This is a genomic window from Mesorhizobium sp. P3_A2, from assembly GCF_056403115.1.
Genome location: NZ_JBFUGC010000004.1, coordinates 1 through 57,671, shown reverse-complemented (window position 1 = coordinate 57,671; position 57,671 = coordinate 1). Strand labels below are relative to the sequence as shown.

The 57,671-nt window shown below is 59.5% G+C and carries 42 protein-coding genes (1 of these 42 running past the window's edge); 23 read left to right on the top strand and 19 right to left on the bottom strand.

The features are described 5' to 3' along the window. Both AC1DXM_RS10590 and AC1DXM_RS10585 read left to right on the top strand, forming a co-directional pair. Positions 1–87, top strand: partial view of an ABC transporter permease gene (locus tag AC1DXM_RS10590; protein ID WP_477232992.1) — the end only. 717 nt of this gene lie to the left of the window's left edge; only the last 87 of its 804 coding nucleotides appear in the window; its start codon lies beyond the left edge, outside the window; it ends in the stop codon at positions 85–87. Between the two features lie 32 nt (positions 88–119). Continuing rightward, complete coding sequence (locus tag AC1DXM_RS10585; RefSeq protein ID WP_477232991.1) at positions 120–1,166, top strand: extracellular solute-binding protein; 1,047 nt, start codon at positions 120–122, stop codon at positions 1,164–1,166. Positions 1,167–1,236: 70 nt separating this feature from the next. On the opposite strand, the gene AC1DXM_RS10580 is transcribed toward AC1DXM_RS10585, so the two are convergent. Next, the gene (locus AC1DXM_RS10580; RefSeq protein ID WP_352586361.1) at positions 1,237–1,938 is read right to left on the bottom strand and encodes a GntR family transcriptional regulator; all 702 of its coding nucleotides are present in this window, start codon (positions 1,936–1,938) and stop codon (positions 1,237–1,239) included. A gap of 145 nt (positions 1,939–2,083) precedes the next feature. On the opposite strand from AC1DXM_RS10580, the gene AC1DXM_RS10575 reads away from it, so the two are divergent. From AC1DXM_RS10575 to AC1DXM_RS10560, 4 genes are all read left to right on the top strand, one after another. Then, positions 2,084–2,968 (top strand): fumarylacetoacetate hydrolase family protein, encoded by an 885-nt coding sequence (locus tag AC1DXM_RS10575; RefSeq protein ID WP_477232990.1) that lies wholly within the window; start codon positions 2,084–2,086, stop codon positions 2,966–2,968. A gap of 25 nt (positions 2,969–2,993) precedes the next feature. Continuing rightward, a complete protein-coding gene (locus tag AC1DXM_RS10570) occupies positions 2,994–4,268 on the top strand; it encodes a metal-dependent hydrolase family protein (RefSeq protein WP_477232989.1) in 1,275 nt (424 codons plus the stop codon). Between the two features lie 11 nt (positions 4,269–4,279). After that, on the top strand, positions 4,280–4,798 hold the full coding sequence (locus tag AC1DXM_RS10565; RefSeq protein WP_477232988.1) for a DUF5943 domain-containing protein: 519 nt from the start codon (positions 4,280–4,282) through the stop codon (positions 4,796–4,798). Between the two features lie 135 nt (positions 4,799–4,933). Continuing rightward, positions 4,934–5,728 (top strand): bestrophin-like domain, encoded by a 795-nt coding sequence (locus AC1DXM_RS10560; RefSeq protein ID WP_477232987.1) that lies wholly within the window; start codon positions 4,934–4,936, stop codon positions 5,726–5,728. A 79-nt stretch (positions 5,729–5,807) separates the two neighbouring features. Here AC1DXM_RS10560 and AC1DXM_RS10555 read toward each other — a convergent pair whose 3' ends face one another. Further along, positions 5,808–6,320 carry an OmpA family protein gene (locus AC1DXM_RS10555; RefSeq protein ID WP_477232986.1) on the bottom strand — a complete coding sequence of 171 codons (513 nt, stop codon included), beginning with the start codon at positions 6,318–6,320 and terminating at the stop codon, positions 5,808–5,810. 11 nt (positions 6,321–6,331) lie between these two features. Further along, positions 6,332–6,994: a L,D-transpeptidase gene (locus AC1DXM_RS10550; RefSeq protein ID WP_477232985.1), complete on the bottom strand. Its 663-nt coding sequence runs from the start codon at positions 6,992–6,994 to the stop codon at positions 6,332–6,334. Positions 6,995–7,348: 354 nt separating this feature from the next. Here AC1DXM_RS10550 and AC1DXM_RS10545 point away from each other — a divergent pair, with 354 nt between their 5' ends. Continuing rightward, positions 7,349–9,166: a patatin-like phospholipase family protein gene (locus tag AC1DXM_RS10545; RefSeq protein ID WP_477232984.1), complete on the top strand. Its 1,818-nt coding sequence runs from the start codon at positions 7,349–7,351 to the stop codon at positions 9,164–9,166. A gap of 170 nt (positions 9,167–9,336) precedes the next feature. Here the strand turns inward: AC1DXM_RS10545 and AC1DXM_RS10540 are convergent, their stop codons facing one another. Further along, positions 9,337–9,579: a DUF1127 domain-containing protein gene (locus tag AC1DXM_RS10540; RefSeq protein WP_142865988.1), complete on the bottom strand. Its 243-nt coding sequence runs from the start codon at positions 9,577–9,579 to the stop codon at positions 9,337–9,339. Between the two features lie 173 nt (positions 9,580–9,752). Here AC1DXM_RS10540 and AC1DXM_RS10535 point away from each other — a divergent pair, with 173 nt between their 5' ends. After that, positions 9,753–11,738: a BTAD domain-containing putative transcriptional regulator gene (locus tag AC1DXM_RS10535; protein WP_477232983.1), complete on the top strand. Its 1,986-nt coding sequence runs from the start codon at positions 9,753–9,755 to the stop codon at positions 11,736–11,738. Between the two features lie 223 nt (positions 11,739–11,961). Here the strand turns inward: AC1DXM_RS10535 and AC1DXM_RS10530 are convergent, their stop codons facing one another. After that, positions 11,962–14,094, bottom strand: a complete 2,133-nt coding sequence (locus AC1DXM_RS10530; protein ID WP_477232982.1) for an adenylate/guanylate cyclase domain-containing protein — start codon at positions 14,092–14,094, stop codon at positions 11,962–11,964. A 1,279-nt stretch (positions 14,095–15,373) separates the two neighbouring features. Continuing rightward, on the bottom strand, positions 15,374–17,086 hold the full coding sequence (locus AC1DXM_RS10525; protein WP_477232981.1) for a calcium-binding protein: 1,713 nt from the start codon (positions 17,084–17,086) through the stop codon (positions 15,374–15,376). A 793-nt stretch (positions 17,087–17,879) separates the two neighbouring features. Between AC1DXM_RS10525 and AC1DXM_RS10520 the strand changes: the two genes are divergently transcribed. The 6 genes from AC1DXM_RS10520 to AC1DXM_RS10495 all read left to right on the top strand — a co-directional run bounded on the left by AC1DXM_RS10520 (position 17,880) and on the right by AC1DXM_RS10495 (position 28,189). Beyond that, positions 17,880–19,097: a glycosyltransferase gene (locus AC1DXM_RS10520; RefSeq protein WP_477232980.1), complete on the top strand. Its 1,218-nt coding sequence runs from the start codon at positions 17,880–17,882 to the stop codon at positions 19,095–19,097. Then, the gene (locus AC1DXM_RS10515; RefSeq protein WP_477232979.1) at positions 19,094–20,350 is read left to right on the top strand and encodes an O-antigen ligase family protein; all 1,257 of its coding nucleotides are present in this window, start codon (positions 19,094–19,096) and stop codon (positions 20,348–20,350) included. The genes AC1DXM_RS10520 and AC1DXM_RS10515 overlap by 4 nt, the downstream gene beginning before the upstream one ends. 1 nt (position 20,351) lies before the next feature. Further along, complete coding sequence (gene asnB / locus AC1DXM_RS10510; RefSeq protein WP_477232978.1) at positions 20,352–22,349, top strand: asparagine synthase (glutamine-hydrolyzing); 1,998 nt, start codon at positions 20,352–20,354, stop codon at positions 22,347–22,349. 1 nt (position 22,350) lies between these two features. Beyond that, a complete protein-coding gene (locus AC1DXM_RS10505) occupies positions 22,351–24,567 on the top strand; it encodes a GumC family protein (protein ID WP_477232977.1) in 2,217 nt (738 codons plus the stop codon). 19 nt (positions 24,568–24,586) lie between these two features. Then, positions 24,587–26,797 carry a lipopolysaccharide biosynthesis protein gene (locus AC1DXM_RS10500; RefSeq protein WP_477232976.1) on the top strand — a complete coding sequence of 737 codons (2,211 nt, stop codon included), beginning with the start codon at positions 24,587–24,589 and terminating at the stop codon, positions 26,795–26,797. Positions 26,798–27,076: 279 nt separating this feature from the next. Further along, positions 27,077–28,189, top strand: coding sequence for an acyltransferase family protein (locus tag AC1DXM_RS10495; protein ID WP_477232975.1), 1,113 nt, complete (start codon positions 27,077–27,079; stop codon positions 28,187–28,189). A 95-nt stretch (positions 28,190–28,284) separates the two neighbouring features. Here the strand turns inward: AC1DXM_RS10495 and AC1DXM_RS10490 are convergent, their stop codons facing one another. Continuing rightward, a complete protein-coding gene (locus tag AC1DXM_RS10490; RefSeq protein ID WP_477233397.1) occupies positions 28,285–29,352 on the bottom strand; it encodes an NAD-dependent epimerase/dehydratase family protein in 1,068 nt (355 codons plus the stop codon). A 243-nt stretch (positions 29,353–29,595) separates the two neighbouring features. Beyond that, positions 29,596–30,279, bottom strand: coding sequence for a helix-turn-helix transcriptional regulator (locus AC1DXM_RS10485; RefSeq protein WP_477232974.1), 684 nt, complete (start codon positions 30,277–30,279; stop codon positions 29,596–29,598). Positions 30,280–30,624: 345 nt separating this feature from the next. Between AC1DXM_RS10485 and AC1DXM_RS10480 the strand changes: the two genes are divergently transcribed. Continuing rightward, positions 30,625–32,199: a PAS domain S-box protein gene (locus AC1DXM_RS10480; RefSeq protein ID WP_477232973.1), complete on the top strand. Its 1,575-nt coding sequence runs from the start codon at positions 30,625–30,627 to the stop codon at positions 32,197–32,199. On the opposite strand, the gene AC1DXM_RS10475 is transcribed toward AC1DXM_RS10480, so the two are convergent. Further along, the gene (locus AC1DXM_RS10475) at positions 32,196–32,870 is read right to left on the bottom strand and encodes a response regulator transcription factor (RefSeq protein WP_352586384.1); all 675 of its coding nucleotides are present in this window, start codon (positions 32,868–32,870) and stop codon (positions 32,196–32,198) included. The genes AC1DXM_RS10480 and AC1DXM_RS10475 overlap by 4 nt on opposite strands. Positions 32,871–33,568: 698 nt before the next feature. Between AC1DXM_RS10475 and AC1DXM_RS10470 the strand changes: the two genes are divergently transcribed. The 6 genes from AC1DXM_RS10470 to AC1DXM_RS10445 are packed head-to-tail and all read left to right on the top strand — an operon-like array spanning position 33,569 to position 39,725. Then, positions 33,569–34,291 (top strand): nucleotidyltransferase family protein, encoded by a 723-nt coding sequence (locus AC1DXM_RS10470; RefSeq protein WP_112559397.1) that lies wholly within the window; start codon positions 33,569–33,571, stop codon positions 34,289–34,291. Positions 34,292–34,340: 49 nt separating this feature from the next. After that, positions 34,341–35,477 (top strand): DegT/DnrJ/EryC1/StrS family aminotransferase, encoded by a 1,137-nt coding sequence (locus tag AC1DXM_RS10465; protein WP_477232972.1) that lies wholly within the window; start codon positions 34,341–34,343, stop codon positions 35,475–35,477. Further along, a complete protein-coding gene (locus AC1DXM_RS10460; RefSeq protein ID WP_477232971.1) occupies positions 35,474–36,178 on the top strand; it encodes a sugar transferase in 705 nt (234 codons plus the stop codon). The genes AC1DXM_RS10465 and AC1DXM_RS10460 overlap by 4 nt, the downstream gene beginning before the upstream one ends. Before the next feature lie 18 nt (positions 36,179–36,196). Then, positions 36,197–37,201 carry an SDR family NAD(P)-dependent oxidoreductase gene (locus AC1DXM_RS10455; RefSeq protein ID WP_477232970.1) on the top strand — a complete coding sequence of 335 codons (1,005 nt, stop codon included), beginning with the start codon at positions 36,197–36,199 and terminating at the stop codon, positions 37,199–37,201. Then, positions 37,198–38,448, top strand: a complete 1,251-nt coding sequence (locus tag AC1DXM_RS10450; RefSeq protein ID WP_477232969.1) for a hypothetical protein — start codon at positions 37,198–37,200, stop codon at positions 38,446–38,448. The genes AC1DXM_RS10455 and AC1DXM_RS10450 overlap by 4 nt, the downstream gene beginning before the upstream one ends. 14 nt (positions 38,449–38,462) lie before the next feature. After that, a complete protein-coding gene (locus AC1DXM_RS10445) occupies positions 38,463–39,725 on the top strand; it encodes a polysaccharide biosynthesis/export family protein (protein WP_477232968.1) in 1,263 nt (420 codons plus the stop codon). Positions 39,726–39,763: 38 nt separating this feature from the next. On the opposite strand, the gene AC1DXM_RS10440 is transcribed toward AC1DXM_RS10445, so the two are convergent. The 9 genes from AC1DXM_RS10440 to AC1DXM_RS10400 form a co-directional block, all read right to left on the bottom strand. Next, entirely contained in the window at positions 39,764–41,116 is a 1,353-nt protein-coding gene (locus AC1DXM_RS10440) for an HlyD family type I secretion periplasmic adaptor subunit (protein WP_477232967.1), read from the bottom strand. An 11-nt stretch (positions 41,117–41,127) separates the two neighbouring features. After that, positions 41,128–42,834: a type I secretion system permease/ATPase gene (locus AC1DXM_RS10435; RefSeq protein WP_477233396.1), complete on the bottom strand. Its 1,707-nt coding sequence runs from the start codon at positions 42,832–42,834 to the stop codon at positions 41,128–41,130. Positions 42,835–43,159: 325 nt separating this feature from the next. Continuing rightward, positions 43,160–43,852, bottom strand: a complete 693-nt coding sequence (locus AC1DXM_RS10430) for a N5-glutamine methyltransferase family protein (protein WP_477232966.1) — start codon at positions 43,850–43,852, stop codon at positions 43,160–43,162. Between the two features lie 46 nt (positions 43,853–43,898). Next, complete coding sequence (locus tag AC1DXM_RS10425; RefSeq protein WP_112559405.1) at positions 43,899–44,165, bottom strand: acyl carrier protein; 267 nt, start codon at positions 44,163–44,165, stop codon at positions 43,899–43,901. Between the two features lie 58 nt (positions 44,166–44,223). Then, complete coding sequence (locus AC1DXM_RS10420; protein WP_477232965.1) at positions 44,224–45,777, bottom strand: class I adenylate-forming enzyme family protein; 1,554 nt, start codon at positions 45,775–45,777, stop codon at positions 44,224–44,226. Further along, positions 45,774–47,792, bottom strand: a complete 2,019-nt coding sequence (gene asnB / locus AC1DXM_RS10415; protein WP_477232964.1) for an asparagine synthase (glutamine-hydrolyzing) — start codon at positions 47,790–47,792, stop codon at positions 45,774–45,776. The genes AC1DXM_RS10420 and asnB (AC1DXM_RS10415) overlap by 4 nt, the downstream gene beginning before the upstream one ends. A gap of 4 nt (positions 47,793–47,796) precedes the next feature. Then, complete coding sequence (gene nadE / locus AC1DXM_RS10410) at positions 47,797–48,780, bottom strand: NAD(+) synthase (protein WP_352586394.1); 984 nt, start codon at positions 48,778–48,780, stop codon at positions 47,797–47,799. Continuing rightward, positions 48,777–51,515: an AMP-binding protein gene (locus AC1DXM_RS10405; protein ID WP_477232963.1), complete on the bottom strand. Its 2,739-nt coding sequence runs from the start codon at positions 51,513–51,515 to the stop codon at positions 48,777–48,779. Before AC1DXM_RS10405 ends, nadE begins: the two co-directional genes overlap by 4 nt. A 488-nt stretch (positions 51,516–52,003) precedes the next feature. Continuing rightward, a complete protein-coding gene (locus AC1DXM_RS10400) occupies positions 52,004–52,381 on the bottom strand; it encodes a VanZ family protein (protein ID WP_477232962.1) in 378 nt (125 codons plus the stop codon). A gap of 1,470 nt (positions 52,382–53,851) precedes the next feature. Here AC1DXM_RS10400 and AC1DXM_RS10395 point away from each other — a divergent pair. Next, positions 53,852–54,034, top strand: coding sequence for a hypothetical protein (locus tag AC1DXM_RS10395; RefSeq protein ID WP_477232961.1), 183 nt, complete (start codon positions 53,852–53,854; stop codon positions 54,032–54,034). Between the two features lie 1,100 nt (positions 54,035–55,134). On the opposite strand, the gene AC1DXM_RS10390 is transcribed toward AC1DXM_RS10395, so the two are convergent. Beyond that, positions 55,135–55,503 carry a hypothetical protein gene (locus tag AC1DXM_RS10390; protein WP_477232960.1) on the bottom strand — a complete coding sequence of 123 codons (369 nt, stop codon included), beginning with the start codon at positions 55,501–55,503 and terminating at the stop codon, positions 55,135–55,137. A 330-nt stretch (positions 55,504–55,833) separates the two neighbouring features. On the opposite strand from AC1DXM_RS10390, the gene glmS reads away from it, so the two are divergent. Beyond that, entirely contained in the window at positions 55,834–57,657 is a 1,824-nt protein-coding gene (gene glmS / locus AC1DXM_RS10385; protein ID WP_477232959.1) for a glutamine--fructose-6-phosphate transaminase (isomerizing), read from the top strand. The last annotated feature ends 14 nt before the right edge of the window (positions 57,658–57,671 follow it).

Genomic DNA, 57,671 nt, shown 5'->3' with positions numbered 1-57,671 from the left:
AACGCCATCTCCACAATCCTGCTTGCCGTTTCCATCGTCTTCGTCGCCGCGGCCCTGCTCGTCGGACGACGCAACAGATTTGCCTAGAAAATAAGAAAACAGACCAGAGGAGAATGACCGTGACCAAATGGAAGGAAGGACTTTCGGGACTAGCCTTGGCGGCCGCCATGCTCGGCGCGATCACCACCCATGCGCTGGCGGACGCCGGCGAACTGCACATCTACAACTGGACCGACTACACGTCGGACGAAATGATCAAGAAATTCGAGGCGGAGACCGGGATCAAGGTCACCATCGACACCTACGATTCCAACGAGACGGCGCTCGCCAAGCTGAGCTCCGGCGCCGCCGGCTATGACGTGATGATCATCAGCAACGATTTCGTGCCGATCTTCGTCAAGCAGAAGCTGTTCCAGGAAGTCGACGCAGGCGCGATGCCGAACTTCAAAAACGTCGATCCGGAATGGCAGCACCGGTCCTGGGATCCCGATGCGAAATACACTGTGCCATGGGTGTGGGGCACGACCTCCTATTCCGTCGACACCGCCGTCTACAAGGGACCGACCGATAGTTTGAAGCCGCTGTTCGATCCGCCGGCGGAGCTCAAGGGCAAGGTCGGCATGTTCGGCTCGCCGACCGAAGTGATGTCGCTGGCGCTAGTCTATCTCGGCAAGGATCAATGCAACAGCAATCCGGCTGATCTTAAGGAGCTCAATGCCTTGCTCGAGGCGCAGAAGCCCTTCGTGAAAGTCTACAATTCCGACGGCATCGTCGAGCGCCAGGTTGCCGGCGAAACGGTCATGCACGAGCAATGGTCGGGCAAGGCGCTGGCGACACGCCAGCAGAAGTCGACGGTCAAATACGTCTATCCCAAGGAAGGTGTCGTCGGCTGGATGGACAATGTCGCGGTGCCGACCAGCGCGCCCAATGCCGAGAACGCAAAAAAATTTCTCAACTTCCTGATGGATCCCGAAAACATCGCGCTGCAGCAGAAATACACCGGCTACCAGAGTGCGATCGCCGGATCGAACAAGTTCCTGGCGCCCGACATTGGCGGCTCGCCGGAGTTCAATCCGCCGGCCGACCTGAAAATCACGTTCGCACCGTCATGCGACGAGAAGGCGATCCGCGCCTATGACCGGATCTGGACCAATCTGCGCCAGTAGGCCGACAGCAAAACGCCGCTCGCTTATACGGGCGGCGTTTTGTTTCCCGGAGGAATTTGGAAATGAAGCGCTACGCCCGCACCGTCGTCTTTGGCGCTGGAAGGTCGGAGGCCTCCGCCGCCAGCAGGATGTCGGTGGTGACAGCCAGATGCGCCGCCAGCAATTCGGCGGCCTTCTCGGCATTGCGGTCGAGCACGGCAGCGGCGAGGTCCTGATGTTCCTTGATGATGTTGCGGGCCTTTGGCGCCAGCGAGACCGAGCGGCGGCGGTAGCGCTCGCTCTGGTCGTAAAGCTGGTCGCGCAGGCGCAGCAGCCAGTGGCTGTCGCAGCCGGCCACCAGCGCCTTGTGGAAGGCCGCATGCGCGGTCGCCCATTCGTCGCTCGAATGCACCGGATCGTCCGGCGTGTGTTCGGGCGTGCGCGACAGCCGGTGGAGTGCTGCAACCAGCTGCGATTCCCAGGCGACGTCGCCAACTTCGATGGCGCGGCGGATGCACAGCGTCTCGATCTGGATGCGCGTCTTGGTGAGGTCGAGCAGGTCCTCGGCCGAGATCGGGGCGGCGCGAAAGCCGCGCTGCGGTTCGGCCACGACAAGGCCTTCCGAGGTCAGCCGCGACAGCGCCTCGCGGATGGCGCCGAGGCTGACGGACAGCCGGTCGCAGAGTTCCTGGACCTTGAGCCGGCTGCCCGGTGCGATCCGGCACGACAGCAGGTCGGCGCGCAGATCCTCATACGCGCCCTGGGTGAGATTGATGGAGCCTTCCCTAGCCATTCGCTTGCCCGCGGCCGAATCCGTCCATTGAGGAGCCTTGATACATTATTCCAGCCCGAAATCAGAATGCAAAATAATATATTCTCTGTTGACAGATATATAATTTCTCAACAAAGTCCAGCCTTCACCAACGAGGATGTGGCCAGTGCGATTTGCAGTCTATAAATCGCCGCGGGGACCTGGGCTGGCGGTCGCCTTGCCGGCAGGCGAGTTCCGCGGCATCGACGCCAGCGATGCGATGTTCCCGGGATGGCTGGACGAACTGATCGCCGAAGGCGGGCAAGCGCTGCAGGCCGCCGGCGAGAAGCTGGCCTGCGGCCGGCGCATCGATGCGAAAGCGGTCGAATGGCTGCCGCCGATTTCGGCGCCGGGCAAGATCATCTGCGTCGGTCTGAACTATGTCGACCATTCGATCGAAAGTGGTTTTACGCCGCCTGCCTATCCGACCCTGTTTGCCCGCTTTTCGAGCAGCCTGATCGGGCATGGCGCGGCGATCCGCCGCCCGGAAGCCTCGATCCAGCTCGACTATGAAGGCGAGATGGTAGCCATCATCGGCAAGGCCGGCCGCCACATTCCTCTGGCTCAGGCGCTCAGCCATGTCGCCGGCTATTCCATCTTCAACGATGCCTCGATCCGCGATTTCCAGACCAAGTCGCCGCAATGGACCGTCGGCAAGAATTTCGACGGCACCGGTTCGTTCGGGCCGATCTTCGTGACGGCGGACGAATTGCCGCCGGGCGGCAAGGGCCTGCGCATCCAGACGCGGCTCAACGGCGAGATCGTCCAGAACGCCTCGACCAACGACATGATCTTCGATGTCGCCTCGCTGATCTCGATCATCAGCGAAGCCATCACACTCGAGCCCGGCGACATTCTCGTCACCGGCACGCCGGCCGGTGTCGGCATGGCGCGCAAGCCGCAACTGTTCATGAAGCATGGCGATGTCTGCGAGATCGAGCTCGAAGGCGTCGGCATCCTGTCCAATGTCGTGGCCGACGACGTCGTCGCCCGGCAAGCCGTCAATCAGTAGCCGCCAAACGCGAAAGGACGATGTCATGACAAGAGTGATGTTTCGAAATGCCATGATCTGGGACGGCACCGGCGCCGATGCCTTTCCGGCCGATCTGCTGGTCGACAATGGCCGCATCGTCACCATTGCGCGTACGCCCGGACAAATGTCGGGCGAGGGCGCAACGACCGTGGAATGCCGCGGCATGACGCTGATGCCGGGCCTCGTCGAAGGCCATGCTCACATCTCCTTCGGCGGCGCGATCAAGGATTCCGATCTCGGCCTGATCCCGCCCGAGGAGCATCTGCTGCTCACCATGCGCAACGCCAAGACCTTGCTCGACCACGGCTTCACCAGCGCCTACAGCGCCGCCACGTCGAAGCTCAGGCTCGACATCGTCATCCGCAACGAGATCAATGCCGGCCGCCTGCCCGGACCGCGCATGCGCGCCGGCAGCCCGGAGATCACCGTCACCGGCGGTCTCGGCGACGAGCGCCAGCAGCATATGTATCACGAGAGCTTCGGCATGATCGCCGACGGCGTCGAGGAGATCACCAAGGCGGTGCGGCTGTGCTGCCGCGAAGGCGCCGACAACATCAAGATCAACATCTCAGGCGACGATCTCAGCCCCGCGGCGCACGGCGGCCTGACCGTCATGAGCGAGGCCGAGGTGATGACGGCGGTGTCGGTGGCGCGCGACTTCGGCAAGAAGATCAACTGCCATGCCCGCGCCGCCGGTTCGGTGAAGCGCGCGGTGAAGTGCGGCGTCGACGTCATCTACCACTGCGAATCCGCTGACGAGGAAGCGCTCGACGCACTCGAATCGGCCAAGGACCGCATCTTCGTCGGCCCGGCCATCGGCATCATCTACGGCACGCTCTATGAGGGCGAGCCCTTCGGCTTTACCCATGAGATGGCGGTGAAGTTCGGCATGCAGCGCATCCTCGACGACAGCCGCAAGGTCTACACCGAACTGCGCAAGCGCGGCGTGCGCGCGCTGATCGGCGGCGACTATGGTTTCGCGCAGACGCCGCAAGGCACCAACGCACGCGACCTGAAGCACTTCGTCGACCTGCTGGGCTATTCCCCCAGCGAAGCGCTGCAGTGCGGCACAAGGCTCGGCGGCCAGGTGATGGGTCTTGGCGACGAGCTCGGCATGGTCAAGGAAGGCTTCATCGCCGACCTCCTGCTCGTCAATGGCGACCCGCTTAAGGACCTCGACATGATGGTGCATGAGAAGAACCTCATCGTCATCATGAAGGATGGCGAGCTCTACAAGGACCAGTCGGCATCGGTCGCTTCGCAGCGGCAAGCGGCCTAGGCCAGAGCACAATGCAGCCCGCGGTTCCGATCGATGTCTGTGAGGCAAGCGGCATCTGGCGGACCGACGGGCTGCCCATGGTCTATCTGCCCAGGCACTTCCTGGTGAATAACCATCTTGCGGTCGAGGCAGCTCTCGGCCGTGAGGCCTATCGCACCATCCTGCGCGCAGCGACGGCGAAATCCGCCATCGAATGGTGCGAGGCACAGGTACGTGCCAAAGGCCTCCACCCCCAGGCGACCTTCCGCCACTATTTCGAGCGCTTGTCGCAACGTGGCTGGGGCCAGTTCTCGATCGACGTGCTGGATATTGCCGGCCGCCGCGGCAGCATCAGCCTGAGGAATTCGATCTTCGCGCTCGAAGCCGGGCACCAGCGCGGACAGCGCGTCTGCTACATGTTCGAAGGTTTCGTCACCGGTGCCTTCTCGTTCCTGCTCGGCCTTGCGGATCCGACGGCGGTCGACTGCGAGGAGACCTACTGCGCCTGCGATGGCCGGCACGACCATTGCCGGTTCGACTTCGCGGCGTAACAGGCCGGTTGTCAGCCGATTGCACCGGTGCATAGAGTTTTGTCGACACGATGGAACACGGTGGCATTGCCACGAGTGGAAGGACGGCCCTACAAACGCCTGACGACGAATTCTCAGGATGGGGCAGGCGCTACTATGAGTGGCTGGTTGCATACTCTTCCACTCGCCTGGATGGCTCTCGTCGTGTTCGGGGCCACCTATATCGTCGCGTTCATCTTGCACCAAGGCATCGCCGTTCTTTCCGCGGGCTCCACGGCGCGGTCATTCAAGGCGCTTTCGCCTGGCATGTTGCCGCCGCTCGGTATCATCTTTGGCCTATTTGTGGCGTTCACCGCGGCTCAGGTCTGGAGCGACAACGATCGAGCCAATGCGGCAGTCAATCGCGAGGCCAGCGCGTTGCGGTCGGTCGTGGTTCTGGCGAGCAGCTTTCCCGGGGAGCCCGAGGCGCGCCTACGGACGCTGGTGCGCAGCTATATCGAGGAAACGACGAGCCAGGAGTGGCCGCTGATGGCCGAGGGCGCGGCGACCCTCACCATAATCCCGCCGGCGCTTAACGAGGCGCTGCGGACGACGCTGGCCTTGGCGCCAAGCAATCCCGGCCAGGAGATCGCGCAGCGCGAGATTACGAGGTGGCTTGAAGACGCCTTCGAGGCGCGTCGCCAACGGGTTCTCGTCAGCTCGGCACAAGTCAACCCGACGAAGTGGGCCTGCCTGATCCTGCAAGCCTTCTGTGCTCTTCTCGCGATTGCGATCGTTCATAGTGATAACCGAATGGCATCGGCGATCGCTCTTGGAAGTTTTGCGACCGGCGTGGCGGCATCCGTTCTGTTAATTCTCGCCCACGACCGGCCCTTCACGGGAGAGATCGCAGTATCACCGCAACCGTTGCTGCAAGTTATGCCGGAAGCCAATGCGGGCGGCGACGAATGATACAAGCAGGAGTGCAGAGACGGGTAAATTCCGTCGCGTTGTGAGACTCTGATTTGGTGACAAGCAAAACAGCAGCCCCCTACGAGTCGTCCCTCTCATCGCGCAGATTGGACACAACGCGGCGGTTCTGCGACCTGCAGGCGTTGTCGGGGCAGTCGCGGACGAGCCTGTCCTTGCCGTAGCCCTTGGCCCACATGCGGTTGCGGTCTATGCCGCCGGCGGCGAGGTAGTTCATCACTGCATCGGCGCGCTGCTGCGACAGCGCTGTTTCGCTTGCGCCGGGATCGTCGGCGAAACCCTGCAGCTTGAGCAGCCAGCGCGGATACTTTGACAACCAGGCGATCTGGGTGTCGAGGGTGGTCTTGGCGACAGAATCGAGCGCGGCCGAACCTTTCGTGAAATAGGTGCGCCGGCCGACATTGAGGATAAAATCCTCCTCGCTGCCCGGCTGCACGTTCTGGAAGCCGGCAATCTCGGCGTTGGTGACGTCGGGCGTGGGCGGGGTCAGCGTGTTGCTGGTCGAGCAGGATGCGGTCAGCACCAGCAGGCTGGCGGTGAGCAGCCGGCGCGTGTTTTCAATCATGCGGTTCATGATGCGCCCAATCATTCGACGGTGGTGGAAGGGGGCGCCTGGTCGGCGATGTGCGGCAGGACCTCCACCGCAGTGCCGATCGGGCACCGCTGGTAGAGGTCGATGATGTCTTCCGGGAACATGCGGATGCAGCCGCTGGAAGCGTCGGTGCCGATGCTCCATGGCTCCAGCGTGCCATGCAGGCGGTAGCCGATGTCGGCGCCGTCGCGGTAAAGATAGAGCGCGCGCGGCCCGAGCGGATTGTTGGGCGCGCCGCCTTCGATCATGGGCGGTAGCTCCGGCCTGCGCTTACGCATTTCGGGGGGCGGGACCCATTGCGGCCACAGCGCCCGGCGGTCGATCGTCGCGCGGCCGTACCATTTGAAGCCTTCCTTGCCGACGCCGACGCCGTAGCGGATGGCGGTCTTGTTTTCCATGATGAGGTAGAGGAAGTGGTGGCGGGTATCGACCACGACCGTGCCGACCGGCTCGGTGCTGAAATACTTGACGATCTGGCGATGCCATCTCTTGTCGATCTTGGCGAAGTTGGTCTTGCGATAGACAAAATTGTTGTCGCTGGCGGTACCGGCGAAAAAGGATTTTGCCGCCGCCGCGGCTTGAACAACAGTGCCGGTTGCACTGGCCGCGACCAGCGCCAGGCCACCGATCACGACACCCCTGCGTGACAAAACCATCGGCAATCCCCCATGCCTTCAGTCTGGTGGACCATAATTGAGAATTATTTCGCCTCAAAGTGGAAAATGCTGCAGTTGAGCCGAGAGCGGACCGGCAGCTTCGGGCCTTGGATAGTCAGAAGCGTCCGCAGCGACGGCGCGCCTTCGAGATGGTCTGGCGAATCCCCACCAGTTGCCGCGGATCGAACGCCTCGCGGACGCCACGGTGAACCAATGCTTCGCATAAGGTCGGCACATCAGAATTTTGATCCATAGACGGGCTCCAGCCGGCAACGTTGCGGTTCGGCGATGCTGCAAACACGAGCGGTACGGGATACAATTACCGGAGCGAATGCGTTCCCCGGATGGCTCAAAATGTCCTCCGCCGATTCTCTCGCCGCGAGATTATTGTCGGCGACATTGATGTTCGATCGTGCGTCGTTGCTGGCGCTCGAGGCTTTGGCTGCCGAATCCGACCGTCGGGTCCTAAGGCGCGGTGAGGTCCTGGTTCGCGAAGGCGATCCATCGGACAGGTTCTTCGTCGTACTGTCCGGTCGCTTTACGGTACACAAGGGAGATCGGATTGGCTCGGTCGCCGAGATCGCACAGGGCGAACTAGTCGGCGAAATTGGTTTCTTTGCAGGGCTGCCCCGTACGGCCACTGTTCTTGCAGCGCGCGATTCGATCGTCCTTGAAATCAGTCGTAATCATTTCGAGAAGGCGGCCGAGGCTCTGCCGAACCTAAGAGAGGCGGTCACAATATCTCTGGCGCGCCGGTTCGCCACGCAATCTCCGGTTTTGTCACGTCTCCAGAAACCTGCCAAAATCCGAACGCTTGCCATCATTGCAGCCGGCGGAAGTCGCATCTCACCGGTTTTCATCGGGCACCTACAGCAAGAGTTCGGCGCGGTCACGCGCGCTCAGTTCGTTTCCCGGCTTGACGTCCACGCGAAGTTCGCTGGTCGTCCGATCGACGACCAGCCGGTCCTTAACTGGTTGAACGAACTGGAGGCGCAAGCTGAATTCGTTGTCTATGTCGCGGATGAAGAACCTAATGAATGGACACGAGTCTGCATTCGCCAAGCCGATACCGTCCTGCTGCTAGCGAACGCGTCCTCCTCGCCTCGCTTGAACACGTCCGAGGAATTGGCGCTATCGGTCCATCCACCATCGACCGGTCGGCTTGTGTTAATTCACGACAATCGCTCGGCTGCGGTCTCCGGCACCTCTGCGTGGCTCGATGAGCGCCCCCATGTCGGCCAGCATCATCATGTTGCGCTGGAGGACGCGTCTGATATCCAGCGCCTGGTCCGATTTATTTCCTGCAAGGCACGTGGCTTCGTGGCGGCGGGGGGTGGGTCCCTGGGCAGCGCCCATCTGGGCGTTTACAAGGCCTTCGTCGAGGCGGGCGGGCGCTTCGACTATCTCGGCGGGACGAGTTCCGGAGCGGCGATGATGGCCGGCTTCGCAAGAGGGTTGGACGCCGAGCAGATCGACCGCGGCACGCACAACATATTTGTCAAGAGTCGGGCGTTTCGGCGCCCCACCTGGCCGCGTTTCGCGCTTCTAGATCACAAAGCCTTCGATCGAGCCCTTCGGGAGGAATACGGCGACGTTCTGATCGAAGATCTTTGGGTTCCGTTCTTTGCGCTTTCGACCAATCTGAGCAGCCGTCAGCCCCATGTCCACCGTCGTGGAAAACTCTGGCAAGCCGTTCGGGCATCCGGCTCGCTCCCGGGTGTCCTGCCGCCGTTCTTTACGGCTGACGGCGATATGCTGGTGGACGGCGCCATCATGAACAATTTGCCGCTGGAACAGATGAGGGAACTCAAGACCGGCCCCAATGTCATCGTGAGCTTTGGGTCCAGTGGACCGCAAAAATACCACATCGACTATGACCGCATCCCCGGAAGATCGGAACTGGCGATCGCCCTGCTGAACCCTTTCGGCCGTGCCCGCCTGCCGCAGGTTCCGAGCATGCTTCAGGTTATTGCCGCGAGTATCCTGGCACACGGGCCGCAGGACATTGCCGTCGGCGACGAGGATGTCTTGGTCTGTCCGCAGGTTTCGAGCACTTTCATGGATTGGAGTCGGCATTCCGAATTGTTTTCGGACGCCTACGACCGCACGGCGCAATGGATCGAGGAACGTCTCCGCCAGAACGACTCAGGGCTCCGGGCGGTGCTCAGTTGAACAGATCGGCGAGCGCATCGAGTTGATCGGCCGCGGGAACGACGACCGGCTGTCGGATTGCGAGAGCGGCGGGCGCCGAGAAAAGGCGCCTCGTAATCCTGAATCGCAACGTCGCCAGGGATGACGACCACCGCCACACCGCGCCGCCGCCCCGTGGATCATCGCCGACTTTATCTCATCGACATCAGATCCGTCATGAGGCCGACCCTGACGAAGAACTTTGGCGCAGGGGACTCCGAATAGCCGATGTCCTTCAACTGATCAGGGGTCAGGTCTTTTATCGCCCTGCGCGCTGCAATGGTTCGCCGCCACGCGATGAAGGCGGCGACCGCCGTTGCCACGCTTTTCGAGGTTACGCCAGGCAGCTGACGTTTCGATGTGCGGGTCTCGGCGCGAGCTTGCGTGTGAGTCATCTTGCTCTCCCGTTTCAGATTGCGATCGAAGCTTGTCACACTGGCGCTTTGCGGCTGTTCAGCCGGGCGTGAACCACGGAGGAAAGCCCGGCGGGCCGCCGTTAAATCCGCGTTAAATCGGCTGCCGAAGATGTTATTCTGCTGCTAGCGTATTCGAAATCTGGAGAGGGCTTGTGCGCATCCGGTTGCTTGGCGGTCTTGAAGTGACTTCCGGAGGGGGCCAGCCCGTCCGCTTCGCAACGCGCAAATCCGCACTTCTTTTTGCCGCCCTGGTCCTGGCGGGTCGTCGCGGCCGCCATCGCGAGCAACTTTCCGAAGGGCTTTGGCCAGGGAGAGGCGACGCGCAGGCGCGCAACAGTCTGCGTCAGGCCCTGGCCGATATCAGGCGATGGTTTCCCGCCGGCGGCGACGCGGCCATTTATATCGAGGGGGATCAGGAGACGGTGGCGCTGACGGCCGGTCCGGACGAGGCGGATATTTGGCTCTTTGAGCGGAAGCTCGCCGAAAGCGGTACGGCGGACCTCGCCGTCGCCGCCGACCTCTACCGTGGTGATGTCCTGTCGGGTGAGGCCATTCCGGACGGTCTAGATGAATGGTTCAGCCCGTATCAGATCAGATACCGACAGAAAGCGATGCAGTTGGTGGAACACCTGAGCTTGGCGCAGTCCGAAGCCGGATCCGCGGACGAAGCGGCTTGTGAGCGGCTCGCGGAAAGGCTGCTCGCTTCGGATCCGACCGCGGAGGCAGCGCATCGAGCGCTGATGCGCATCCACGCTGTGAGGGGCCAGGAGAACGCGGCCTTGCGACAGTTCGCGTCCTGCCGTGCGCTGCTGAAGAAGCATCTGGGCGTAGAACCCGAGGCACAGACGCAGTCACTGGCGGTGTTGCTACAATCGCGGGCTGGAAATCGCCAGACCGCGGCGGTGCACGACACTGAGCCGTCTCAGATTGTGTCTGCCAGATCGCATGACCAGCCGTCGGTGGCGGTGATGCCCTTCGACAATCTCGGTGGAGCGGACGACGAGTATTTTGCCGACGGCGTTGTCGAGGAGATCACTGCTGCGCTTTCCCGCATCCGGGACTTTTTCGTAATCGCACGTCAATCCGCCTTCACCTACAAGGGACGCTTCGTCGACGTGCGCGAGGTCGGCAGAGAACTCGGCGTCGCTTACATGGTCGAAGGCACTGTTCGGCGGGGCGGCGACCGGCTGCGCATTTCCGTGCAACTGGTCGATGCCGAGACGCGGGCGCAACTGTGGTCCGAGCGCTACGAGGGTGCGACCGAGGACGTTTTCGAGTTCCAAGACAGGATCGCGGCGCAGGTGGCCGGCGCCATCCATCCGGCCATCCGTGGCGCCGAGATCGAGCTGGCCAAGCGCAAGCCGCCGACCAGCCTGCGGGCCTATGATCTCGTCATGCGCGCCTATCCGAACCTTTGGGGCCGCCGCAAGGACACCAACAACCAGGCGATAGAGATGCTGCAAAAGGCGATCACGATCGATCCGGCCTATGGTCGCGCGCATGCGCTTTTGGCATGGTGCCACGCCTCGAAGGCCGCGTATCTTTGGACCGACCAGCCGGAGAGGGAGCTGGAAAAGGCGCGCGCGGCGGTTGAGGCTGCGGGTTCGATCAGCGATGATCCAACCGCGTTGACCGCCGCCGGCTCAGCCTTGAGCATGTGCGGCGACCAGGAGCGTGCCACCACCTTTATCGAGAAGGCTCTCAAGCTTGATCCAAACAATGCGTGGGCATGGGCCCGCCATGGCTGGATCGCGATCTACAAGGGCGAAGTCGCTCGCTCGCTCGAACGATTCCAGCAGGCGATGACACTGAGCCCAATGGATCCGCTCACATTCAACATGAGGCTGGGCATGGCCACCGCCATGGCCAAGACAGGTTCTCTTTCCCAGGCGGTCGCGATCGCCCGTGAGGTCATCAGCGCTCATCCAGACATCATCATGTCCTATCGATACCTCGCCGCCTGGTCGGCAATGGACGGAGACCTGGAGACCGCCCGCTGGGCCGCTCGGAAGCTCCTGGCTGCCCAGCCGGGCTTCACGATCGACCAATATCGGTCGCTGCCCTTCTTTAGACACATGCCGGAATGGGCAGATCAGGTGGCCGAAGCTCTGAGGCTGGCGGGATTGCCCGAACGCTGACCAATGCAGATCGCGAGGTTCGCTTTCGCATAGTGTGCTCCTGGCGCACGACGACCTCCAGCGCGGTCGCTTACGACGTCAGCTTTCAGGAAGCCGCAAAGCTGACTTATACGGCCGAGGTGAGGCGCGAAGCGGACATTCAGGGCGCCCAGTCGCGCCTGCGGCGAAAGCCATTGACGGCGGACAGGTGGAGGGCAGGCCGGCATCGGAGCTGCCCCCGCAACTAAAATCTCAATACCCAGGCGTCCACTTTTCCCTTGCCTTTGACTTCGATAGCGCCGCGCGGCTCGAAGACGAATTGGTCCTTGAGCTGTTCGTAGACGGGGCGCGTCACCTGAACAGAGTCGGGAACTCCACCCGACTCCATGCGGCTCGCCAGGTTCACTGTGTCACCCCATAAATCATAGATGTACTTACTCTTGCCAATGACGCCGGCGACCACCGGCCCGCTGTTGACGCCAACCCTGAGCTTCATCGAGACGTTGTGTTCCATCGCGTGCTCGCGGGTAATGTGGACCATGCGGATGGCCATGCGGACCATGCGCTCGGCGTGGTTGGCCACCGGCACGGGCAGGCCGCACACCGCCATATAGGAGTCGCCCACCGTCTTGATCTTCTCGATGCCGAGATCATTGGCGGCAACGTCGAAGCGCGTGAAGAGTCCGTTGAGAAACATCACGACATCGTGCGGCGGCATTTCCGATGTCAGTGCCGTGAACCCGACCAGATCTGCGAAGGCGACCGTGACTTCGGCGAAGCCGTCGGCGATCCTCTCCTCGCCAGCGCGCAGCCGATTGGCGATCGGTGCCGGCAGGACGTTGAGCAGCAACTGCTCGTTCTCGCGGTTCTTGTTTTCGATCACGACATTCTTCTGGTGCAGATCCTCAACCATGCCATTGAACGCCGAGCAGAGCTCGCCAATCTCGTCGCGCGTGCGGACCGGCACGCTGGTCGCATAGTCGCCGGCAGAGAAGCGTTTCACCCCGGCAGTCAGATCGCGGAGCGGTCCGAGCAGCGCGCGCGAAAGCCAGGCGGCGATGGCGGCCACCACGAGCATCGCCAGTCCTCCGACAAGTAACAGATCTCGGCGGAGTTCGGCGATCGGTGCGAAGGCCTCGGCGCTGTCGACCTTGGCGACGAGAGCCCACTTGAGATCGGAAATCGCAAGCGGTCCCCATGAAGCGAGCGTCGGGACGCCACGGTATCCGATGATCTCGCCCGTGCCCTCGACACCGGCGAGCGCGGCACGGGAGGCCTTGGTGTCGATGCGCTGATGCAGCACTGGTGTCCCGTAACGCTGAATGACGGCGATCTCCTCTTCCGAGGCGCCGACGGATTTGAGGTCGGCGAAGAAGCTATCCCGGTTCTCGTAGAACGCCCGCGGGCCAGAACGCGCCAGATAATCGGGTCCGACGAGATAGGCCCCACCCGTGTCGCCGAACCCTTCCTGCCGCCAGCGGCGGTTACCGGTGACGACGTTGTCGATCTCATCATTCGACAGTTTCGCGACCAGCACGCCGATGACGACGCCCTGGGCAATCACCGGTGCTGCCATGAAGGCGACCGGTGCGCCGCCTGATGGCGCATAAGAGGCGAAATCCTCCAGGCAGATGGCTGACGGGCCTGCGATCTGCGAGCAGCGGGCGACGGCGGCCGCGACGTTGGTGCTGCGGTACGGACCCGACTGAAGGGACGTGGTGAAATCCACCTCCTTCTCGACCGTATAGATCAGGCGACCTGATTTGGGATCGGCAATCATGAGATCGGAAAAGCCGACCGTGGTAGCCGCAGCGCGCATCAATGGATGATATATGGCGTGCAGCCTGGAGTATTCGCTTCCGTCGCCGGCGTCGTCGAGAAGCTTGCGCCGCTCCGCGGGGTTGGGATTTTCCACAATGTAGTGATACTGCAGATAGTAGGGGGCACCATCGACCGGCAGGTAGTCCGACAGGGCCGGTTCCCTGCCAAGGGTGCGCGTCATTCCGGGGATGAAGCTCTCAGCATACCAATCGCCGACCTTCTGCCGCAGTTCAGGCGGAGCGCCTGCCCGGTCGAGTTGGTCGACCGCGGTCCGGAACTCGCGTGTCGCATCGACCACCATTTTGGAGGCGGCAAGCAGGCGCAGTTCGGCCTGGATTGTGCGGAAGTAGGTTTCGACCTGGCGCGTCTTGGTCTGACGGGCGGCCGTGAGTTGGTCGAAGACTGCTTTTTCGAGAGCGTCGCGGGCGCGGAAGTAGCCGAGCGCCCCGGTCACCAGGACCGCGATCGCGCCAAGAAGGACGAGGGTTGTAAACAGCTTTGCAGCCAATCCCCAGCCCGCGGGGCTGGATGAGCCGGTCACATCTGAAGAAGACATGAGATCTTACTTTGCTTTTGCATCAGGTCTTCGGAAACAGGAGCGTCGACGTCGCGCCGGACGGCAAGCCAGGATCGTGTTTCATCTGTTTCCCCCTCTCCCTCGCATATGCATACCAAATTTACCGCGAGACGTGTGCGGGAATGCGTTGTCGGTTTCCCCGTGGGACCGCACGGCAGAGGCGGCCATGGAGAATGGTCTGAGGTTTTGCTTGCTTCTCGTGAATTGCGCTTTGGATTCTACCCACCCAAAGCCCGAGGCGGGGCGCTTGAACCTGGATAGCAGGTACCGCGGTTCGACCGGGTATGCGCCAGCGACGCCGCCCGGGTTGATCCGACATCGCATTTCTCGCTACGCGCGTGGGCGGACTTGCCGACACACCATCCTGCCCTGGATGAGTAAATCGACTCGTTGGCCTGCTGCTGTCCGATCGCCATCCATTCCGGCCAGCCGGTGCGTGTAGGCGACAGACATCACCTCGGATCCGGATCGCGGTATCCGACGATTCAACTATTCAATCGATCCCGCTGATCGCCAGCGCGAGTGGACCAAATGCTTGTGCCTGTCGAACAGAGCCAGTTTGTCGAAATAACCTAGCCGAAGCCCAGCCCCGCAGCCGTCACAAGTGAAGCGAGAAATCGACTTAAACCATGAGCCATTTCGAATGATTGGATGTTTGCAGACCGGGCACTCAAACTGGAGCGCCACGTCGAGCAGATCGTTAGCTATAGGCATGGTCACGCCCCAAACGGCAGATACCTTCCATTAATCCCGGAAGATGACGGGCGTATGTGACTTCAGTCTCAGAGGGGAATTGCGGGCGAATGCATCGGTGGATTCAACTGCCCCGGACGAGGCAAGCCTGATGCTGACATAGCGGCTGTGCACCGATCGCGAACGGGACTCAGTTGCTTCTGGTGAGCGCGCGAAACGGGTGACGCCTCCGGAGCGGGTCCAAGGGTTGGGAACGCCAGCTCGGCGAGATCCGCCGATCTCGCAAGGTGGAGGCATGGTCAGACAGCAAGGCCCAACGGCGTAGTCGGTGCGCTATAGTCTGTAACAGGTTGTTCCATCTCGAGGATTTCGCCGATGATGGTCAGCTTTGGAGGTTGCGCATAGTCAGCGCCGAGACCCCTGCCTGCAGTGGCCTCTGCCTACAGAGACAACGTCCCAGGCGCGTGGGTTCCTCGTGAGCCATATGCCCGGCAGGAAGCCGCGCACGGTTGCGCTCGCGCTGCTTCATTCGTCACGAAAGCCGGCGCGAGAGCAGTTGACGTTCTCAGACCACAACGAATGAACTTGATGTGATCGCGAGATGTGGGGCAAGCGTGGCGAATTGCGTTTGAGCGGCGCCACCAGCTCCGTCACTGTCGAAATAGAGCGCTCCGGTCGTGCTGTTGTAGACAATATGGTCGGTACTGTCGTGTGCTGCCGTCCCGCCATGGAAAGCAGCACTGGCGAGCGTTCCAGTCTTCAGCCCTTTGAATATAGCATCATCAAGATGGATCTTGTCTTGCGACGGGTCGAAGTCGGTGATCCTGTCGACATTGCCCGCGCCAAGCGCGGAGTTGAAGACGAAAACATCCTTGCCGCCAAAGCCGGTCAGTTTGTCGGCGCCACCGCCGCCGCTGATGACGTTGTTGCCGGCATTGCCCTGGATGGTCTGGGCGAACTCGTTGCCGGTCAGGTTGATCGCCGTGGTGGCGGATTCCTTCGTGGTGCCAAGGACTTCAATCGACGAACCGGCCGAGAGCGCATAGCTTACAGAGGTCCATATCCTGTCCTGACCCTGGCCAGCGGTCTCGACCACCTTGTCGCCGGCATTGTCTACCCAGTAATCGTCGTTTCCGCCGTGGCCAATCATGGTATCTGCGCCACCGCCCCCGTTCAACGTGTTGTTGCCGGCATTGCCCTCGAGCGTCTGGACGTACTCGTTACCGGTCAGGTTTATTGCCGCTGTCCCGGCCACATTTGTGGTGGTTAGAGACCCCACCGATGAGCCGGCGGAAAGCGCATAGCTCACTGAGGTGAGAACCTTGTCTGTTCCGCCGCCGGAAGCCTCGACAACCCGGTCACCTGCGTTGTCGACATAGTATGTATCGTTGCCGCCATAACCGGTCATCGTGTGCGCGCCGACTGCCTGAAGGACATCGGCGCCGCTGGTACCGACGACTTTGTCCGTGGTCGGAGTAGGATCGACAGGGGGAGGAGTGGTTGGCGTGGTTGGCGTGGTTGGCGGCGGGGTCGTTGTCCCGGTATGGCTGTTGTGATCCTGGAAAAAAGCCTGCATTGACGGCGTGTTGCCGAGCGATGTCTCGCCGTTCTGCGAAGACCATTTGTAGACCATGTCAAAGGCAGGTGAAGGAACGAGCTTTGCCCAATGGTCCAACATGGTCTGCTCTTGGGCGGTCGTAGGCATCACATACGAACCGCCCGTATTGGTCGCCCAGCCACCGCCGCCAAACGCCTGATACACCGGAACGATTGCACTCAATGGTATGCCCGCTTTCAGCGCGGCTGCTACGGCTCGATCGATGTAGTTGAAGTCCACCACGGTCGAGCGCACCGGATAGGGATCTATTCCGTAGTAGTCGATGCCGGTGTTGGCCGGATTATAGGTGTTGGTGTAGTCGGAATTTGTGAATGACCCCATGTCCATCAGAGTGATGAAAGTCTTGGCCCCCGGGAAATGCGAGTGAATCCAGTCTGATTCGGCCTTCAGATTCGCAGCGCTGACCTGGGTATGATATTTACCAGTGGGATCAGGTTCATCGGTCAGATAAAATCCAAAAACCTTCGGATTGTTGAGGAGAGGCGTCACCTTGTCTATGAAGGAGGCGGTTACGCCGTTGCTTTCATCCAGCCAAATCAAGGCCTTGGAGCCATCCGGCAGGGCGTTGACCGATGAGGCGTACTGGAGATCGACTAGGTTGAAGCCGTAGGTTGCAGCAGCTGCGGCAGGGGCGCCGTAGGCGTAGTGCATCGTAGCCATGCGAAAGTTCTCTCTTCTGACTGGTAGCGCCCCACCCCCTGCCTAGCCGAGAGTCTACATTAGCGCCAAATCAAATACGGAAATGCGTTGATAGAAACATTGATCTGGGCCTTGAACACCTCGGCAGCCTCAAGCCAACGAGGCCCAACACCACGCTTGCCTTGCCTAATCAGCGGCGTTGTCGGTACCAAATCAAAACCGATACTCGCTGACAATCACTGATTACTGGTGTGGTTACTGAGAGCTCAAACATCGGCGTTCAACCTGAAATTTTTTGGAAGAAACCCGGTTTTTCTGGGATGCTCTCTTGAGTCGATCATCTCTCATGCGATGGGTCGAAACCTTCGGATCTTAATATCCGGCAATTCGTCTTACTGAAGGCAGTCGACAGGCGGCGGAAAAGGAACCGCTTTCTGCGCGACATGTGTCTGCCTGCGAACTTCTGTACTGGTGTTGAGCCAGGTCACGGTGTCTTGCGACCCGGTCGCTTCATCGGGGAGATGGCCGGTGGGTAAACGAACCAGGCCAAACCGCCGGCGAGGGAAGGCCACCATAAGCGCGCCTTCAGGCGCTTGCCGGGAGACGACGCGCATCATTTCGGTCCAAACCGGAGACCCTGCGCGCACGAGTGGAACTCGCTCATTCAAACGGACGAGGACAGTCGGCAAGCCTGACCGTACCGTGGAGCTTGGCATTACAAGTTCCAGGCAGCGGAACCAAGGACAATGAAAGCAGGACCAAAAGCCGGCCAGTGCGCGCGATCGGAGTTATGCGCACGGTCAGGAGACGCGGAATGAACCCGCATCTCGTGTGTGTGGGGGGCGAAGATCACGCCTTTAGAATTCCGTTCCTGCTGTCGATGCGCGAAAGGGGCTTTCGGGTCACTGCAGTCTCCACCGGCGATGAGTCCGCGTTCTCGCGGCATGGCATTACGCATCGTTGTTATGGCTTCGACCGGTTTTCCAGCGGCAGTAGCGGCGCCATCAAAACGATTCGAAAACTGATTTCGGAGCTCCGTCCGGATATTGTCCAAAGCTTTGACACGAAGCCCAATCTATTAACACCACTGGCGGTGCGCGGGACGGTTCCGGTCGTCCGTACAATCAATGGGCTGGGCTGGACGTTTTCATCTCTGGAGCCAAGGGCTCTGGCCCTTCGTCCAGTCTTTTGCGCACTGCAGTGGCTTTCGTCATTCTGGACGGCTGCGACAGTATTCCAAAATCGGGACGATCACGCTTTCTTTGAGCGCTACCGACTGATCGGACGCGGCAGCGGAAGAGTGATCCGCAGTTCTGGAATCGATGTTGATGCATTCGCTGCCGCAACCCATCTCACATCGTCGCCAGAGAAATTGCGCCAAGAGCTTGGGCTCCAGTCCGCTGAAGTTGTAATTTTTGTCGGCCGGCTCACTCGTCAAAAAGGCATCCCGACACTGCTTGAGGCTGTCCCCCGCGTCCTGGCCAAGAGGCCCGATGCGCGTTTTGTGCTGGTCGGCCCATGGGAATCCGAGGGTCCGTTTGCCGTCGCCAAATCGGACATCGATCGGTATTCCCCTCAAGTCATCGCCTTGGGTCCACGACAGGACGTTGCCGCCCTCCTTGGCATGGCCGATCTGTTCGCCTTTCCAACGCAATATCGAGAAGGAGTTCCGCGTGTCCTGCTTGAGGCGGGACTGGCGGGATTGCCGATCGTCGCCTCTAATATGCCTGGTTGCAATGAGGTGGTCGAAGACGGTTGGAATGGATATCTGGTCCCAGCCCATGATGCAGATGGTCTTGCGTCAAGAATAATAGAAATCTTGTCCGACCGCGGCAGCGGAAGGACCATGGGTCATCGGTCCATCGAATTCGTCAAGACGCATTTCGCGCTGCCGATGGTGATCGATCAGTATTGCGACCTCTACAATCAGGTCCTTGGCGCCAGATCCTTCGGCGGAGTCGCCCGACCGGCGGCTCAGATACTGCTTGAAGGCGATGTCGCAACCCGTGGACTGGGCGGAGCGCGCCGATGATCCGGGAACCGTTGCTGGCCGGCGGCATTGCGATGGCCTACGCGTCGCAGCTTGAGATTCCGGGGGCGCCCTTCGGATACAGCGAATTGTTCCTGGCGCTCTGGATCATGCTGTCGATCGGGCGCGTACTGGCCGGCGGTCATTTGAAGGCTACGCCGGCCCTCTCAATTCTCGCGACCTTCTGGCTGGTCCTGACATTCGCTCTTGGGGTGGGTCTGATCGTCGGCTTGCTGACGATCGTGCGGTATCTGGCGGCACCGGTTCACGACATGATTGCCTATATGCTGCTGGCCTCGGTCACCTGCCTGCTCGCGGCCGATCCCAATGTAGACCGCCATCTGCGCCGCACATCCTGGTGGGTGATCGCGATAGCCAATGCGTGCTTTGTCTTTCAACTCGGGCTTGGTTTTGGCTTCATCCACCAATCTGGGGTCAATCCCTGGTTCTGGGATCGCTTTACCGGCTGGTCCGACAATCCAAACCAGTTGGCACTCTACTGCGCGATGTTTGGTCCTTTGGCCTTGCATCTGGCGATCACAACAAGCAATCCGTTGGCACGGCTATACGCGCTCGCCAGCCTTGTCCTGACGATCTATGTTGGACGGCTGACAAAGAGCGATACCTATCTTTTAACCATCGTGCTGACCGGCTTGATATTCATCGGGCTACGCGTTCGCACATGGCTCACGACCGGTAAAAAGGTCGGCATCGCGCGGCAAGTCGTTCTGCTGTTGATGGTTGGCTTGCTGCCGCTGGCGATTTCGGTTTCGCCCTATGTGCTTGCCGAAACAACCACCGTTGAGAACTTCGCCAAGAGCCTCACCAAAGGGGAGGGCGGCGAGGCGACCGCCGAAACCGCTTCGCTTCGCATCAACTTGTGGGACGATGCGCTTCAAAAGGGCCTGGAGTCTGCGTCACTTGGCCTTGGTCCCGGCCCGCATGCCGATAGGTCCATTATCTATACGACGGAATTTGGCGACCTACCTTTCGAGGCTCACAGCACGCCTCTCGATCTGTACACTCAAGGCGGTTTGGTTGCGGTTCTGGCTCTGCTGTGGATCGTTGGCTGTGCGGCGATCTCGGCGTGGCGTGCGCAGCGCGACGCCCTGCTGGCACTGCTGGTGTCGATCGTCATTTTCGGATTTCCACACCTTATCATCCGCCATCCCGTCGTGTGGTTTTCGCTGACGCTTTGCCTTGTGGCTGCAACGCCCAAAGTGATTTCGCGTCCATCCATGGCCATGAGACGATAGCATGTGCGGGATAGCCGGAATCCTACTCGCCCCTGATGCAGCCAATACGAGGCCGCTGCGGGCAATATCGCAAATGACGGCTGCCCTTCGTCACCGTGGCCCTGATGGCGAAGGCTTCTGGAGCGACGGTGAAGCCGGTATCGCCTTCGGCCACAATCGGTTGGCCATCGTCGACTTGTCCGAGGCAGGATATCAGCCGATGCGTTCGGCGAGTGGCCGATATGTCATTACTTTCAACGGTGAAATATACAATTTCCGCGATCTGCGCCGGGAACTCGAGAGCGCAGGCCATCAGTTCCGCGGAGCATGCGATACAGAGGTTATACTCTGCGCGATCGAAAATTGGGGGCTTGATGCCTCACTCAAGCGTTTTGCCGGCATGTTCGCGTTTGGACTGTGGGATCTACAGACCAGGACCCTTCACCTGGCTCGCGACCGAATGGGCAAAAAACCAATCTATGTCGCCCCGACACGCCATGCACTTGTTTTTGGCTCCGAGTTGAAAGCCATCAGGTGTTTCCCGGGTTTCAATCCGGAACTTAATCTCAATGCTGCCAGGGCCATGCTGTCGCGAGGATGGGTGCCGGATCACAATTGCATCTGGCGAGGGGTGTTCAAACTACCCCCTGGTTCGGTCCTGTCCTTGACGGCCGAAGACTTCGCCAAGGCGCGTCGCACCGGCTCCGTCCGACATCGTGTGCGAGCTTGGTGGTCACTGGCCGAAGTGGCCACAAAGGGCCGACAGGACCCTATGGTCGGCAGCGACGAAGAACTGACGAGTGAACTCGATGGGCTACTGCGGCTTGCCGTCAGGGAGCGCATGAATGCGGATGTGCCGCTCGGCGCCTTTCTGTCCGGCGGTATTGACAGCTCAACCGTTGTAGCCCTGATGCAGGCTCAATCGCAAAAGTCCGTACGCACATTCACCATAGCGTTCGGAGAGCGCGGATTTGATGAGGCTCCCCATGCCGCCGCGGTTGCGCGGCATCTGGGCACAGACCATACTGAACTCCACCTTTCGCCGGCCTCGGCGCGTGACATCATTCCAGAACTGCCTCAGACTTGGGATGAGCCGTTCGCCGATGAATCGCAAATACCGACGCTGCTGGTGGCGCGGCTCGCTCGCCAGCACGTTACGGTCGCGTTGACGGGCGACGGTGGCGACGAGTGTTTTGCCGGCTACGCCCGCCACCTTATGGCGGCGCGGGCCAATCGACAGCACGGTATGCCCTCGCCGCTGCGCGAGACCCTTGCGGCGGCCATTGCGCTGATGGCTCGCGCAACCCGTCACAATATTTTCAGCAAGCTGCCGCTTTCAGGGCTTACTCGGCACGCGTTGCGCAGCGATCGTCTGGATCGGCTGGCTCGCCTCCTTTCCGCGGCTGATCAGGAGGAGCTATATCAGCGGCTGACAGGGTCATCGACGGCAAATCTATGCCGCCCCGGGCCACGCACATCACTTCGGCGCGCGCCTCAGCTTGATGACCTGCTGTCTCGGCTTCTGTACAACGATATGGCTGACTATCTGCCCGGCGACATCCTGGTGAAACTTGACCGGGCCAGCATGGCCAACAGTCTTGAGGGCCGATGCCCACTTCTTGACCACCGCGTTGTCGAATTCGCCTGGCGGATGCCGGCGAATGCAATGGTCCGCCACGGACAAGGCAAGTGGCTCCTTCGCCAGTTGCTGCGCCGCTACGTTCCTCAGCGGCTGATAAACCGGCCGAAGCAGGGCTTCGACGTTCCGATAGCCCTCTGGCTGAGAGGGCCGTTGCGCGGCTGGGCGAGCGATCTTCTTGCCGATATGCGCCACTCCGGAGACGGCCTTTTCGACGCAGCAAAAGTACAGACGTGCTGGCGCGATCACCTCGATGGAAAACGGGATCATTCTCATGATTTGTGGGCGACGTTGATGTTCCTTGCATGGCGCAACGACGCCGATCGCCCATCGGCGGCAGCAACGGCCCTGCCTCGCGTGCCTGAATTGACGGGAGTTTGAGATGGAAGGTTCAATAGTCAGTCGCATTCAGCTTCCGCGCACCACAGGGATGCGGGTAGCAGTGCGTGAGACCAATCCACGCATGCGGCGGCCGTTGCGTGAACCGAACGACGCCCAGACGCCTTTCGGCCAACTGATCGTTACCATCGCGAGGCGGAAATGGTTCCTGCTTGCCATGGTCGTTCTTGGCGGCGCCATGGCAGGCCTTGTTGGCATTTCCCGCCCGGCCGTGTTCGAAGCGACCACACAGCTCATCGTCGATGGCCCGATGAGGACTGCGCCTGACGGCGCCGGTGCTCAGGACATGTTGGATACCAGCATCGACAACCATTTGACCATGCTCCTATCGCAGGGACACCTGCGTCGTGTTGTTGCGGCACTGCGAAAGGCGGAGGCGGATCAACAGGCTGATGTCGGTGGTGCTGCCGCGCAGGGATCGGCTCCTGACGCGCCAACGGAAAAGCGCTCTTTTGCAGCCAATTTCTTGGATGGAATCTTACCGCATGGCAGTGACGCGAGCCCGCAAGCTGCGGATGCCGCAGAACTGAAAACGCTACGGCGTGGGCTAAGGGTTGGCCAGGAACTGCGATCGCGCGTCATCACCGTCGGGTTCGCGGATAATGATCCTGTGCGGGCGGCCTTGGTGGCCAATACATTCGCCCAGGTTTATGTCGATGACCTCGCACGAAACAGTCAGACCGCCGACAAGGCAGAGCTCGCGTCCATCATCGCCGCTCTGCCCACGGTCCAAAGTGATCTGGCGGAAGCCACCGACAGTCTGGAGGAATATCGGCTAAGTCATGGCACTGTCGATCAGGGTGCTGCCGACAACGCCGCCAGGGAAACTGCCGATCTCAACCAACAGCTTGCCTTGTCGAAGGCCGATCTCTCCACGACAGAGGCCCGCCTTCAACAAATCCAGGACCTGCAGAAGTCGGGCGCCTCGCCGGCCGCGCTTGCGGACGTCATTGGATCGCCGGCGCTCGCCGACCTTCTGGCTCATCCGGCAGACAATACGGCAGGAAACGATCCCGCAGGTGCGATTAACCGTGAGATCGAACAGGGTATCGCACGTATCGCTGCGGAGGCGAGTACGTACCGTGCCCAGATCGCGGCGCTAGAGACGCGCAAGAATGTCCTCGAAGCCGTAGTAGCCGACACTGCGGGCCGACTTTCAGGGATGCGCGCACTCGAACCAAAGGTTACCATCCTGACGCAGCGCTACAATGAGCTCCTGACCAGACAACAGGATCTGAGCCGGCGCATTGCAAACCCTTCGTCGGGAGTTTCGATAACTTCGGCGGCATGGCCGCCGACGAACCCCAAGAGCCTCTCACCGATCTACCTTATTCCACCGGGCATGGTCGTGTTTGGTCTCATTGGCGGCATCCTTGTCCTTCTCGGCAATCGTCTCGATCAGACTTTGCGCGGGGAGGCGGAGACTGAAGCAGCCCTCGGCTTTCCCTGCCTGGGATTGCTCCCGAAGGTCTCAGGACCAAGTGCCAGGCGCCTGCAACAGCTGGTTCTTGGGCAGCAGCAATCAATGTACAGCCGGGCTGCAATGTCCGTGCTGGTCAATGCGGCACCGCTTCAGGCAAGGGGCCGCTCGTCTCAGGTTGTCCTTGTTACGTCCAGTGACCAAAGCGATGGGAAGACCGAGCTCGCATGGAGCCTGGCTCTCGCGGCAACGCGCCTGGGCGGCCGTGTCCTTTTCATCGATTTGGATCGACACGATGCGCGGCTTACGAACGATTTCGTGAGCGAGTTTAGTATTTTGAAACCGCACAGATCCTTTGGAGACTATGCGAAGGGGCGCTGTGATCTGGAGGGTGTAATTTCGAGCATGCCTGAGATCGGCGTCGATTTCATGGCTGCGCCGGCGCTCTCGGATGACCTCCTGAAGTTGCTATTCACGATGGACGCACCGCGACAATTTATGGATAGGCTGGGCTCAGTCTACAGCCTCGTCGTCCTGAACGGACCACCGGGCCTGGGGGGGCCCGAATCCCGGCTGCTGGCGGGTTGGGCGGATTCCGTTCTGTTTGCGGTGCGCTGGGCAAAGACACCGCGCAATGTCGCACGCGGTGTCCTGGAATTGCTGCAGCCCGAGGAGCCCGGATCTGTTCCCGTCGGAACCGTGCTCACGCAGGTCAACCTCAAACAGCACGCATTGTATCGCTTTGGGGACAGCGGCGACCTGCTGCTCGTGGGGGCATGACAAAGGACGGTTGCGGAAAATGATCATCGAGCTCTTCGGACCGCCCGGATCAGGCAAGGCAACCTTTGCTGGAGCGCTTGCAGCGCACTTGCGTGGACAGGGCTACCGCACCAGGGTTGTCCACAGTCGTCAGCGCCGGAGGAGGGGAGGTAGCGTCGACCTTGGACTCTTTCTGTTTCTTTTCAGGGTCGGAGCGGCAATATTTTCGGCCTTTAGAATACTGGTTTCCCCAAGAGGCTTGGCGAAATATCTTGCGATCTCGATTTCCATGGTAAGAATTATTCCACCAAAAAAACTGATATGGCGGGCTTGGATTTGGCAACATATATTGAAAATTTCTCATTCCTGGGATGAAGCGGAGCAGTCTGAAGAAATAATAATATTTGAGCAAGGGTATGTTCAGGCGGTTGCATCTCTGGCCATTTTCAATGACGCCGCCGATAATATTGCAATTGCACGGGCACTCAAGCTCACACCGGTGGCTGATTTCACTCTCAGAGTTGTTCTCCCGCGTTCCATCGTGGAGACGCGCTTGTGCGAACGGATGAAGCAGGAGGCGCCGGCGGAGCGACTTCTCGATGCGGATCTTGAAACGAGCATGCGAGCATTCGGGGCGTTTCAGGACATCAATGACATTCTGGTGGGCACCGAAAGGAATGTCGTTCCCGTTGAAACACTCAATGACCAATCGTCGTTGGAAGGCGTGCGGCGTGTCGGACGCAAGATCCTCTCAAAGATCCAGCACAAGTGCGTCAGACCGGCGTCCCATGGCGAAGCCGCCCAGCCAATGCTCGAAGCTTATGGTCAGAATGATGAATGTGGCGATACGAAAACTGCACGACATGTTGCACCTGCCGTGACGCATGTCGTCTTGCCGAACAAGGAAGATCTGAGCCGTAACCTAGGCTATGCAGCCATCTTTGCTCTTATGATCTACGTGGTTGGTGCAGGGCTGACCAGCTTGGCGCAGTTGCTGATTGCGCGCATCGTCGGCTCCACCAGTTATGGCATCTATTCCTATGTCCTGTCCTGGACTTCGGTTCTTGGCTATCTCGCAACGCTCGGCTTCAACGTATCCTTGTTGCGCTTCGTATCCGCCTATCGTGCCCAGGGTCGGCTCGACCTGGCGCACGGTGTAATCCGGTTTGCTGTGCAACGATCGCTGGGGGTGGCGACGCTGTTCGGTATCACCGGCGCCGCAATAATCGTTTGGTTTTCTGGTCCTTCCAACAAGGAACTTGAGATCAGCCAGCTTCTCGGCATGGCCGCCGTGCCTTTGGTCACCGCCTCCGCATTGGGGGCTGCACTTGTTCGTGCATTCGGGGGCGGCGTCTCAGCCCTTTTGCCTGAACGCATTGTGCGCGACGGGTTGTTGTTGACGTTGCTTGGAGTTGCTGCCTTGTCCGGCGCGTGGACCTTGAATGCGCCATTGGTGATGCAAGCAGTGCTGACAAGTTCGGGCGTGACGGTCGGACTGGTATTCATAATGGCCACAAGGTTCCAGCCTCCCGGTTTGCGGCACGCTGAACCTGCCGATGCATCGAAAGACTGGTGGGCGGTGGTTCCGCCTATTATGCTCATGGCCGGGCTCGATGTCTTCATCAACAGGGCCGGCGTCATGGTGCTGGGCTGGACAGGCCATATCCGTGACGCAGGCATTTTCGCCCTCGGTCTCAACGTAGCGCTGCTTGTCAGTCTTTCGCTGGTTGCGGTCTCCACGATGTTTTCGCCTACAGCGGCTACCCTTTATGCCCGAGGCGACCGCAAGGCCCTACAGGCGCTGTTTTCGCGAGCGACCTTGCTGTCGGCAGGTGCCGCCATAGCGATGGCGATCCCGCTGCTTGTGATTGTTCGACCTCTTTTGAGTTGGTTTGGCGAGGATTTCGGCACAGGAGCGCCTATCGCTCGTGTGCTGATGCTTGGATATGTCTTCGTCGCGCTATGCGGACCCCAGTTGAACCTCTTGACCATGACCGGAAATGAATGGCCCGCGGCCATAACCATGATGGTCGGCGCTGCGATTGGCGTCATAGGCTGTGCGGCGGGCATTGAAATCTACGGTTCACTGGGTGCGGCAGTGGGGCTCGCGCTTGCCCTTGTGGTCTGGAACGTGGCGATGGCGATTTATATCCGCAAGCGGCTAAAGATCATTCCCGGGCTGATCTTTGCCTTGATGTCACTCAAGGCGCGCCCGTTCGCAAGTCACCAACGGTACTGGTTCTTGCGCTGACCTGACGGCTTGGAACTGCGGTGCCAAAGCGTTCGCGGTCGCTCGAATTGAGAGCGACGCAAACGGCACGCGAACTATCCCGGACTCCGGGCGCTCTCGATATTTGTGAATCATTCTCGGGTTGAGGTCGTGGAAGGCTGACCTCATCCAAACGCACGATGATGCGCCTCGATGCGGCAATCACTATTCGATGCGCGCTTGGCTTCTATGGCGCTGCGGCCATGACAGATCAGGCGGCCGATCAGCCCCCAAAGGCATGAGGCGACCTGGGAGATGGCAATGGAACAGGCGAGAAACACCAATTCATCGCGCCTGGCATCGTTAGACCTGTTGCGATTGGTTGCGGCGCTGGCGGTTGTGGCCTTTCACTATCTTTTCCGCGGGCCTATCGCCGGCGATGTCGACGTCGAATATGCAGCCGCTGCGCCATTTGCCATCTACGGCTATCTCGGCGTCAGTCTGTTTTTTCTGATCAGTGGGTTCGTCATCGCCTGGTCGGCCGAAGGTCGAACCTGGCAGGAGTTCGCCGTCGCGCGCTTCGTGCGGCTTTACCCTGGATTCCTCGTCTGCATGACCGTGACATTTGTCGTTCTCTCAGTCGCCAACGACCCTCGTTTTCCGACTAATGTTTCGACCTATGCAGCCAATCTTTCCATGTTTGCCCGAGCATTTCGCAGGCCATCCATGGACGGCGTCTACTGGTCGATCATGCTCGAGATCGTGTTCTATGGTTGGATTGCACTGCTCATCCTTGCCGGTGCGTTCCAACGCTGGAAATTAGCCATCGTCGCGATCTGGCTGGCAGTGTCGGCAGCCAATGAGTTCTTCCTCGGGAGCTCGGCGATACGAATTCTCCTTATCACCGGCTACGCGCCTTTTTTTGCCTTCGGTATTTTGTCCCAGCAGATCGTTGCAAAAGGTCGTTCGCCGATGGCGCTGATCCTTCTTGCGATGGCATTCCTGCTGTCTTGCCAGACGATCAGATTCGATCAGGGCTGGATGCAGGAGCATTACGGTGCGTCCATTCCCTATCTTGCTCTCTTTGTCGCCAATGGTCTGGTCTTTGGAATTTTCGCAGGCGCGATACTGATCCGCTCCGTGGTTGCGCCTTCAAAAATTGTCCTGATGCTCGGCGGATTGACCTATCCGCTTTATCTTTTGCACCAATATATCGGTTACATCTCGCTCAACGCCCTAACCCCGCTGGTCGGCAAGAACGCCGCGTTCTTTCTCGTAGTGGCGACTGCCCTCCTTGCCTCGTTCGTGATCTGGCGTTTCATCGAGAGCCCGATACGCAAACCGCTCATCCGCGCATTGCTGTCTGGGATGGATCGCATCTCCCCGATTGGATCGGCGAGCGCTCGAACCGATAGCCGCGTCGCGCCGACATAGAAGAAGCTCTGCGCGAAGCAGCCGGCAACAGGTCACGTCTTGAAAGGGGGATGGGAGGGGATGAGTTGGGCGGGGTGGGACCCGCGGTCAATGGTTTACACAGGCATGAGGTTTTGTTGTTCTGCCGAGGCCACGGTATCGCCTCCATGAAAGTGTCGATACCATTCGACAAAACGCTGAACACCGTCCTCGAGGGCCGTAGAGGGAGCGAAGTTTACGGCGCTGCGAAGATCGCTGACATCGGCGCGAGTCTCCAGGACGTCGCCGGGAGGCAAGGGCACATCTGTGCGAAGAGCCTGACGACCAAGGGCAGTCTCGATGATTGCAATCAGCCGGTTGATCTCCTCGGGCCGATCATTGCCGATATTGTACACACGATATGGCGCCGAGCTCGTAGCCGGATCCGCTGCGCAACCATCCCAATTCGGTTCGGCACGCGGCGGGGCGGCTAGCACTCGAACCACTCCCTCGACGATGTCGTCTATGTAGGTGAAATCTCGCCACACACGACCGGCGTTGGCCACTGCGATCGTTTTCCCTTGGGCGATTGCATGAGTGAACGCGTAGACCGCCATGTCGGGCCTTCCCCACGGCCCATAGACGGTGAAGAACCGCAATCCTGTCGTGGGCAAGCCGAACAGATGGCTGTACGAATGCGCCATGGCTTCATTTGCACGTTTGGTTGCGGCATAGAGGCTGAGGGGGTGGTTGGCGCCGTGGTGTTCGGAAAACGGTATGGTTTGATTGGCGCCGTAGACGGAACTCGACGAGGCGTAGACCAGGTGTTTGACGCCGGCGTGCCGGCAGCCTTCCAGGACATTGAGAAACGCCACGATGTTGGACTGTACATAGGCATGCGGATCGACCAGCGAATGACGCACGCCCGCCTGGGCAGCCAGGTGAACAAAATGCGATGGTCGAAAGTCGTAGAACAGCGACTGCACAGGTAACCGATCCGCCAAATCCAGACGCATCGGAGTAAACCCCGGCTCGGCGCACAGGCGCGCAAATCGCGCTTCCTTCAATCTTGGATCGTAATAGGGCGTGAAATTGTCCACCCCTACGACTTCCGCACCGGAGCGCAAAAGCCGCCAAGCGACATGAAATCCGATGAAGCCCGCTGCGCCGGTGACGACGATCGGTCCTTTCCGCGACAGTTGCAGGATCGCGCGGTCCGATGGGGCCGGTCCAGATTTTGCCTCCGCCGGACCGGACCTGTCGCGTTGACCATTGCCCACCCTGCGGCCCTCGGAATTCTGTCCGACCATGTCGAAATTTTCCCCCTCAAGATTGAGCTCGTCGAGCTGGCCGACCGTGGCGCCGTGGCAGGCTGGGAGCTGCGCAAGGGCAGCTCCACAGCGGCCAGAATTCCGAGTGACGCCGCCTCGCGATCGAGACGGCAACCCTCACGGCAATACGGAAATACGCCCCAGGAGAGCCACCAGTTCGCCCTGGCGTTTTGTGTCGGTCTTGGCGAAGAGCGACGCCAGTTGAGACCTGATCGTGGTCCGGCTAAGCCGCCAACTGCGGGCGATTTCCAAGGGCGCATCCCCTTGGGCCAAGCGCATTGCGAGCTGGGTCTCCGCACTCGTCAGGCCGAACATCTTTTGCAATGTCTGAGGATTGGCGGACGATCTGTTCTCGCGGTCCAACAATGCCACGATGCTCGTTCCATCAGGAGTAACGACCCCCCCTTCATTGAGTACCACCGGCCGGTCGCCGGCGCTGCGGATCACCACCCATGACAGCGAGCCTGGCAGAAAGTTAGCCGGAACATTCGCAACCAGGCGCCTTAGTGCGGCCGAAAGCTCGGCGGCTGTACCAGCCGCTTCATCCTGGCGTTCGAACGTGTCCTGTGCGGCGGCGTTCCATTCAACCACCTTCTTTTCGCGATTCAGGACGAGATACCCACAGCCGATGCGGTCAAGCATGCCGGTGACGGATTCCATGCCGCGGCGCTTCGAGTCGCCGACATCGGCCAGCCTATCTGGAGTGCGCTGCGTCGTACGGGTTACGCAACCATATTTATTCCCCAAGACAACATATCGCCCGCCCGCAACGGTGTCGTTGCGCCTATCAATCAGAGACATTGTTCCTACCCCAAGCCCAGTGTTTCTACCCGACGGAAACTCTTCGATATCTCCTGCGTTTTTCCTTTGTCGAACGGATAGTAATCTGGTGTTTGGGTGTGGCAATCCGGCAGTGGTACTAGTTAGGCGGTCGCCTCCTAGCCTCGACGGACTAGTCCGAAAGATGTAGACTGGTTTATGGGATCGCGCTTGCGTAGGTTGGGTTTCGGCTTGCTGGGTACACCTTTAGCTCATGTGGCTTCAATATTGGTGCTTGTTGCCACAATTATATTTGAAATAACTGGCATAATTCATACTAGTCGCGGACCAAGTTTTATTGAAACTATTCCGGCTATAATTGTCATCGTGTATCTTGAAGGTCGTCGAGCCGCGATCGCTGCGACGCTGGCGATCGCCGGCGCCGGCCTGTGGGCCCAGAACGTCCTTGGCGGTCGGATTTCCAATGAAGACTGGCTGCGGGCAATCTACCTTCTGGTGTCGGGTGGCGTGATAGCCTTTGTCTTTCACCGGCTCCGACAAGACCTGCGAAAGGCGGTGGAGGTCGCCGAGTCGAGGCTCGCTGCTGTCGAGGCGACCGAAGGCCGCTTTCGGTGGGCATTCGAACGTGCGGCCATGGGCTTTGCCAACGCCAATGAGAACGGTGAGCTACTGCAATCCAACAGACGGCTGTGTGAGCTGACGGGTTATACTGAAGCGGAACTCGCCCAATTGCGGCTTGTGAGCCTTGTTCATCCCGACGACCGGGATTCGATGTTGATATTGATTGAAGGTCAGGGCAAGGCCACGACCCCTTCCGGTGTTGAGGTCCGTTTGTTGAGGAAGGACGATACGACATTTTGGGCTCGAGTAGTCCTGTCTTCATCCCGGCCTGACGGCGTCCTTTCGGGGGGTATGTTCGTGGTTGTCGACGATATCTCGGAGCGACGGACGGCGCGCGAGGCGATCCGGGCGCAGAAGGAGCGGCTTTCTCTCGCGCTTTCTGCTGGCCGCTTGGGCACTTGGCAAATCGACCTCACCGATGGAACTGTCACAGGTTCCGACAAATTCTGGGACACTCTAGGCCTGCCTCCAGCCGCCAGCCGGCCCTTGCAAGATCTTGCTGCTGTCGTGCACCCGGCGGACTGGCCAAAGCTTGCAGCCACGACAGAACCTGCCTCCACTACTAATCACGATATCGAGATACGCGTCAGGCGAGCGGACGGTAACATCCGCTGGATAGCTCTGCGTGGGCGCGAGGAAAGACATGATGACCATCTGCTGCGCATCGGGGTTGCAGCTGACCTGACAGAGCGCCGGCAGACCACGCTGCTGCGCGCAGCGGTAAAGAAGCGGGAACGCGTAATGCTCGAACAACGCCATCGGTTCAGCAATCTTTTCTCGGTGATCACCGCGCTGGTAAAAATGGTCGATTTTCCCGAGAACAATGTCGCCAAATACAAGGAGGACCTGATCGATCGAATTCGAGCCCTTGAAGCGACTCATACGCTGCTTTCACGCCGCACCAGCGCTTCGGTGCTGCTCGACGATCTGGTTGTCCGGGAACTGCAACTCTACATGGGAACACGCGATATCGTGGTCGACGGCCCTGACATCATATTGTCAAGCGGTGCGGCAGAGAGCTTTGCCATGGTGGTTCATGAACTGACGACGAACTCCGTAAAGCACGGCGCACTTGGCGAGCCAGGAGGCCGGCTTGAGGTTAATTGGTCTTTCGCGCCAGAAGGTGAGGGAAACGATATTGTGTTCCACTGGGTGGAATCGGGCCGACGCAAGAAGGCCAAGATGATCGGCCATGGCTTTGGTTCAATGATAATCGGGATCGATGGCGCACCCCTTATCGGCCACTCCTCCAAACTGGAGATATTGGACCACGGGTTGCGGTACTCGCTACGCCTGTCGCGGCATGAAATCGAACCCTAGCTCGCGTTTTTCGAAAGCCAATTCTGCAACACAAGGGCTGCTTCGGTCCGGTTTCGCACTCCAAGCTCACGCATTATGGCAGCAGCATGAATTTTGGTGGTCGCTTCGGCGATGTCAAGATGGCGAGCGATCTCCTTGTTTGAATAGCCTTCCGCCATCAGCTTGAGGACATCCCTCTGCCTCAAGGTCAGCTTGCTAAGACTGCCGGTCCCGGTCCGCGGTTGAGTTGAGGCTCTCTCGGGCGGGGGCGCGTGCAGCCCTTGGCCTGCAGAAGTCCGCGACAAGAGCGCCGGAACGTAGATGCGACCTGACAGAATTTCGCTCACCGCCAAAACGACTTCTTCGTCTTTTTGCGACTTTACGATGTAGCCGTGAAGGCCGATCGACAGAGCCGTCAATATCTCCGAACGTGAATCATTGCCCGAAACGATTGCGAAGCGCGTATCCGGGTATGTCGACAGAACGTCGGCGAGCACCTGCTGATTGAACAGCCCCGGCATATTCAGATCCAGGATCGCAAGATGTATGGGAGCCTGATCCGCCAAGAGGCTGACCACGGCATCGAAGCATGCAGCCTCAAATATCTCTATACTCGGAATGCCGGCGCTTAGCGCCAGTCGCAAGCCGCGACGATACAGACCGTGATCGTCGGCAATGACGATTCGATACATTGCATTACCCCAACCCGTACTCGAGCCCAATGAACAAGGACTATTGGACCCTTGAAACATCCCTTACGATTGGGAGATCGATCGGTGAAAGGCATTCAGAAGCGTGGCCAACCACTCGTCGAACCAACCCAAGCAATGTTAGCAGAACCCGCACATCGCTAACTATCACTTTTGCTAATGTAATACTAAATAGCGGAAAACTCTCCTGTTTTTTTTAGATGTCGGTTAACCATGTTGAATTAGCCCTACCTGGCGTTGTGGAACGTCCCGATTCTAAATCTCGCTAATTCAGCCCCAACTAAGGAAATTTCGCTGGGATTTTCAGCGTCTTGTTGGAGTTCAGCAGACCGTTCCAGCAGTCGCGAAATCCTTGGTTTTGGGGCCTGGGAAGTCGCGGACTTTTGAATATCTCTTGGCAGACATTGATGGCTACTCCACCTGCTCGCCGCCGTCCGGGGCAGGCCTCAGCCTGCCGACCAACCTACCTTCAGCACAGCTATTGAACACCAGAAGTGTTGGATCGCTACCATTCGATTGCACGACGACATCAAGCCAACGGTCACTTACCGTTCCTCCTATGATGCTCGGATTGACGCGCAGGGGTCGGCAAAAATTTCAACCGATCTTCACGTTTGAAAAGACCCAAACGCGTCTTCCCGGACACCACCATCGACTTGGTAATAAATCAGGAGGATCGGATGAAAGCGGTTATTCAATGCGGTGGGATGGGAACGCGCCTTCGCCCCTTCACATCGGTCCTGCCGAAGCCCCTCATGCCGATTGGTGCTCGCCCCGTACTTGAGCTGCTTTTGAAGTGGCTGCGGCGCAATGGCATTGAAGACGTCTATATCACAACCGGATATCTCGGCCATCTTATCCGCAGCGTATGCGGCGATGGTTCGCAATGGAACCTGAAGATACGATACACTCAAGAAATGGAGCCGCTCGGCACCATCGGGCCACTCTCGCTGATCAGGGATGAACTGACTGAACCCTTTATTGTGCTCAACGGCGATGTTCTGACCGATCTCAGCCTCAGCCGATTCATTGCGGCACATCGCAAGCACAAGGATCCGGTAACGATCGCTACCGCCAACCGCCTGATCAAGATGGACTTTGGCGTCATCGACGAAGTCGACAATGCAGTCCAGATGTTTCGCGAGAAGCCGACGCTTTCTCACCTCGTGAGCATGGGGATCTACTGCATGAACCCCGATGTTCTGAAATTCATTCCGTCGGGTATTGCATTCGGATTCGACGATTTGATGCTGCAGATGATGCAGCAAGGCACGGTCGTCCACACCTACAAGCACGAAGGCCTGTGGCTCGATATTGGTCGTGTGGACGACTTCCAAAACGCCCAAGCCATTTCCTGGGAAGAGCAATCGGCTTCGATCGAGGTTGCCGCAGCAGCGGCCTGACAAATCAAGTCACGAGTTTAGATCACAAATAATAGTCTAGGAGGACATTATGCTCTTGGTCAGTGCCCCAATTTTGGGTGTCCCGGAGAAGGCAGCTCTGTCAAAAGTCATCGATAGTGGCTGGCTGACCATGGGAGAGCAGGTGCGAGCCTTTGAACAGGCCTTTGCCAGCATGCATGGCGCAGAGGACTGTGTGGCGGTTAGTTCCTGCACAGCAGCACTTCATCTCATTTTGCACGGACTTGGTATCGGCCCTGGTGACGAGGTTCTGGTTCCCTCGCTCACTTTCGTGGCAACCGCGAATTCGGTGCTCTATGTCGGCGCCACTCCCATCTTCGTCGATATCGAATCGGCCGACGTGCCGTTGATGTCGCTTGCGGAAGCGGAAGCCCGCTGCACACCGCGCACCAAGGCAATAATTCTCGTTCACTTTGCAGGGTACCTCGCCAATCGGGAACAATGGCAGAGGTTTGCCCGGGCCCGCGGATTGCACATCATCGAAGACGCCGCGCATGCTCCTGGCTTGAAGGAGGTAGGAACGTTTGGCGTCGCTGCCGCTTTCAGCTTCTATGGCAACAAGAACATGACAACCGCCGAAGGCGGGGTTGTCATTGCCAAAGATCCCGAACTGCGCGAACGGATTCGCCAGGCCCGCGGGCACGGGATGACCACCGGAACACACCAGCGGCTGAACAGCCGAACGCCGCAATACGACGTGACCATGCTCGGCTTCAATTACCGCATGGACGAGATGCGGGCGGCAATTGGACTCGTGCAGCTGCAAAACCTGCAGGAATGGAATGAGATCAGGCGCATCCTGGTCGTACTTTATCGGCGGCTCATTGCAAAACATTGCCCGGCGGTGACAGTTCCGTTCAGCGAACCGCGCAAGTCCGCATACCACATCATGCCGATCCTTCTGCCGCGCTACGCCAACAGGCAAGACGTCATCGACGAATTGCGCACGCAGGGGATCCAGACCACCATTCACTATCCGCCCGTGCACCAGATGACGCTCTACCGCGAGCTCTCCCCGGGGACCCACCTGCCGCGCACAGACGACTTTGCTCAACGTGAGCTGACAATTCCACTTCACCCCCAAATTACATCGCCCGTCGTCGAAGCGGTTGTGGAAGCTCTGGCAGCGGCGGTGAACAGCGGCGCTCAGGCAGGAACAGCCGCATGAATGCAACGGACCGATCCCTTCATCGGCGTTTCGTACCAAGCTCAGCGCATGGGCTTGCGAGACGCTCGATCGACATAGCGGTAGCCAGTGCTGCTGTCATCCTATTCGCACCACTGATGCTGCTGATTGCGATTGCTCTTCTAGTCGAAGGCGGCCGTCCAGTTTTTTTTGCGCAGACACGCATCGGCGCAGGAGGTCGGCCCTTTCGCATGTACAAGTTTCGCAAGTTCGATGTGCGATGCGATCCTCACGGTCTCGCGCTGACTGTCGCCGGGGACACTCGCATGACGAGAATAGGCCGGATCCTCGCCGCGACAAAGTTCGACGAGTTGCCGCAACTGTGGAATGTCCTCAGAGGCGAGATGGCAATTGTTGGGCCGCGACCGGAAAGCCTCGCCTTCGTGGATTGCTTCCATAGCGGCTCGGAGGCCGTTCTGGGATACAAGCCCGGCTTGCTCGGTCCATCACAGGTTCTTTTCCGGAACGAGGCCAGTTTTTACCCTCAGTCGATAGATCCGCTGCTGTACTACCGGGAGGTGCTGTTTCCCGCCAAGGCCATGATCGACCTGTCCTATTACCCCCGACGCACGCTCGCATCCGACATTGTCTGGATGGCACGCGGTTTTCTGGCAATTCTTGGCCGGGTCCCGCCGCCGCCGATGAGGCGCTCTGATGACCTGCAAGATCAGCGTGTGACATAGGAAAGAGGACAATCAGTCATGGGCTATAAGGGCAAAAAAGTTCTCGTCACCGGCGCCGATGGATTTATCGGGTCGCATCTCACCGAAGCACTGGTTCGCGACGGAGCCGATGTCACGGCGCTGGCCCTTTACAATTCATTCGACAGCCACGGCTGGCTCGACGATTTGCCGGACAACATTCGAAGCCAGCTGAAGCTTGTCCGGGGCGATGTGCGCGACAGCGCATTCCTTAACAGGGTCGTGCGTGGCCAAGCCGTCGTGTTCCATTTGGCTGCACTGATCGCGATTCCCTACTCATACGCGGCTGCGCAATCCTATGTGGAGACCAACATCCTGGGTACGGTGAATGTTCTGGAAGCTGCGCGCCAATGGGAGACGGAGCGCGTGGTTCACACCTCGACAAGCGAAGTCTATGGCACAGCGTTAACCATGCCTATCAAGGAATCGCACCCGCTGCAGGGGCAGTCACCGTATTCGGCTTCCAAGATTGGCGCCGATATGATGGCGGAAGCCTACGCCAGGTCGTTTGACGTTCCCGTCGTGACGATGCGGCCATTCAACACCTATGGTCCACGGCAGAGCGAACGAGCTATCGTGCCGACCATCATCCGGCAGGCGCTCGACAACAAATGTTCAGCGATCATGGTCGGCGACACAAGCCCGATCCGTGACCTCACTTTTGTGGAAGACACCGCGGCCGCATTCCTGACTGCCGGTGTGGCTGATCTCGAATTCGGCCATGCGTACAATGCCGGAAGCCAACGCGCCGCGACGGTTGCAGATGTTCTGAAGCTGGTACTTGAGTTGAGCGGCTCAAAAAAGCCCGTCCATCGAGACGAAGGCCGCCTGCGGCCGCAGAATTCCGAGGTCCGTGCACTGCTCGCCGATTCTTCGCAGTTCGAAAGCCAAACCGGTTGGCGAGCGCGGACCAGTCTGCGCGACGGCCTGGAACGAACCATCGAATGGTGGCGCGCGCGCCTTAGCGAAGGCCGGGTGCGCCGCGAGATGAGCTACATGACATGACCTTTCGTGACCGGCATTCTTTGGTGTTGCTCCTGTTTGCCGCCGTCGCATTCTTTGATCTGCATGTCGCCGGAGGTCAGGAGCGCAGCACGTCGACGTTGTTCGTTGCGACGCCAGCGATGGACATGCCCGACTATCTGCGCCCAGCCATCGATCCGGTAGTTGGCGCAAGCTTCACCCGCATCACCAAGCCAGGTCAGCTTGGCAACGGCGTCGCCTGTGGACATGATTATTGCAGCCACCGTTATTCAAGCGCCCAGGCCTGGAATTCGGATCAGAGCCTCCTTGTGATTACCAACGGCTGTAACGGCATGTGCTTCTTTGACGGGCACACCTATGCTCCCGTCTTCATGCGCAATCGATCGGCCGAATGTGAATGGCACCCTCGAGACGCGGCGCTGATGATCTGCGTTCAGGGCCAGAAAATATCGACCTGGGCACCGCGGACCAATCGCGAGGACGTGCTGTTTGCTTCAAAAGATTATCACGATCTGCACTTCGGACCGGGCAAGGGCAACCCAAGCCGCGACGGCAACCGTATCGCAGTGCGTGCGGTTCGCAAGGACGGCGCCGAAGTTGTCTTTGCATACGACCTCAAGCTGCGGCAAAAGTTCGTCGATATCACGCTTGGGCAACTTGCTGGCGTCAATGACAACTGTTCGATTTCGCCGCTCGGCAACAACATCATTTGCATTCAGGAAGTGGCAGACGGCACCACCGAACAGGCCTTTATTTTCTCTGTCGACGGCACCCCGGGCCAGAGGTGGACACAACATCATCGGCCCGGCCATGGCGATATGACTGTCGATGACGATGGAAGCGAAATCTACGTCGGCATCAGCAAATCCGATCCAGACAAGTTTCAGGTGATCAAGCGCCGGCTGTCTGACGGCAAGGTGACTTCCCTTATGAAGTATGGCGAGGCAATGCATGCTTCGCTGCGCGCCTTGGACAAGCCAGGCTGGGTGTTTCTGAGCTATGGCGGCTATCCTGATGAGGTCTCGAGCCGTCCTGAAATGGCCCCCTATGCACGAGAGGTGATCGCGCTGCGCCTCGATGGCAGCGGAGAGGTTCGGCGCATAGCGCAAACGCGAAATATTGATTTTGACTACCGCAGCGAGAGCCACGCCTCGCCGTCCCCTGACGGTTCGCAGGTGATCTGGTCCAGCAACTGGGGCGTGCCCGGCGGGCCTGTCTATGACTTCGTCACCCGAGTCGATTGGCCGGCAGAGCCGACATCCAACTAGTGGAGATTGTCACCATGGCGTTCATGAGTAGAACCATTCTTGTAGCGCTCGGTATGCTGGGCGCCATCGATATGGCCGGCGCCGCGGACGTACGAACTGCCTACAAACTTTCTCCCGGCGACATCGTCGAGATCGGAATTTCCTCCATTCCTGAACGGACCCAGCGTGCCGTAATCCAGATGGACGGTACCATCGCGCTTCCCGAAGTCGGTATGGTGTCAGTCGGCGGCCTGACGCCGGCGGAATTGCAGGCTCGCATGGAAGCGATCCTGCCTACCAAGATATTTCACCAGCGCCTGCCCGATGGGCGAGAGCAGATGATCGTCATCAAGCCGGGCGATGTGACGGCGATAGTCGCGGAATATCGTCCAATCTATGTGACTGGTGACGTACTCACTCCGGGTCAGCAAGCGTATCGACCGCTGATGACGGTAAGACAAGCCGTTGCGGTGTCAGGTGGCGTCAGCCTTTTACGCTCGCGGGCAAACCAGGCTGGTCCCGACCCTGTAGACCTGCAACGCGAGTATGAGTCGCTGTGGGGAGAATACACGCGAGACTACTTCCATAGTGCTCGTCTTCGCGCCGAACTCCAGGATCAGGCGAGTTTCGACATGCAGCCGCCGCAAGGCTCACCCTTGTCTGCAGCTTTCAGTTCGGCAATCGCCAAAGCCGAGGCGGAAGGACTGAAGCTTTCCCTCGACAACTTCCAGCAGGAACAAAGCTATGTTGATCAGGGTGCGAAGGATGCCGCTGCACAGATCGACGTTCTGACAAAGCGCGAGCAGGTTGAGAGCGACGGAGTCAAGGCCGATGAAGAGGATCTGGCACGGGTGACGAAATTGTACCAGGCGGGCAATCTGACCAGCAACAGGCTTTCCGATGTTAGGCGCTCCGTACTTCTGTCTTCCAACGGGGTCCTTCAAACATCGGTCGAGCTCATGCGGGCGCGGCGCCAGCAGGAGGACTATCGCAGACAGCGCGAGCGCAATGACAACGTGCGAAAGATCGGTTTGCTGACCGAGCTGAAGGATACCGATGTGCGCCTTGCGGACACCACTGCGAGGCTTCATGCCGCCAGCCAGAAGTTGCAGCCTACAGGGGCGTCCGCCATGCCGCTGCCAGTTGCCGGCGAAACGATTCGGGCTCAGATCACGATCGTGCGGAAGGTCGGCGAAGAATGGCGCAAACAACCTGCCGAAGAAGACACCGAGGTGATACCGGGAGATACGATCGAGGTGCGGTTCAGCAGCGGTCTCGAAAATGTGGCAGTCCAATAGCCTCCTCACCCGGGCGATAGCCAGGTTGAGGGAATGCCTTATTGTTTGAAGGCTCTGGAGAACTGGTCTGTAAGAGGCTTCAGCAAATATGACCAGACGTTGCGCTCATCGGTGCTTATGTGGACCTCGGCCGGCATGCCTGGCTTGAGTATTTTCTCTCCTGTCAGGCAGGTCGCCTCATTGTCCACGTTGATGCGCGCCGAGAAGTAGGAAAGCTGACGTTGCTGATCCTTGATCAGGTCGGCAGAAATGCGCTTGACGGAGCCTTCGCAAACGGGGGTCGTTCCGACGTCAAAAGACGGAAAGCGGATTGAAACCCGCTGTCCTGGGTGAACATCGTCCATGCGGGTTGGAGGAATGAGAGCATCCACGACGAGATTGTCGGTATCAGGCACAACCATCATGAGCACTTCCCCTGCGCCAATAACGCCTCCGACCGTGTGTATCGAGGATTCCTGTATGGTCCCCGTCTGCGGGGACCGGATATCTGTCCTGGCGAGTTCGTCGTCCGCCACTATCTTGCGCTCTTCGAGTTCGGTGCGCTTCGCCTCCGTTTCGCGGAGTTCACTTGTCACGTCGCTGCGCATCTGCTCGTCGAGTTGAAGCACCTGCAGGTCAGTTTCACTGATGTGAGCCTGCACCTCGGCGATTGCTGCGACAAGTCGTCCGGACTCGCCGCGGGTTCGGCTTTCTTCCAGACTGACATTGCTCAGTCGCTCTTTGGACACCAGCTTCTTGGCGTAAAGCGATTGGACGTCGGCAAGGCTGTGAGCCAACAGATCCAGAGAATTTTCCGTCGCAGCCTGCTGAGCCTTGAGGCCGTCGATCTGGTGCCCCAGTTGCAGTGAACGGCTTTTCAACTGCGCTTTCTGGCCGGCCAATGCCGCAGCACGGCTTTCGAACACAGCCCGCTCGCCATTGACAAGTGCCGCCACCTGCGGGTTGCCCATTCGCACCCGAAGGCTGGGTGGAACCTGCATTTCCGGCAAGCCCTGTCGCTCGGCTTCCAACCGCGCCAGGCGGATGGTGGCGCGGTCAAGATCTTCACTGACGATCTGCAGGTTTGACCGTGTCAACGTGTCGTCGAGCCTGACCAACACGTCGCCGGCACGCACATGGTCCCCATCCTGGGCGAAGATGCCGCCGATGGTGCCGCCGGTTCGATGCTGGACTTTCTTTATGTTGGTTTCGACGACCACTGTGGCCGGCGCAATGACGGCACCGGCAATCTTGGTCAACCCCAGCCAAAGTCCTCCGCCGACAATCAAAAGGAGCGTGGTCGCCAAGCCCAGAAACAGGTTGGCTCGAATGCCATCCGGCTGTTCGTTTAGATCCGTCCCGATCCATTGGCTTGCGCCGGCAGCATATGTGGAAATGGTCGCGTCAGACACGGGGCAATTCCTCAAGCATGACCGCCTGCACTTTTCTGCAACGGAACGACTGTTGGCCTCTCCGGATTTGGGAAGGGGCGGATCACATTTGCCAGGACATCATCACGCGAACCAAAGGAGTGGACCATGCCGTTGGACATGACGAGTACTTGATCGATGTTGACGAGGGCAGAGGGGCGATGCGCAACGACGATCACGATGCCCCCGCGCTGGCGTACCGCCATGATCGCCCCTGCCAAAGCGGCGTCGCCGTCCACATCCAGATTGGAATTTGGTTCGTCGAGAACGACAAGAAACGGATCGCCATACAATGCCCTGGCGAGCCCGATCAGCTGCCTCTGGCCAGCCGACAGGGCCGCTCCTCCTTCTCCGATGCGTGTTTGAAAGCCTTCCGGCAAACGCATGATCATCTTGTCGACGCCTGCTGCCCGGGCGGCTGCCATGACACCTTTAGGGTCGCTCCCGCCTCCAAACCTGGAAATGTTGTCGGCAACTGATCCGTCAAATAGTTCGACGTCCTGTGGCAGGTAGCCGATATGAGCGCCGAGCAGTTCGGAATCCCACTGATCGAGCGCCGCCCCATCCAGTCGCACCGTTCCTCGAAGGGGCTTCCACGCCCCGACCAAACCGCGAACGAGCGTTGTCTTCCCGGATCCGCTCGGGCCGACAACCGCCATCGCGGCGCCACTCGACAAGCGGAAGCTTACATTGAAAACGGTCGGCTTCTGTGCGCTTGGTGGCGCTATCGTCAATTCCTCAACGGAGAGCTGTGCTTGCGGCCGTGGCAGCTCCATAGGGGCCTTTCGGCTGCCGAAAGCATCCAGCGCAGCCGCCAGGTCGCTATAGCTTCGGCGGGCAGCCAGAAACCCTCTCCAGTTTGCAATCGCCACATCGACCGGCGCCAGTGAGCGACCTAGCAATATGGAAGACGCGATAATCACGCCTGGCGAGGCCTCGCCCCCGATCACCAGGTAGGCGCCCAATCCGAGTACACCTGATTGCAAGGCCATTCTGAGTGTTTTCGACAGCGATCCTGTTGCGCCCACAATATCGGACAGCCGTTCCTGGTTCTTGAGATACGCATGGCTGACCTCACTCCATCGCCGACCGAGCCGGGCGGAGAGACCCATCGCTTGAACGACCTCTGCATTGCGGCGGCCGGAATCTGCAAGAACGCGTTGCGCGATAAGTGTTTCAGATGCACGAGCGGCGGGTCTGCGGCCTATGATTTCCGCCGCCACCGTCAAAAGCACGACAGCAGCGGCGCCGGCGGTTGCCAGCAGCCCAAGGGAAGGGTGCAACAGATAAATGACCACCATATAAAACGGTAGCCATGGGGCATCGAAGACAACCGTCGGCCCCAAGCCGGAAAGAAAGCCGCGCAGTTGGTCCAGGTCGCGAAGCGGCTGCACCCGGTTGCCGTCCTGCCCGGCGAGAAGGGGTAGTGACAGCGAAATGGTGAATGCCTTTTGCTGCAGATTTCGGTAGAGCCGGTTGCCTATGCGGACCAACAGGCGAAGCCGTACGAAATCGAGCAGCCCGTAAATGGCATAAAGGCCCAGCATGCCGATCGTGAATCCGATGAGTGTCGGAACGCTCTGCGAGGGAAGCACACGGTCATAGACCTGCAGCATATAGACGGAGCCGGTCAGTGCCAGAACGTTTATCACTGCCGAAAAGAGGCCAATACCAACCAGCCCAGGCCCACAACCCAACATGGCTGAGCGTAAATCTTGCGCGCGCTGTTCCCTCACGACATGCGATCTCGCACGCCAGCATGTCGCATGGTGTCATAGCTTCCGCAGGTGTTGGACAAGTTCTTGCCTCTCGTTGCCCCGCCCACTCCCGAAAACATTACGCCCAGCTAACATTCGACAAATTTGAGAGAAATGCAGCAAAATCGTGACGCTGAGCCGTAATATCGCTAATTGGCCTCCCAAGCTGGGGATAACCGGGCTGGGAGGGCGAATGCCTGCTTAGGTCGTCTATCACATCATCAAAGTCTGTCGGATCGCGACAGTGAGTGGATCCGACGCTGAAAAATCAGGCCTGATTCTTGATATGACCGACGACCACTCGGCCCTCTCCGGCCTCATTCACGACCGCGTGAATCTTCTCGTAGGCCTTGGAGCGTTCGAGTAGACCCATGACTTGTCGGTCCTGGCCAAGACCGACTTCGAAGAGCAGGATACCAGCGGGACGCAGATAACGTGGAGCGTCCTTGATCACCCGCATGTGGATGCTCAGGCCATAAGGACCAGCCGCAAACGCCTCACGCGGCTCCAGGTCCGTCAGGTGTGCGCGGTCGCCCTCGAGCCGCTTTTCCGAAATGTAAGGCGGATTGCAGACGATCATGTCGACCGTGCCGTCAAGCTCCAGGCCCGAAAAGGCCTCGAACAAGTCGCCCTGAAGCACAGACACGCGGTCTGTCAGCCCATGATGGGTGATGTTGCGGCGCGCGGCCTCGACACATCCATCAGTTAGGTCGCTCGCCCAGATGCGAGAAGCGGGAGCATGGTGCGCGATGGCACACGCCAGGTTGCCGGCGCCGCAGCACATGTCGACAATGCGAGGCGCCGCCATATTCAGCTGACGCAAGGCAGTGAGAGCGGCCGTACCCAGCAACTCCGTCTCCGGTCGGGGCACGAGTGCCCCGGGTGCGACGAGCAGTTCCAGCCCCATGAAGATGGTGCGGCCTTTGCTGTAGGCGTCCGCGACACTGATTTCGTGGCTCACGACAAACCCACCTTCCCGATGTTGCCGTTGCATGAAACTTTGATAATCAGTTCGTTTTTCGGATGACGTACTGTGCAATCCCCTGAATGGAATCGAGGTTCTCAGGCAGCAGTTCGCTGTCCTCGACGATGATTCCGAACGTTTCCTCGATGAAGCCGATGACCTCAAGCACTCCCGTCGAGTCGACGATGCCTTGGTCGAGCAGAGACGTCTCGCTCTCCAGGGCCTCAGCGTCGGCCACGTAGAAATTCGACGCCAGGAAACCGCGAATTTGCTCCCTGTAGATTTCTATTCTGTCCTTGCTAGCCAACATCGAATTATTCCTCCAGTTCTACAACATAAAGCCAGGTCAAATTCCCACACAAATCAGCTCATGACAGAGCCGTTTTCTTCAGTTTTCCCGTGTCCGTCATTGGCAAGCTGGCTACAACAACGATCGACTTCGGGACCATGAAATTTTCCAGTCGTTTCTGGCACTCTTTCTGCAGTTGTTTTTCGCCGATGGTTCTTCCTTGCTCCATGACGACAAACGCCTTCACCGCCTGCCCGAGAAGGTCGTCAGGAACGCCGATGACTGCGGCTTCCCGGACCCCCGGAATATCCATCAACACGTTCTCCACCTCCTTCGGCGCAACCTTCTCGCCTCGGGATTTGATGATCTCGTCGCCACGGCTCACGAAGTAGAGGTAGCCCTCCGCATCAATCCGGCAGTAGTCGCCGGTGTACAGGACCTGCTCGCCCGGCAGAGGGCCGGGTTTGAGCTTTCTGGCGGTCGCCTCCGGCTTGCCCCAATAGCCTTTCATCACCGTCGCGCCGCGGATGACGAGTTGGCCAACGACGCCGGGGCCGACCCGTCGATCGTCCTCATCGACGATCCACATTTCCGTGTTCGGAATGGCGATCCCGACACTCAACGGCTTTCGCTCGAGATCCTCCGGCGGCAGATAAGTGCAGCGCTTGCATTCGGTGAGGCCATACATGGAATAGATGCGCGCGCTCGAAAACAGCTCCTGAAGCATCAGAATGTGCTTGAGCGGGAGAGCCGCCGCCGTGTTGGTAACATAGCGGATGCTCGAAAAATCTTGATCTTTCAGCGATTTGAGCTCCGACAGGGCAGCGAAGATAGTGGGCACGCCGGGGAACCCAGTGACCCGCTCTTGCTTGATCAGTCCAAGGATCTGCGCCGGGAACGCAAATGAGCGCTCAAGCACCAGCCGGGCGCCGGTGCGAAACGCCATGAGCATCTGGTACAGTCCGTAATCGAAGGCCAGCGGCAGGACATTGAGGATCACTTCGTCCTCGCCAAGCTCAAGGTATGAGGCGATCGACGTGCACGCCGTCATCATGTTCCTGTGCGTCAACATCACGCCCTTGGGTTCGCCTGTCGACCCCGATGTGTAGATGATGGCCGCCAGATCGATGTCAATGCAGCGGCGCACCGGCGCCGCGCCGTGGCCGGCGACGGCAACGTCCCAACGCACCGCATTAGGCAACTGTATCAACTCGGCGTCATCGATGGACCCGGAGACGATAACCCGGCGTAGTGACGGGCATTTGCGCGCGGGCTCGCTGAAGACCGAATGCAGGTGCTTGTCCGTTATCAGCGCCGTCGGCAGGCAATCGTTGAGCAGGTAGTCAAGCTTGTCGCTTTTGGTGAGCGGGTTGACGATGCACACCACGGCATTCGCCTTTAGCACCGCCCAGAAACTGACGACCGTCTCGACTGTGTTGTCGGCAAAGATCATCACACGATCGCCGCGTATGACCCCGGCGTCTGCCAGATGTTGTGCGACAGCGTTTGCGCGTGCCTCGATCTCGCCATAGGTCAGACGTTGCTGTCCGCAGACCAACGCCACCTTTTCACTGAGCCGGGCGGCCGAGTGGCTGAGATAGTCGTGCAACAGCGGTATCGCGCCATGCATCATGCCAACACCTCTTCCCGACGCTCATGGTCAACATCGACGCTGAGCTCAATCTTTCGCGTGGTGCCAGGGCGGCTGGCGATAAACTGCTGGTGAAGGAGTTGGGTCGACAGCACGCCTACCAGCGCCATGTTATCGGAGTTGGACAGATCTCCGTCGACCGTCCTGGCCTGACACTTGCCGAGCAGGCGCGCGACCGACTTCGGATCGAAGACGTTTGCCTCGCGTACCGCCGTCTCCGAAAGCGCTTCGCGGACATAGGCCGGGGCATCATCGGCGATGAAGCATAGAGCATTCGGTGCCCGGTACGGTTGCTTCTTGCGGGCCACGACTTCGGGCGGCAGAATGGGTTTCGCCACCCGCTTCAGCACATGCTTTTCGTCCAGGACGCGCAGCTTGTATTCTGCCGGGAGCGAATTCGCGAGTTCTACAACGTCATCGTCCAGGAACGGGAATCGCCCCTCGATGGAGTTCGCCATCAGCATCCTGTCCCCTTGCGAGGAAAGCAGATAGCCCGACATCAGCGTTTGAACCTCGAGATACTGGTCTTGTGCCAGGGGCGCCCAGCCCGAAAACTCGGCGGGCAAACGAGCCAGAAGCTCAGACACCGTATTGCGCTGTTCTGTCTCGGCCCGCATATCGGTCGAGAACAATCGCTTGACGGCGCTGGTGGTGCGCCAGCGCGTGTCGTGCGCAAAGCCTGGCCCATCATAGGCCTGGATATCGCGCCCGAAAAACTGCCGCGCCATCGCTTGCTGATGGACCGGCGAGCGGGTGAGATACGGATAGAGCCGCTCCAGCAGTCGCGCGCGTCGCGTCGACTCTGGCTGGCGCCCCCAGAAACGGCGCACCTTGCCTTCCCGGAACAGGTCGTAGCCAGCGAACATTTCGTCGGCCCCTTCGCCCGTGAGCACGACCTTGATGCCGTGTTTTCGCACCAGCCTTGAGAGCAGGAGCAGGGGCGCCGGCGCCGTCCTGAGGATTGGACGCTCGGTGTGGTAGATCACCTCAGGAAAGATATCGGCAATGTCGCTGCGCGAAACCACCACCTCGTGGTGCTCGCTGCCCGTCGCGGCAGCGACCATCCGCTGGTAACGGGTCTCGTCATATTCGGTGTCGTCAAAACGCAGCGAGAAGGTCTGGAAGCGGTTTCCTGCGATGCCTCTTCCCAGCATGGCGACAAGAGAGCTGTCGAGTCCGCCGGACAAGTAACAGCCGACCGGCACATCTGCCTGCTCAATCCTGAGTGACGTCGCGGACTGCAGGGCGCTACGCACCTTGTCGACTGCATCATCGAGCGAGCCGGCAAATTCATGATGCGAGCCGGAAGCGTCGGGATAGCAGGGTTTCCAGAAGGCCCGCTCGCGGACAGTGCCGTTCTCGTAGATGCGGACGTGCCCTGGCTTGAGTTCGCTGACCCCCTGGAATACGCCTTGCGGCGGAACCACCGTCCAGAGCGTGAAAGTCTGGTCGATGCCGGCTGGATCGACGGCTCTCGGCACAGCCGCGTCAGCCGCAAAAATAGCTTTCACTTCGCTGGCGAAATAGAGGCGACCGGCATGCTCGCAAAAATGCAGAGGGCAGATGCCGAAGCGATCACGCGACAAAACCAGACGACCGGCTAGCGAATCCCAGATCGCGACCGCCCATTGCCCATTCATGCGCTCGAAGGCGGCCTCGCCCCACGCGCGATAGGCGTGAATGACCACCTCCGTATCGCTGCGGGTGCGGAAGCGATGGCCGAGTGCGACCAGCTTTTCCCTGAGCTCGACATAGTTGAAAATCTCGCCGTTGAAGACGATCCACGTTGTACCGCTGGTGTCGGCGAGCGGCTGCTGGCCGCTCGACAGGTCGACGATCGACAGGCGGGCATGGGCCAGGCCCGCGCGTTTGTCGCGGTAGAGGCCACGTTCGTCCGGGCCGCGGTGAGCGAGCGAGCCCGCCATGCGCAGCAGCGCCTCACGCGACGGGGATGCCGCAGCAGCGCTTAGCGCCACGATACCGGCGATGCCGCACATCCCGTCAGCCCTCGTCCATTGCAGTGACCGGCAGAGGTCTGGCGTGAAGGTAACGCGCTGCGCGCCGCTTGCTTTCGATGTCCTTGAAGACTTTCTGGACCTGGTCTTCGGTGAGGCCGGCAACCGTGGCGACCTCGGCGGCGGAAATGCCGTGGTTCACGCCATAGAGGCACAAGTCCGTCAGGTGGTACGGCAACGCGAAATAGAACTCCTCCTGGCTCTGTGCCATCGAGAAAGTGTCCGTGGTCGGCGGTCTGCTGCGAACTTCGGGGTCTATCCCAAGGTATTCCGCCAGTTGATAGACTTGCGTTTTATAGAGGTGAACGATCGGCAACACGTCGGCAATGCCGTCGCCCTGTTTGACGAAGAAGCCCTGGTCATGTTCCAGCCGATTTGGCGTACCGGCCACCGCGAAGTTGAGACGGTCCGCGTGATAGTACTCCGTCATCTTGCGCACCCGCTGCTTGTAGTTGGTGGCGGCGACGATCTGCAGATAGGCTGCTGGCGACAAACGAACGGTGTCGATATTGCCCTCGGGGTCTTCGACCGTGAGGCGTGTTATGTTGAGGCCGTTGCTCTCAAGGACGGATGCCATCACCAGCTTGCATTTCCAGCCGTCGCCATAGGCCGGAACGACGGTCCTGATCGCGTCGACCTGGCGGGAATAGGCGCCGATCCCCTCCAACGCCGGCGTGATGTCTTCAAGGATCGAGTCTATGCCGAGTTGCGCTGCCACCGTGCGGCCAAGCCTTAGCGAGTCCCCTGAAGAATGGAGCTCCGGCATGAATATGCCGAGGACCTTGTCTTTCCCGAATGCGCGAACGCTAAGGGCCGCGACGACGGAGCTGTCGATCCCGCCGGAGAGTCCGACAACCACCCCTCGGCGCCGGAGGGTGCCGAAGACCTGCTGGCGCAAGATTTCAATGATGCGATCGACCTCCGCACGAGGATCGAGCACCAGCGTATCCTTGCCGAATCCTGAGATCACGTCGATGACCTGTCCTCCTCCTGGCGAAACTCTTCTGGCAGATAAGTCCGCGCCACGGCCGCCTCGATGAGGGGACGGTTCGAGGCGACATGAGGTTCTGAGACCATATCGATATGGCTGCCGACGATGGGAATCACATCCAGGTCTGCGAAAGCGCTGTCCCAGCCAATGGCTCGAGGCATTCCTGGCCGAGCGCAACGGAATAGGGTGCCCGTGATCGGCAGTGTCGGCTTTGGCATCTGCAGCCACTGCCAGAAGGCTCGGGCTCTCAAAACTTCCTGAAGTTCCAGTTTGGCCCTGAAGCTTGTCGCGTTGAACTTATCCTGTGCATACCGGTCGAGCATGCGAGCGACTTGCGCCTCGTAGCCCATCCTGACCGTGACTTTTGCAAGAGCACGGCAAGCCATCCGGTAGGCCGTGATGCGATTGGTTCGGATTCGATGATATGTGCGGGTAATCGTCTCCCGATAGGTGCTCCGTTCGCCGAGAAGGCTGGTGTCAAGGATGCCCAGAAATTTCACGGTTCTTCCGACAGCCAGCAGCCGCGAAGCGACTTCAAAAGCAACAACGCCGCCGAGTGAATGGCCGAGGAGTCGTACGTTACCCGCAGGCTGGGCGCGGTTTATTTGAGCGAGTGCGGCGTCAGCCATGGCGCCGACGGTGTCTTCGCCCTGCAATATCATCGCCAGGGCAGGATACCGGACCGGGACCACTCGCGCCGTCTTGCCCATGGAGGATGCGAAGGCGGCAAGGCTTGGGCCGTAGCCGACCGACCCAGGGAGCAGAAAAAGAATTGGAACGTGGTCCTTGCGCGCATTGGCTTGCTGGTTGCCCGCCTTTGCCGTAGCAACCGCCTTTACCATCTCGTCGAAGGTCATCCCGACGGTGAAGGCTTCGAGGTCGAGTTCCTGTCCAATGACACCCTCGATTTCCATGACGCAGTGCAACAGCTTCAGCGAATCGCCGCCTGCATCATCCCAACGCCCGGCGGCGACGCGGGTATTGAGAATTTTGGTCCAGGCCCGCTGCACCACCTGATGGACATTCTGCTCGCGTCCGGCATTCGAGACCTGCGGAGTGGGGTCTGTCCTGATGCTTGCACTGTCCAACGCGGCAAGCCTCGCTATGTCGACCTTTCCGTTCGGCATGCGTGGAATTTCGGTCAGCGCATGCAACCTCAAGGGACATAGAGGTGGGGGCAGAGTCATTCTGACAAGCTGGCGAAGGTCGTCGGAAAAGTTGGAACTGGCCGGGCCACGAGGTACTGCGAAGGCGACGAGTTCGGTAGCCGCTGTCACAATAGTCACGGCGTCCTGAACAGAGGGCACGCTGCGCAATACCTGTTCCAGCTCTGCCGGTTCGACGCGTCGGCCATTGATCTTTATCTGGCGTCCCTTGCGGCCGACGACCTGGAGCAGGCCATGCTTGTCCAACTGGACGAGGTCACCGGTTTCAAAGATGCGGAGGGTGGGATTGTTTGGATCCGAAGCCACAGGCACGACTGCGCCGTTTTCCCAATGGCCAAGCAACACATATGGGCTTCTTATCACGAGCTCTCCGGTCGTGCCCGGCGGGACGCGCCGTCCCTCGTCATCGACAATCGCAAATGTAATTCCTGGAAGGAGCCAGCCCACCGGCACCGACGCGCCTTGCTCTGGCCAGTCGTTCGGCAAAAACCATTGTGAGCCAGTGGTCTCGGTTGATGAGTAACCGATCTGGACGAGGCAGTCGCTCGAGACCGCTTGGCGCAGCAGCGCAATATCAGCCCACGAAACCTTCTCGCCTCCAATTCGAGCGACCCTCAGTGTGCGGAAGGCATCCTCTGACCTATTTGCCAAGAGTGCGCGCAGCAGCGCCGGCACCAAATAAGTGACCGTCACGCCTTCGGACTGGATCCGGCCCAGAAGGGCGCGCAAGCCTATCGCTTCGACCTCGACAAGATGAAGAGTGGCACCTGTGAGAAGCGCAGCGAGCACCTCCCGGCATCCAGCGATCGTGGCTGGCCCCGTCAGGGGCAAGAAGACGTCAGTTGAGTCGATGTGGCATGCGTCGACATATTGCTGAACACGCCACAGAAGACTGCGCTGACTGTTGACAATGCCTTTGGGGCGCCCGGTGCTACCCGAGGTATAGAGCACGATTGCCGGCGAATCGACGGAGACGGAAAAGGACTGGGGTATCCGATCGATTTTCGGCATAGCGCGGGGCACGACATCGATCCAACGGACAGCTTGCGGCAGACCCGTCGGGCGTATGTCGCCATCGCCTATTACAGCCGACAGTCGCGCCGCAGCCACGATTGCATTGATTCTGGAGTCGGGATCCCTGGTGTTCAGTGGCACCGAAGGTCGCCCGGCAGCCATACTTGCCAGCATTGCCAACGGGTAGAAGGCCGAGTTTGCTTGAAGGATCCCGACTGCCTGTCCGTCGGGAACAATGGTGGCGATTTGGCTAGACAGGGCCTCAACGGCCGACAGAAGTTCCGAGTAGGTAAAGCGATTGGTTCCGTCGCTGACTGCGAGCTTTTCGGGATACTGCCCGGCGATGCTTCGCAGATGATCGAAGACGGCAGTATCGGCAAAGTCCGTGCCCATCCGACGATAAGGACGCAGAACGGGACCGCCCTGATCGAGCGCATATTCTGGCACGTTCGACCATGTATCGGAGGCCGCTGGTTGAAAACCCGACTCTGGATCCTCAATTACCCTTTCAGATCCGAAATTGGCTGGTGACATGGCTGGCTCACGCTGAGATTAAGGTCACTTATCGCCGCCCGTCTAAATCTTTTCATCGATCATTCTGATGATGCTGAGAAATACTCGCGGCGCAAATGGGGTGTGTTCGCTGGGCTGGCCGGGCGCCGTCCGTTGCGGCTAGTAATCAGACGCCAGGCGTAATCGATGCGGTCCAACCAGCCGATCGAGCTAGACGAGATTGTCGTCAACACGGTCGATGGCCAGTGCAGCCGACACCTCAAGCCTTCGCTAGAGCAATTCCGGGAAAAGTGTGTGCGGTTTTCCGTCCGGAAATTGCGTAAAAACAAAAAGATAGAGCGGTTCGCCGTTTCCGTGAAACGGTGAAACGCTCCAGCGCGAGCAACACCGTCTATCGCCCATCGTGTGGGCAATTCGGGACACGTCTCAAACGCCAAGTTTTGAGAATTGTTGGCGACGTGTGGCCCGCGCTTTGCTACCCCTGAGCGAACCCGGCATCCACCACACACTTATCGCAGTGCGCCAGCCAGCCTCGTTATCAAGCCCGCGACGACCAGGCCGCAGATCATGCCCGCGCCGTCGGCAAGCCAGTCGAATACATCCCTGTCGCGCGCTATCAATTGCGTGCCCTGAAGGATCTCGATCGCGGCACCTATAAGAAGCAGAAAAACAACCAGCTTTGTTTTTTGCTCTGGCCAGCCGAGGCTGCCAAGGGCCGCCAAAACCGCGAAGGCGGCAGCATGGTTGAGCTTGTCATGATTGGACGCGAAGGCCATGTCGAGAATCTCGAGGAGCCGCTCAGGCAACAGCGCGAGCAAGAGAACACCCACCAAAGTAAACGGAAAGGCCGTCCTTGCCACGATCGGATAAGAGTCTACGCGCAACAATCGGCATTAATCCTTGATCCGAGATTGCTGCAACCATCGATGGCGCAGCGTTAACTGGCGGCAGCAATTTTCAGCTTCCGTCCTCCAGCGTGCCGACGCATCGGCCAAATGAATGACGATCCCTGCGTTGGTCAAATTCACAATGAGCGGTGAACAGGTTCGATTCCACCCGGCGCGCTTCTCGCAAACCATGACCATGCGCCGCCTTGCTGTCTGCCGGCCCCGATCAGAGATTTCACGATCCCGAGGACACCTGCAACCCACACGCTCGGCACTTGAGCGAACTGCCTTCCTCGATGCTGCCTTGATCCAACATGGGCTCTTGTCTTCCATGGAGCATCCAACAGCGCGGACATTGAGCCACCCCCTCAACAATAGCCTTGTAGGTGTATACGCGCGAACCTGCAGCGGCGTTGTTGTCGAGATCGGCTCTCAGTTTTGCCCTGGCTTCGTCATGCAGGGTTAGCTCGCGACGCAGTTCGTCAGCCCTTGTGTGCTTGTCGATCGAGATCCGTTCAGCCTCAGATTTTAGCGTATCCCTAACACCGACCATTGCACGATCTCCCCGCCTGTACGTCCCTGTGTGCTGGTGCATTAAAGATCGCAACGTGTCAGAGACGTCTTGGTTGATTACAACAAAACCTGAGGTCGTGCCGGATGCCGCCGCTGTTTAATCCGAGTCCGCAGTGCTGGTGATCTTGAAACCATCACAATGTGGAGAGCTTCACTTACTCCAACATGTACCCTGCGCTATCTTCTTCGAGGGAGCCACGACTGTCCTGCATTTGTAGGGATGGCCCAGCGGCTCGCGTAGGGACTGGGCAGCGGCCGGCCGCTGGGCCTAACCGGCGGGCATTGGGGCGCCGGCTGACCAATTTATGCATCCGGGCGAAATGCGAGCGAAACATGCGAACGAATTACGTGAGCGACGGAATTCAGGACAGCGGTGCTTCGCTATCTTCGGCAATCGCTACGGCAGGTGAGCTTTTGCGTTTGGCGGTAGCTAGCGATCGGCGAAAACGGCTTCAGCCAGTCATGGGTAAGTCACTGGGAACTAGGAACCCGCCTTCCAGCAACTCCAAGGCATCCAAGGCTTCGTCGTCTTGCAAATGGGCCAAGGGAACGCCGTCGACATGGACAACGTTCTGGTCGTCTACGTCGTAGACTTCCCACAATTTGTCCGCGCCCCTTCGGATGGTGTGTCGTCGTTCCATGAGCGGACCATAGGGGCGGCGGTTGAAATTGGGTAGGAACAAAACTGGGGCAAACAAATTATAGTAGTGGAAAACTTAACCGTCTTGATTGTGTCTGCCGACAAATGCAACCTGGGTAGTCCGCCGTGAGTGTGAGTACTCACGCGCAGCTGAAGTGACCTGAGGAGGTTCGATTGCCGATATTGAGACCACAAAGCCTAGGACCAAGAACGGTTTCGCAGTGAGCGTGCGGGGCTTGAACTTTCTGCAGAGGTGGATGGACGACAATCTTCCGCACCATTCGTCATCTGATCCAAATTTGGCGCGAGGCCTTGCTGAACGAGCAACCACAGATGCAAGAGAGGCGGGAATTCCGCCCGAAGAGATTTCAGAGGAGGTGGGTAGCCTGTTCACGACCATGCTTGAGGCGCTCGAAAGTCGCGACCGGGAAGTTGGCTGAGAATGGCGACAAGCTTGGCAGAGCGTCCGCGGCCAGCCATCCGTCGGACCTGACGCCGGTGCAACACGAACCGGATGCGCGGCCCGGCAAGACTGGGCGATCAGGCCGCCAATACAAAACCAGGCTATCAGGCGGTCCGCCGGACCGTCCCTGTCAATTGTCGCTCCGCACGGCGCTTTGCTTCTTCATGTCTTCGAACGATGAAATGGCTCACCGGAATGTCGATAGTTCAGGCGGGAGTTCCAAATTCTCGGTCTCTAGCGTTGGGTTGCTGTCAGCGCATTAGTGGTAGCCGGGCACAAACACTGCTCTATCTGGACAAGGAAGCAACATCCATGACAGCGACAGGCCTTTACAGGTGTCCGGGAAATCCTCCATGCGCATGTGTGATGGAAGACAAGAAAGCCAGCTACGTCGACGCGGCTCACTATCGCGAACGTGGGTATAGGCCGGACTTTGAAAGCTTACCTTGGGAAGGCGAGTACAGGGCAGCAAAGGAAGGGCGCAGGCAAGCCAGTTCGTGAGTACTCCTTCCTTTTTATTGGAAGGCTGGCATCGACTGGGCTTGACCTAAGCTGCGATTTTCGGTTCGGAAGCTGCGCATCGGTCGACAGCTGGTTCGAAGCTGGCGTGTCCAAATCATCGCTATCGCCTGGACTAGACCAAGCAGCGAAGTGCGTGGCGCACTGGAATTTCTCGGCCAGGTACAACCAGAACATGCCCGATCTTTGACAGGCAGCGGTGATCTGCAGCGGCCCGGCGCTCTCATGTCGGGGGAGACAGTAAGCGCACCGGGCCTCACCGGAGGGCAGCAAGCACCCCGGCTGACCAAGATGTTTGCGCTGCTCCTGATTTCAGCGAAGCATTTAAACGAAGGATCGTTCAGGCCAAAACCCGAGAGGATCTGCGTCGGCCGAACGCTCTGTCTTCGGGTTGGCCAGGCCGGGCTTGTTAGCCTTTTCTCGATGGGAGAGGCAGCCGGTTGGCGTGTGAAAGAAGAAACATTGGATGCACGGAGGTGGCGCATCGATTGGATGGGCTGCTTGCTAGCGGCCTACGACCTCAGATCGATGGCCTGTCAAACGCGGGACCCTCTCAGGCTATTTAAGGCTGCCAGCTGGCACCGGCTGGCGGTCTCTTTTCGGAGGCGATTTCTTTCGCGGCTTTCGTTCGTCTGCCTGGTCTTCCGTTTCAGGTGCCGACGGCACCACGAGTGCTTGGGCAGTTGCGGTGATAGTTGCCAGTGTGTCTGCCATGCCCTCGGCAACCTCGGTAAGAAACACGAACTGGTCAGACGTTCCTTCCGAAAAAGGATCGGATGCCTGCGATCTCATCTCATTCACGAGGTGCTGCACCTCCGAGAGAATGAGGTCGCGTTCGGGATGCCGTGCGATCAATTGCGCTAGCAATCCTTGAATAAGCATCACGGCGCCCACTGTGCGACCGTCACCGGTAAGAGTTTGTGTCATCTGCTGCCTTTGCACCGGACCACGACTGTGCCCCTTAAATCACATAGGCCCTTCTCTCAACCAGGCAACGCAGCCTCTGAAGAGATGCTCGGTCCCTTTTCCGCACCATAGGGCCAAGAGGCTCGCGGTCGCCACCCAAGGGTGATCATACGCCACATTCTGATCCGATAGCCGTAGCAGATCACTATTCCCTTCACAGGTGCGCCGTTGTTCGGCGTCAGATTAACCTTAATCTGCTCCTTCGATTGAACGATCAGCTCGTGATCAAGCAGAGGTAATGTATCTGTTGCAGCAACTCGGCCAGGGTTCGCTGACAATAGGAGCAGGCGCATGTGCGGCATCGTTGGGATTGTCGGCCAGCACCAGGTCGCGCCGCTCATTGTCGACGCTTTGAAACGGCTGGAGTATCGCGGTTATGACTCGGCTGGCGTCGCCACCGTCGAGAAAGGCGCGCTCGGGCGCCGCCGCGCCGAAGGCAAGCTGATCAACCTCGAACGCCGGCTGAAGGACGAGCCCCTCGACGGCACCATCGGCATCGGCCACACGCGCTGGGCCACCCATGGCGTGCCCAACGAGACCAATGCGCATCCGCATTTCTCCGACGGCGTCGCCATCGTCCACAACGGCATCATCGAGAATTTCGCCGAGTTGCGCGACGAGCTGATCCGCAACGGCTACGTCTTCTCGTCGCAGACCGACACCGAGGTGGTCGCCCATCTGGTGGCGCGGGAACTGGCCAAAGGGCTGAAGCCGGTCGAGGCCGCGCACCAGGCGCTGAAGCGGCTGGAAGGCGCCTTTGCGCTGGCGATCATGTTCACGGGCGATGAGGACCTCATCGTCGGCGCCCGCAACGGCCCGCCACTGGCCGTCGGCCATGGCGACGGCGAGATGTTTCTGGGCTCCGACGCCATTGCGCTCGCGCCGTTCACCAATTCGATCACCTATCTCGAAGACGGCGACTGGGCGGTGGTGCGCCGCGGCGGCGTCACCATCTTCGATATCGACGGCAAAAAAGTCGATCGCAAGCGCCAGCAATCGCTGTCGACCAGCTTCATGGTAGACAAGGGCAACCGCCGCCATTTCATGGAGAAGGAAATCCATGAACAGCCGGAAGTGATCTCGCACACGCTGGCGCACTACGTCGATTTCGTCTCCGGCGTGTCGAAGCCGCTGGATCTGCCGTTCGACTTCGCCAAGATCGGCCGGCTGGCGATCTCGGCCTGCGGCACCGCCTATCTCGCCGGCCTGATCTCAAAATACTGGTTCGAGCGCTATGCGCGGCTGCCGGTCGACATCGATGTCGCCTCTGAATTCCGCTACCGCGAAATGCCGCTGTCGGCGGATGACGCCGCCTTCTTCATCTCGCAATCGGGCGAGACCGCCGACACGCTTGCCTCGCTGCGCTATTGCCGCAAGGCCGGTATGAAGATCGGCGCCGTCGTCAATGTGCGCGAATCGACCATGGCGCGCGAATCCGATGTCGTGCTGCCGACATTGGCCGGGCCGGAGATCGGCGTTGCCTCGACCAAGGCTTTCACCTGCCAGCTTTCGGTGCTGGCGTCACTGGCGGTGCGCGCCGGCGTGGCCCGCGGCACGATCTCGAAGGACGAGGAAAAGACGCTGGTGCGCGCGCTTTCGGAAGCGCCGCGCTACGCCAACCAGGTGCTGAAGCTCGAAGAGCAGATCGAGCGCATTGCACGTGAAATCTCGCGCTACAAGGACGTGCTCTATCTCGGCCGCGACACCAATTTCCCGCTGGCCATGGAAGGCGCGCTGAAGCTCAAGGAAATCTCCTACATCCATGCCGAAGGTTACGCCGCCGGCGAGCTGAAGCACGGGCCGATCGCGCTGATCGACGAGAACATGCCGGTCATCGTCATCGCCCCGCACGACCGCATCTTCGAGAAGACCGTATCCAACATGCAGGAAGTGGCGGCGCGCGGCGGCAAGATCATCCTGATCACCGATGCCAAGGGCGCGGCGCAGGTCAGCGTCAAGACGATGGAGACGATCATCCTGCCCGACGTGCCGGAGATCATCTCGCCAATCATCTACGCGCTGCCGATCCAGATGCTGGCCTATTACGCAGCCGTCTTCATGGGCACCGACGTCGACCAGCCGCGCAATCTGGCGAAATCGGTGACGGTGGAGTAGTGACGGTGGAGTAG

Excerpts from the sequence above, each read along its gene's own strand:
- AC1DXM_RS10580 (WP_352586361.1), bottom strand. The coding sequence starts at position 1,938 with ATGGCTAGGGAAGGCTCCATCAATCTCACCCAGGGCGCGTATGAGGAT.
- AC1DXM_RS10570 (WP_477232989.1), top strand. The coding sequence starts at position 2,994 with ATGACAAGAGTGATGTTTCGAAATGCCATGATCTGGGACGGCACCGGC.
- AC1DXM_RS10565 (WP_477232988.1), top strand. The coding sequence starts at position 4,280 with ATGCAGCCCGCGGTTCCGATCGATGTCTGTGAGGCAAGCGGCATCTGG.
- AC1DXM_RS10560 (WP_477232987.1), top strand. The coding sequence starts at position 4,934 with ATGAGTGGCTGGTTGCATACTCTTCCACTCGCCTGGATGGCTCTCGTC.
- AC1DXM_RS10555 (WP_477232986.1), bottom strand. The coding sequence starts at position 6,320 with ATGAACCGCATGATTGAAAACACGCGCCGGCTGCTCACCGCCAGCCTG.
- AC1DXM_RS10550 (WP_477232985.1), bottom strand. The coding sequence starts at position 6,994 with ATGGTTTTGTCACGCAGGGGTGTCGTGATCGGTGGCCTGGCGCTGGTC.
- AC1DXM_RS10545 (WP_477232984.1), top strand. The coding sequence starts at position 7,349 with ATGTCCTCCGCCGATTCTCTCGCCGCGAGATTATTGTCGGCGACATTG.
- AC1DXM_RS10540 (WP_142865988.1), bottom strand. The coding sequence starts at position 9,579 with ATGACTCACACGCAAGCTCGCGCCGAGACCCGCACATCGAAACGTCAG.
- AC1DXM_RS10530 (WP_477232982.1), bottom strand. The coding sequence starts at position 14,094 with ATGTCTTCTTCAGATGTGACCGGCTCATCCAGCCCCGCGGGCTGGGGA.
- AC1DXM_RS10525 (WP_477232981.1), bottom strand. The coding sequence starts at position 17,086 with ATGGCTACGATGCACTACGCCTACGGCGCCCCTGCCGCAGCTGCTGCA.
- AC1DXM_RS10520 (WP_477232980.1), top strand. The coding sequence starts at position 17,880 with ATGAACCCGCATCTCGTGTGTGTGGGGGGCGAAGATCACGCCTTTAGA.
- AC1DXM_RS10515 (WP_477232979.1), top strand. The coding sequence starts at position 19,094 with ATGATCCGGGAACCGTTGCTGGCCGGCGGCATTGCGATGGCCTACGCG.
- asnB (WP_477232978.1), top strand. The coding sequence starts at position 20,352 with ATGTGCGGGATAGCCGGAATCCTACTCGCCCCTGATGCAGCCAATACG.
- AC1DXM_RS10505 (WP_477232977.1), top strand. The coding sequence starts at position 22,351 with ATGGAAGGTTCAATAGTCAGTCGCATTCAGCTTCCGCGCACCACAGGG.
- AC1DXM_RS10500 (WP_477232976.1), top strand. The coding sequence starts at position 24,587 with ATGATCATCGAGCTCTTCGGACCGCCCGGATCAGGCAAGGCAACCTTT.
- AC1DXM_RS10495 (WP_477232975.1), top strand. The coding sequence starts at position 27,077 with ATGGAACAGGCGAGAAACACCAATTCATCGCGCCTGGCATCGTTAGAC.
- AC1DXM_RS10485 (WP_477232974.1), bottom strand. The coding sequence starts at position 30,279 with ATGTCTCTGATTGATAGGCGCAACGACACCGTTGCGGGCGGGCGATAT.
- AC1DXM_RS10475 (WP_352586384.1), bottom strand. The coding sequence starts at position 32,870 with ATGTATCGAATCGTCATTGCCGACGATCACGGTCTGTATCGTCGCGGC.
- AC1DXM_RS10470 (WP_112559397.1), top strand. The coding sequence starts at position 33,569 with ATGAAAGCGGTTATTCAATGCGGTGGGATGGGAACGCGCCTTCGCCCC.
- AC1DXM_RS10465 (WP_477232972.1), top strand. The coding sequence starts at position 34,341 with ATGCTCTTGGTCAGTGCCCCAATTTTGGGTGTCCCGGAGAAGGCAGCT.
- AC1DXM_RS10460 (WP_477232971.1), top strand. The coding sequence starts at position 35,474 with ATGAATGCAACGGACCGATCCCTTCATCGGCGTTTCGTACCAAGCTCA.
- AC1DXM_RS10455 (WP_477232970.1), top strand. The coding sequence starts at position 36,197 with ATGGGCTATAAGGGCAAAAAAGTTCTCGTCACCGGCGCCGATGGATTT.
- AC1DXM_RS10450 (WP_477232969.1), top strand. The coding sequence starts at position 37,198 with ATGACCTTTCGTGACCGGCATTCTTTGGTGTTGCTCCTGTTTGCCGCC.
- AC1DXM_RS10445 (WP_477232968.1), top strand. The coding sequence starts at position 38,463 with ATGGCGTTCATGAGTAGAACCATTCTTGTAGCGCTCGGTATGCTGGGC.
- AC1DXM_RS10435 (WP_477233396.1), bottom strand. The coding sequence starts at position 42,834 with ATGTTGGGTTGTGGGCCTGGGCTGGTTGGTATTGGCCTCTTTTCGGCA.
- AC1DXM_RS10425 (WP_112559405.1), bottom strand. The coding sequence starts at position 44,165 with ATGTTGGCTAGCAAGGACAGAATAGAAATCTACAGGGAGCAAATTCGC.
- AC1DXM_RS10420 (WP_477232965.1), bottom strand. The coding sequence starts at position 45,777 with ATGATGCATGGCGCGATACCGCTGTTGCACGACTATCTCAGCCACTCG.
- asnB (WP_477232964.1), bottom strand. The coding sequence starts at position 47,792 with ATGTGCGGCATCGCCGGTATCGTGGCGCTAAGCGCTGCTGCGGCATCC.
- AC1DXM_RS10405 (WP_477232963.1), bottom strand. The coding sequence starts at position 51,515 with ATGTCACCAGCCAATTTCGGATCTGAAAGGGTAATTGAGGATCCAGAG.
- AC1DXM_RS10395 (WP_477232961.1), top strand. The coding sequence starts at position 53,852 with ATGGACGACAATCTTCCGCACCATTCGTCATCTGATCCAAATTTGGCG.
- AC1DXM_RS10390 (WP_477232960.1), bottom strand. The coding sequence starts at position 55,503 with ATGACACAAACTCTTACCGGTGACGGTCGCACAGTGGGCGCCGTGATG.
- glmS (WP_477232959.1), top strand. The coding sequence starts at position 55,834 with ATGTGCGGCATCGTTGGGATTGTCGGCCAGCACCAGGTCGCGCCGCTC.